Source organism: Paraglaciecola arctica BSs20135, assembly GCF_000314995.1.
In the GTDB taxonomy this organism is placed as follows: Bacteria; Pseudomonadota; Gammaproteobacteria; order Enterobacterales; family Alteromonadaceae; genus Paraglaciecola; species Paraglaciecola arctica.
This window is the reverse complement of the sequence record NZ_BAEO01000044.1, coordinates 1-57,671: the sequence shown is the minus strand read 5'-3', so window position 1 is coordinate 57,671 and position 57,671 is coordinate 1. Positions and strand designations below refer to the sequence as shown.

52 protein-coding genes (1 of these 52 running past the window's edge) are annotated in these 57,671 nt (G+C 39.3%); 27 read left to right on the top strand and 25 right to left on the bottom strand.

The window, feature by feature from the left end:
- On the bottom strand, positions 1-1,357 hold the 5' end (the start) of the coding sequence (locus tag GARC_RS14865; RefSeq protein ID WP_007621586.1) for a M16 family metallopeptidase. The gene continues 1,538 nt to the left of window position 1, outside the view; the window shows 1,357 of its 2,895 coding nt (coding positions 1-1,357); the start codon lies at positions 1,355-1,357; its stop codon lies beyond the left edge, outside the window.
- A 203-nt stretch (positions 1,358-1,560) separates the two neighbouring features.
- Between GARC_RS14865 and GARC_RS14860 the strand changes: the two genes are divergently transcribed.
- The 3 genes from GARC_RS14860 to GARC_RS14850 are packed head-to-tail and all read left to right on the top strand — an operon-like array spanning position 1,561 to position 4,609.
- Positions 1,561-2,478 carry an acyltransferase gene (locus GARC_RS14860; protein ID WP_081587565.1) on the top strand — a complete coding sequence of 306 codons (918 nt, stop codon included), beginning with the start codon at positions 1,561-1,563 and terminating at the stop codon, positions 2,476-2,478.
- Positions 2,471-3,367: an acyltransferase gene (locus GARC_RS14855; RefSeq protein WP_081587564.1), complete on the top strand. Its 897-nt coding sequence runs from the start codon at positions 2,471-2,473 to the stop codon at positions 3,365-3,367. The genes GARC_RS14860 and GARC_RS14855 overlap by 8 nt, the downstream gene beginning before the upstream one ends.
- Positions 3,368-4,609 (top strand): mechanosensitive ion channel family protein, encoded by a 1,242-nt coding sequence (locus GARC_RS14850; RefSeq protein ID WP_007621582.1) that lies wholly within the window; start codon positions 3,368-3,370, stop codon positions 4,607-4,609. It abuts the gene before it with no gap.
- A 20-nt stretch (positions 4,610-4,629) separates the two neighbouring features.
- On the opposite strand, the gene GARC_RS14845 is transcribed toward GARC_RS14850, so the two are convergent.
- Positions 4,630-4,827: a hypothetical protein gene (locus GARC_RS14845; protein WP_007621581.1), complete on the bottom strand. Its 198-nt coding sequence runs from the start codon at positions 4,825-4,827 to the stop codon at positions 4,630-4,632.
- Positions 4,828-5,085: 258 nt separating this feature from the next.
- On the opposite strand from GARC_RS14845, the gene GARC_RS14840 reads away from it, so the two are divergent.
- Together GARC_RS14840 and GARC_RS14835 are read left to right on the top strand one after the other, a co-directional pair.
- Positions 5,086-5,865: a YggN family protein gene (locus GARC_RS14840; RefSeq protein ID WP_007621579.1), complete on the top strand. Its 780-nt coding sequence runs from the start codon at positions 5,086-5,088 to the stop codon at positions 5,863-5,865.
- 35 nt (positions 5,866-5,900) lie between these two features.
- Positions 5,901-6,716 (top strand): SDR family oxidoreductase, encoded by an 816-nt coding sequence (locus tag GARC_RS14835; RefSeq protein WP_007621577.1) that lies wholly within the window; start codon positions 5,901-5,903, stop codon positions 6,714-6,716.
- A gap of 41 nt (positions 6,717-6,757) precedes the next feature.
- Here the strand turns inward: GARC_RS14835 and GARC_RS14830 are convergent, their stop codons facing one another.
- From GARC_RS14830 to GARC_RS14810, 5 genes are all read right to left on the bottom strand, one after another.
- The gene (locus GARC_RS14830) at positions 6,758-8,179 is read right to left on the bottom strand and encodes a sodium-dependent transporter (protein WP_007621575.1); all 1,422 of its coding nucleotides are present in this window, start codon (positions 8,177-8,179) and stop codon (positions 6,758-6,760) included.
- A gap of 127 nt (positions 8,180-8,306) precedes the next feature.
- Positions 8,307-9,047 (bottom strand): SDR family NAD(P)-dependent oxidoreductase, encoded by a 741-nt coding sequence (locus tag GARC_RS14825; RefSeq protein ID WP_007621574.1) that lies wholly within the window; start codon positions 9,045-9,047, stop codon positions 8,307-8,309.
- Positions 9,048-9,209: 162 nt separating this feature from the next.
- Positions 9,210-10,466 (bottom strand): RNA polymerase sigma factor, encoded by a 1,257-nt coding sequence (locus GARC_RS14820; protein ID WP_052151512.1) that lies wholly within the window; start codon positions 10,464-10,466, stop codon positions 9,210-9,212.
- Positions 10,456-10,797: a YciI family protein gene (locus GARC_RS14815; RefSeq protein WP_007621568.1), complete on the bottom strand. Its 342-nt coding sequence runs from the start codon at positions 10,795-10,797 to the stop codon at positions 10,456-10,458. The genes GARC_RS14820 and GARC_RS14815 overlap by 11 nt, the downstream gene beginning before the upstream one ends.
- A gap of 307 nt (positions 10,798-11,104) precedes the next feature.
- Positions 11,105-12,232 carry a hypothetical protein gene (locus GARC_RS14810; protein WP_007621566.1) on the bottom strand — a complete coding sequence of 376 codons (1,128 nt, stop codon included), beginning with the start codon at positions 12,230-12,232 and terminating at the stop codon, positions 11,105-11,107.
- Positions 12,233-12,490: 258 nt separating this feature from the next.
- Here GARC_RS14810 and GARC_RS14805 point away from each other — a divergent pair, with 258 nt between their 5' ends.
- From GARC_RS14805 to GARC_RS14795, 3 genes are read left to right on the top strand one after another with little or no spacing between them, the layout of a single operon-like run.
- Positions 12,491-12,898: a nuclear transport factor 2 family protein gene (locus GARC_RS14805; RefSeq protein WP_007621563.1), complete on the top strand. Its 408-nt coding sequence runs from the start codon at positions 12,491-12,493 to the stop codon at positions 12,896-12,898.
- Positions 12,899-12,942: 44 nt separating this feature from the next.
- Positions 12,943-13,485: a flavodoxin FldB gene (gene fldB, locus GARC_RS14800; protein WP_007621562.1), complete on the top strand. Its 543-nt coding sequence runs from the start codon at positions 12,943-12,945 to the stop codon at positions 13,483-13,485.
- A gap of 8 nt (positions 13,486-13,493) precedes the next feature.
- Complete coding sequence (locus GARC_RS14795; protein ID WP_007621560.1) at positions 13,494-14,276, top strand: CLCA_X family protein; 783 nt, start codon at positions 13,494-13,496, stop codon at positions 14,274-14,276.
- Positions 14,277-14,356: 80 nt separating this feature from the next.
- Here GARC_RS14795 and GARC_RS14790 read toward each other — a convergent pair whose 3' ends face one another.
- The 6 genes from GARC_RS14790 to GARC_RS14765 form a co-directional block, all read right to left on the bottom strand.
- Positions 14,357-16,057, bottom strand: a complete 1,701-nt coding sequence (locus tag GARC_RS14790; protein ID WP_007621553.1) for a two-component system response regulator — start codon at positions 16,055-16,057, stop codon at positions 14,357-14,359.
- Entirely contained in the window at positions 16,054-16,767 is a 714-nt protein-coding gene (locus tag GARC_RS14785; protein WP_007621551.1) for a sensor histidine kinase, read from the bottom strand. Before GARC_RS14785 ends, GARC_RS14790 begins: the two co-directional genes overlap by 4 nt.
- 215 nt (positions 16,768-16,982) lie before the next feature.
- On the bottom strand, positions 16,983-17,396 hold the full coding sequence (locus GARC_RS14780) for a response regulator (RefSeq protein ID WP_007621548.1): 414 nt from the start codon (positions 17,394-17,396) through the stop codon (positions 16,983-16,985).
- Positions 17,393-18,844 (bottom strand): sensor histidine kinase, encoded by a 1,452-nt coding sequence (locus GARC_RS14775; RefSeq protein WP_007621546.1) that lies wholly within the window; start codon positions 18,842-18,844, stop codon positions 17,393-17,395. Before GARC_RS14775 ends, GARC_RS14780 begins: the two co-directional genes overlap by 4 nt.
- A gap of 83 nt (positions 18,845-18,927) precedes the next feature.
- A complete protein-coding gene (locus tag GARC_RS14770; RefSeq protein ID WP_007621544.1) occupies positions 18,928-20,166 on the bottom strand; it encodes a response regulator in 1,239 nt (412 codons plus the stop codon).
- A complete protein-coding gene (locus GARC_RS14765) occupies positions 20,156-22,744 on the bottom strand; it encodes a hybrid sensor histidine kinase/response regulator (RefSeq protein WP_007621542.1) in 2,589 nt (862 codons plus the stop codon). Before GARC_RS14765 ends, GARC_RS14770 begins: the two co-directional genes overlap by 11 nt.
- A gap of 368 nt (positions 22,745-23,112) precedes the next feature.
- Between GARC_RS14765 and GARC_RS14760 the strand changes: the two genes are divergently transcribed.
- On the top strand, positions 23,113-23,520 hold the full coding sequence (locus tag GARC_RS14760) for an ExbD/TolR family protein (RefSeq protein WP_007621540.1): 408 nt from the start codon (positions 23,113-23,115) through the stop codon (positions 23,518-23,520).
- Positions 23,521-23,658: 138 nt separating this feature from the next.
- Here the strand turns inward: GARC_RS14760 and rraA are convergent, their stop codons facing one another.
- A complete protein-coding gene (gene rraA, locus GARC_RS14755) occupies positions 23,659-24,144 on the bottom strand; it encodes a ribonuclease E activity regulator RraA (RefSeq protein ID WP_007621538.1) in 486 nt (161 codons plus the stop codon).
- Between the two features lie 320 nt (positions 24,145-24,464).
- Here rraA and lptM point away from each other — a divergent pair, with 320 nt between their 5' ends.
- From lptM to GARC_RS14730, 6 genes are all read left to right on the top strand, one after another.
- Positions 24,465-24,635 (top strand): LPS translocon maturation chaperone LptM, encoded by a 171-nt coding sequence (gene lptM, locus GARC_RS26770; RefSeq protein ID WP_007621535.1) that lies wholly within the window; start codon positions 24,465-24,467, stop codon positions 24,633-24,635.
- Between the two features lies 1 nt (position 24,636).
- Complete coding sequence (gene lysA, locus GARC_RS14750) at positions 24,637-25,887, top strand: diaminopimelate decarboxylase (protein WP_007621533.1); 1,251 nt, start codon at positions 24,637-24,639, stop codon at positions 25,885-25,887.
- A 167-nt stretch (positions 25,888-26,054) separates the two neighbouring features.
- On the top strand, positions 26,055-26,885 hold the full coding sequence (dapF, locus tag GARC_RS14745) for a diaminopimelate epimerase (protein WP_007621531.1): 831 nt from the start codon (positions 26,055-26,057) through the stop codon (positions 26,883-26,885).
- A gap of 21 nt (positions 26,886-26,906) precedes the next feature.
- On the top strand, positions 26,907-27,572 hold the full coding sequence (locus tag GARC_RS14740; protein WP_007621529.1) for a DUF484 family protein: 666 nt from the start codon (positions 26,907-26,909) through the stop codon (positions 27,570-27,572).
- 8 nt (positions 27,573-27,580) lie between these two features.
- On the top strand, positions 27,581-28,468 hold the full coding sequence (xerC, locus tag GARC_RS14735; protein ID WP_007621526.1) for a tyrosine recombinase XerC: 888 nt from the start codon (positions 27,581-27,583) through the stop codon (positions 28,466-28,468).
- 32 nt (positions 28,469-28,500) lie between these two features.
- The gene (locus tag GARC_RS14730; RefSeq protein ID WP_007621524.1) at positions 28,501-29,217 is read left to right on the top strand and encodes an HAD-IA family hydrolase; all 717 of its coding nucleotides are present in this window, start codon (positions 28,501-28,503) and stop codon (positions 29,215-29,217) included.
- Between the two features lie 15 nt (positions 29,218-29,232).
- Here the strand turns inward: GARC_RS14730 and cysE are convergent, their stop codons facing one another.
- Entirely contained in the window at positions 29,233-30,012 is a 780-nt protein-coding gene (gene cysE / locus GARC_RS14725; protein WP_007621521.1) for a serine O-acetyltransferase, read from the bottom strand.
- A gap of 117 nt (positions 30,013-30,129) precedes the next feature.
- On the opposite strand from cysE, the gene uvrD reads away from it, so the two are divergent.
- Positions 30,130-32,298, top strand: coding sequence for a DNA helicase II (uvrD, locus tag GARC_RS14720; RefSeq protein WP_007621520.1), 2,169 nt, complete (start codon positions 30,130-30,132; stop codon positions 32,296-32,298).
- A gap of 64 nt (positions 32,299-32,362) precedes the next feature.
- Positions 32,363-33,601, top strand: coding sequence for a GGDEF domain-containing response regulator (locus tag GARC_RS14715; RefSeq protein WP_007621518.1), 1,239 nt, complete (start codon positions 32,363-32,365; stop codon positions 33,599-33,601).
- 17 nt (positions 33,602-33,618) lie between these two features.
- Here the strand turns inward: GARC_RS14715 and rarD are convergent, their stop codons facing one another.
- Positions 33,619-34,518, bottom strand: a complete 900-nt coding sequence (gene rarD / locus GARC_RS14710) for an EamA family transporter RarD (RefSeq protein ID WP_007621516.1) — start codon at positions 34,516-34,518, stop codon at positions 33,619-33,621.
- A 63-nt stretch (positions 34,519-34,581) separates the two neighbouring features.
- On the opposite strand from rarD, the gene chrA reads away from it, so the two are divergent.
- Positions 34,582-35,760 carry a chromate efflux transporter gene (chrA, locus tag GARC_RS14705; RefSeq protein ID WP_052151511.1) on the top strand — a complete coding sequence of 393 codons (1,179 nt, stop codon included), beginning with the start codon at positions 34,582-34,584 and terminating at the stop codon, positions 35,758-35,760.
- A 16-nt stretch (positions 35,761-35,776) separates the two neighbouring features.
- On the opposite strand, the gene GARC_RS14700 is transcribed toward chrA, so the two are convergent.
- The gene (locus tag GARC_RS14700; protein WP_007621512.1) at positions 35,777-36,700 is read right to left on the bottom strand and encodes a GGDEF domain-containing response regulator; all 924 of its coding nucleotides are present in this window, start codon (positions 36,698-36,700) and stop codon (positions 35,777-35,779) included.
- Between the two features lie 521 nt (positions 36,701-37,221).
- Here GARC_RS14700 and recQ point away from each other — a divergent pair.
- Together recQ and dnaB are read left to right on the top strand one after the other, a co-directional pair.
- Entirely contained in the window at positions 37,222-39,006 is a 1,785-nt protein-coding gene (gene recQ / locus GARC_RS14690; protein WP_007621509.1) for a DNA helicase RecQ, read from the top strand.
- A gap of 85 nt (positions 39,007-39,091) precedes the next feature.
- Entirely contained in the window at positions 39,092-40,489 is a 1,398-nt protein-coding gene (gene dnaB, locus GARC_RS14685) for a replicative DNA helicase (protein WP_007621508.1), read from the top strand.
- An 82-nt stretch (positions 40,490-40,571) separates the two neighbouring features.
- Here the strand turns inward: dnaB and GARC_RS14680 are convergent, their stop codons facing one another.
- The 4 genes from GARC_RS14680 to GARC_RS14665 form a co-directional block, all read right to left on the bottom strand.
- Positions 40,572-41,891 (bottom strand): OmpA family protein, encoded by a 1,320-nt coding sequence (locus GARC_RS14680; RefSeq protein ID WP_007621507.1) that lies wholly within the window; start codon positions 41,889-41,891, stop codon positions 40,572-40,574.
- Between the two features lie 106 nt (positions 41,892-41,997).
- Positions 41,998-42,417, bottom strand: a complete 420-nt coding sequence (locus tag GARC_RS14675) for a secondary thiamine-phosphate synthase enzyme YjbQ (RefSeq protein ID WP_007621506.1) — start codon at positions 42,415-42,417, stop codon at positions 41,998-42,000.
- Positions 42,418-42,431: 14 nt separating this feature from the next.
- Entirely contained in the window at positions 42,432-42,896 is a 465-nt protein-coding gene (locus GARC_RS14670; RefSeq protein WP_007621505.1) for a chemotaxis protein CheX, read from the bottom strand.
- A 30-nt stretch (positions 42,897-42,926) separates the two neighbouring features.
- Positions 42,927-43,376 (bottom strand): transcriptional repressor, encoded by a 450-nt coding sequence (locus tag GARC_RS14665; protein ID WP_007621504.1) that lies wholly within the window; start codon positions 43,374-43,376, stop codon positions 42,927-42,929.
- A gap of 166 nt (positions 43,377-43,542) precedes the next feature.
- Between GARC_RS14665 and nudC the strand changes: the two genes are divergently transcribed.
- Both nudC and hemE read left to right on the top strand, forming a co-directional pair.
- Entirely contained in the window at positions 43,543-44,385 is an 843-nt protein-coding gene (gene nudC, locus GARC_RS14660; RefSeq protein ID WP_007621503.1) for an NAD(+) diphosphatase, read from the top strand.
- A 295-nt stretch (positions 44,386-44,680) separates the two neighbouring features.
- Positions 44,681-45,745: a uroporphyrinogen decarboxylase gene (gene hemE, locus GARC_RS14655; protein WP_007621502.1), complete on the top strand. Its 1,065-nt coding sequence runs from the start codon at positions 44,681-44,683 to the stop codon at positions 45,743-45,745.
- 20 nt (positions 45,746-45,765) lie between these two features.
- Here the strand turns inward: hemE and GARC_RS14650 are convergent, their stop codons facing one another.
- The 3 genes from GARC_RS14650 to mpl form a co-directional block, all read right to left on the bottom strand.
- The gene (locus tag GARC_RS14650) at positions 45,766-47,673 is read right to left on the bottom strand and encodes a metallophosphoesterase family protein (RefSeq protein ID WP_007621501.1); all 1,908 of its coding nucleotides are present in this window, start codon (positions 47,671-47,673) and stop codon (positions 45,766-45,768) included.
- 14 nt (positions 47,674-47,687) lie between these two features.
- Entirely contained in the window at positions 47,688-48,464 is a 777-nt protein-coding gene (locus GARC_RS14645; RefSeq protein WP_007621500.1) for a S1/P1 nuclease, read from the bottom strand.
- A gap of 67 nt (positions 48,465-48,531) precedes the next feature.
- On the bottom strand, positions 48,532-49,896 hold the full coding sequence (gene mpl / locus GARC_RS14640; RefSeq protein WP_007621499.1) for a UDP-N-acetylmuramate:L-alanyl-gamma-D-glutamyl-meso-diaminopimelate ligase: 1,365 nt from the start codon (positions 49,894-49,896) through the stop codon (positions 48,532-48,534).
- Between the two features lie 273 nt (positions 49,897-50,169).
- On the opposite strand from mpl, the gene GARC_RS14635 reads away from it, so the two are divergent.
- The gene (locus tag GARC_RS14635; RefSeq protein WP_007621498.1) at positions 50,170-51,138 is read left to right on the top strand and encodes a class 1 fructose-bisphosphatase; all 969 of its coding nucleotides are present in this window, start codon (positions 50,170-50,172) and stop codon (positions 51,136-51,138) included.
- Between the two features lie 76 nt (positions 51,139-51,214).
- Here the strand turns inward: GARC_RS14635 and GARC_RS14630 are convergent, their stop codons facing one another.
- Entirely contained in the window at positions 51,215-53,209 is a 1,995-nt protein-coding gene (locus tag GARC_RS14630; protein WP_007621496.1) for a sodium-translocating pyrophosphatase, read from the bottom strand.
- 316 nt (positions 53,210-53,525) lie between these two features.
- Here GARC_RS14630 and ppa point away from each other — a divergent pair, with 316 nt between their 5' ends.
- The 4 genes from ppa to GARC_RS14610 all read left to right on the top strand — a co-directional run bounded on the left by ppa (position 53,526) and on the right by GARC_RS14610 (position 57,648).
- The gene (ppa, locus tag GARC_RS14625; protein ID WP_007621493.1) at positions 53,526-54,074 is read left to right on the top strand and encodes an inorganic diphosphatase; all 549 of its coding nucleotides are present in this window, start codon (positions 53,526-53,528) and stop codon (positions 54,072-54,074) included.
- A 182-nt stretch (positions 54,075-54,256) separates the two neighbouring features.
- Positions 54,257-55,420 (top strand): MFS transporter, encoded by a 1,164-nt coding sequence (locus GARC_RS14620; protein ID WP_153810941.1) that lies wholly within the window; start codon positions 54,257-54,259, stop codon positions 55,418-55,420.
- Positions 55,417-55,890, top strand: coding sequence for a DUF3299 domain-containing protein (locus GARC_RS14615; RefSeq protein WP_039989766.1), 474 nt, complete (start codon positions 55,417-55,419; stop codon positions 55,888-55,890). Before GARC_RS14620 ends, GARC_RS14615 begins: the two co-directional genes overlap by 4 nt.
- A 138-nt stretch (positions 55,891-56,028) precedes the next feature.
- Positions 56,029-57,648 (top strand): methyl-accepting chemotaxis protein, encoded by a 1,620-nt coding sequence (locus tag GARC_RS14610; RefSeq protein WP_007621486.1) that lies wholly within the window; start codon positions 56,029-56,031, stop codon positions 57,646-57,648.
- Positions 57,649-57,671: the final 23 nt, after the last annotated feature.

The window sequence follows — 57,671 nt, the reverse complement described above, 5'->3', positions numbered from 1 at the left end:
CGTCTTGACTGACGTTTTCATAACGAGCGACATCTTCACCGATAGCATTAGGATTGTTTCGATAGGTTTGATAGGCAGCAAGTTGGCTCACTTTTCCAGATACACTTTCAAGTCCGTAAACCATACCCGATACAATACCAGCCTTAACACGCTCTATATCATCGTCGGTCGCGCCACCTTTGCTTTCGAATTCATCTAACGACGCACGAATAATAGTCTCTAACTCAGATAAGCTGTTACCAGGGGTAGGTAAAGCCAGCAGAGTAAACTGACAACTTAGCTCACCGCACCCATGGTTTGCACTAGCTTGAACAGACTTGCCATTTTTCACCAGATTTTTATATAACAATGACGTCTTACCACTACCTAGAATAGACATAAGCACATCAAGTGGAGCTTCATCAGGGTGATTAGCATGTACTGTTGGGAACGACATATACACTAAAGGCAAAGAAACGTTATCTTCCATAGAAATGTAACGGTCCTGTTTCAGTGTGACCGCTGTATACTCAGGCTGTATAACTTCAGGGCCTCGAGGTATGCCACCAAAATATTTTTTAACCCAAGCCAATGTTTGGGTTTCGTCCATGTCGCCACCTATGGTTAATGTAGCATTGTTTGGGCCATACCAACGTAAGAAGAATTTTTTCAAATCGTTCAAGTCTGCACGATTAAGATCTTCTATATAACCAATAGTCGACCAAGAATACGGGTGACCTTCAGGAAACAAAGCTTCACCGACTCTTTCTCTTAGTAGACCATAAGGACGGTTATCATAATTTTGACCACGTTCATTTTTAACAGTCTCACGCTGATTTTCGAATTTTTCTTTGGTAACGGCATCGAGGAAAAAGCCCATACGATCAGATTCTAACCACAACATCCGTTCTAATTGATTAGAAGGAACTGTTTCATAATAATTAGTACGGTCAGTGTTAGTAGAGCCATTCAGCGTGCCACCAGATTCGGTAATCAGACCAAAATGTTGCTCGTCGGCGACATTCTCTGAGCCTTGGAACATCATGTGTTCAAAAAAGTGGGCAAAACCTGATTTTCCAGGCTCCTCTCGCCCTGAACCAACATGGTAAGTCACATCAACATGTACAAGTGGATCGGAGTTATCAGGGTGTAAAATAACGGTTAGCCCATTGTCGAGCTGATATTTGGTAAATGGAATGACAATCTCATCACCTTTTTTGGCAACAGTGATAATTTTTTTAAAACCTTCTGGCACAACGTTAGACTTGATCTGGTCACTTTTTATTTGGCTGGATTTTTGTTGAGGATCTTTTATGTCACAGGCTGTTAAGCATAAAATAGCTGCAATTCCTGCAATCATTAGAGATTGTTTTTTCATAAAATTATTAACCTAAAAAGAAACAAATAAATAGTTAAGAGGTTGCCGATAATACACATTTCGGGATCAAAAATCTCCGCCAGACAAGTAAAAGGATATGTATCTACAGTCTCTGTGAACTACAAAGCAATAACTACTACATCTCGTACACGGTTTTAGTTTAAACTTGTGCCAGTTTTGGAGTAGTAGTGATGTTTTATAGTATGTTTTCGACGATTTTTACCCCCTTGTTTGGTGCTATATCCGTAATAGGTTATTTTATTAATACTCTGTTTTGGTTAGTACCTATTTTAATTTTTTCGTTCTTCAAGTTAATTCCCATCAAAATATGGCAAACCTTTATGTCTTATTTGCTGGATGGTTGCGCCACGTTTTGGATATCAGTCAACAGCGCCAATCAGAATCTATTTAGCCGCACTAAATTTGAAGTGACGGGACTAGAAGGCTTAAGCCGCAAAGATTGGTACTTGGTCATATCAAACCATCAATCTTGGGTTGATATTTTAGTGTTACAGCGAATTTTTAATCACAAAATTCCTTTTTTAAAATTTTTCCTCAAAAAAGAACTGATCTGGGTACCCTTTCTGGGTTTAGCTTGGTGGGCGTTAGACTTTCCCTTTATGCATAGGTATAGCAAAGCGTTATTAGCCAAACATCCCCATTTAAAAGGCAAAGATTTAGAAAATACTCGTAAAGCTTGCGAAAAATTTACTTTCAAACCCGTCAGTATTATGAATTTTGTAGAGGGTACGCGATTAACCGAAGAAAAACGGACGCGCCAAGGAGCAAAATTTCAGCATTTACTTAAGCCCAAGGCAGGCGGCATGGCTTTTGTTTTAGGTGCCATGGGAGAGCAACTGCATAAGTTACTAGATGTGACTATTCATTATCCAGAAGGAACACCTAGCTACTGGGAGTTTGTCTGCGGCAAAGTCAAAAAAGTACAAGTACAGATTAAAGTGTTATCTATTCAAGAATTGTTAGAAAGTGATGTATATGGAACTGACTACTTTGATGACCACACACAAAGAGTCAAATTTCAACGTTGGCTAACTGAGTTATGGAAACAAAAAGACCAAGATTTACAAAACGCCCTGGCAAAGAAATCACAAGATGTTTAGTGTGTTACCAAGTTTTATTGTGTTCCCGGTGCATTTGCTTTTACAAATGTTAAGCCTAGCTTTTTGGACTATATGCATTACTTTGCTCGGTTTTATCAAGTTTATACTGCCTTTCTCATTTTTCACTAAACCAATTAATAGCATACTGAACTTCATGATGTATGCATTTGGATTTTGCAGTGTCGCCTTAATCAAATGTATGAACAAAGTGGAATTTGATTATGTGGTTGATGGCGAATTGAGCAAAAAACAATGGTATCTGATTATATCGAATCACCTAAGTTGGTTAGATATTATTTTATTAACGGATTTTGCTGTTGGTAAAATTCCTGCGCCAAAGTTTTTTCTTAAAAAAGAATTGATTTGGCTACCTTTTGTCGGCCTTGCCGCATGGGCATTAGACATGCCGTTTATGCAAAGGTATAACAAAGCCTTCCTGCAAAAAAATCCTCACCTAGAAGGTAAAGACATAGCCACCACTAAAAAATCTTGTGAAAAATTTCGTCAGTTACCCACTACAGTTATCAACTTCGTCGAAGGCAATCGCTTTACCCCTGAAAAACAAAAACTCAAACAAAGTCCATTTAAAAATCTTTTGCCACCTAAAGCAGGCGGTATTGCCTTTACCCTCGCCACTATGGGAGAGTTATTCACTAGCGTGCTGGACATTACGATAATCTATCCAGATACACAGGGTAGCCCGATGATGACAATGCTAAGCGGTCGCCTTAAAAAGGTCACTATTCGGGTTAATGTGCATCCGCTTACCGATGAAATTATTGGTGATTATTATAATGACGAAAAATTTAAACAAGGTTTTCAAAGTTGGCTAAATTTAATTTGGCAAAATAAAGACAAACTCATATCTACATTAAAAGAGAAAAACTAAGTGCTAAATAATCAATTCCTTACAGATAGTCTGATAACTCTTTTAGAACAGATAGGTATTCAAGCCAAGCCTGATGATTGGATTTTTCAGACGTTTGCTTTGACTGGTATCATTATTATTGCAGGGCTCAGTAGCTGGCTAACTAAAAGTGTACTCAATAGTAGTCTAAGGAAATTAGTCAGTAAGAGTAAAAACGGTTTCGACGATGAGCTACACAAACATGGCTTTTTTAGACGTATCGGCCACATTATTCCTGCATTAGTTATTTACTTACTTAGCCAAATATTGATTGAAAATCCGTCTTTACTCGCCTTCTTACAAAAATCAGCCATTATTTACCTGCTTATTTCTACAGTGATGGCAGTCAGTGCCCTATTAAATACGGTAGAAGATACCTATAACGCTTCTCGTTTAGCCAAAAGAGCACCTATCACAGGGTTTATCCAAGTGGGTAAATTATTTGTGATAATCATTGCTGGTTTGTTAATTATCTCTAACCTCATGGATAAGTCACCCTTATTACTAATGTCTGGACTAGGCGCAATGGCCGCCATCCTCTTACTACTGTTCAGAGATACAATCTTAGGTTTTGTCGCAGGCATACAGATAGCCGCCAATCGTATGGTCAACACCGGTGACTGGATCGAAATGCCCAAATACGGCGCCGACGGTGAGGTATTACAAGTAGGACTGACAACAGTAAAAGTACAAAACTGGGACAAAACCATCTCAACAATTCCCACTTATACCCTAATATCGGACTCTGTGAAAAATTGGCGAGGTATGAGCGAAAGTGGTGGACGTAGAATAAAACGCTCGCTAAATATCGATATTCAAAGCATCCGATTTTGCGATCAGGATATGTTGGATGAATTTGCTAAAATTCGTTATATAAAGAGTTATATCCAAGCCAAGCTCGAAAAGTTACAGCGATTTCACAGTGAACAACACATAGACACCACAGATTTAATCAATAGCCGCAGGCTTACCAACATAGGTACCTTACGCGCTTACATGCAGGCGTACTTAGAAAACCATCCCGATATTAACAAAGACATGACTTTAATGGTGCGTCAAAGACCCCCAACTGAACTTGGAGTGCCATTAGAAATTTACTGTTTTTGTGCGAATAAAAACTGGGTGAGTTATGAAGGGATCCAAAGTGATATTTTTGATCACTTATTGGCAATATTGCCAGCATTCAAACTAAGAGCCTACCAAAGAGTCAGTGATAGGCCCTAAAATTTAGTTCTTAGTTGGTACTATACAGTCGCCAAGGCATATACAAACACAGCAAATAATGCCAAACCTGATGCACCAAAAAAGCCGTATTCGATCTTGGACTGCATAACGTTTGTACCTTCTGGTGCAGGTAAAAAGCTCATAATTATGCTGCTAATACCTAAAACAAAGGTGATTAATGTAAAGCCAAATAAGATGGGTTCGTGCCAATTACTCATGATTCAATTCCTAGGTATTTCAAACTCCGCATATTATGCACCAAAAAACCATAATTCCAAAAGACCTAAAAGGAAAATGTCTATTGCATATTGGTCTAAAAGCTCACTTATTAGTCCTGTTCACTAATTGCGCCTCCGACATTTACGCAGCTCAACATTAATAATTCATATCCTATTGTTTTTAATGACTTTTTATTTTTGGCCTAAGCTTTGCTCTGCTCAACTAGTCAATCACAATTAATCAGTCAGGAGAATTTTATGCGTACCATGATATTTGCTGGTGCTTTAGCTTGTTGTTCACTTCCGGTCCTTGCTAATCAATGCAACGTTGAGCTCAATGGCAACATGCAGTTGGAAAACAAAGTATTAGCCGTCACTTTAGACAACGATACTCGTCTTACCATTGATCAAGATAAAATATTATATATTGATGGCATTGCTTTAACTCTAGATACACAGCAACAAGGCTGGGTAGATAACTATTATGATGGGATCAATTCAGCTGCGCCTCAAGCTGCCTCAATAGCAACAGATGCCGTTGCACTAGCAAGCACCGCGCTAAACGAGGTATTTAGCGAATTGTTAGGCTCGGATAATACAGCACTAACAGATTTATCTGACAAATTGCACAATCTTGACCAGCAGATCCAATACAACTTTTACGCAGACAATGGTGATATTAGGATACATTCTGAGTCGTTTGAAAATGGAGAATTTTATGGTGAGCAATGGGAGGCTCAGTTTGAAGAAGCAATTGAAGACTTAGTAACAGATTCAATGGGTCACTTGATGGTAGCCATAGGCACTCAACTGCTCTTTAGTGGTGGAGACATGGATGAGTTTGAACAAAAAATGGAACGTTTTGGTGAACAAATAGAACAAAAAGTTGAATATCAAGCCACTGCCTTAGAAGAAAAAGCAGACGTTTTATGCTCGACTCTAGCTCAAGTAGATTATGCTGAAACCCAATTACAGCAAATTAAACAACTCGCAAGTTTAGATGTTATCCAATTTCACGACCAAGCTAATCGTATGTGATAACGTGCAATCTAAAAGAGCCTAATAGGTATTAAATGCAAATTGCAGTAGTGGGGTGCGGGTGGTTAGGACTGCCTCTTTCATTGAGCTTACAAAAAAGTGGCCATAAAATTATGGCCACTTGTCGTTCTAAACAAAAAACCAGTGAATTAACTGAATTAGGCTTTAATGCTGAAACCTTTGAGTTAGGCAATGAGCTAATGCATGACCGCTTAGCAGCATTATTCGCCTCTAGGGTATTAGTCTTAAACATTCCTGTAGGCCGCAAAAATCCCAAGACCAAGCACTATTTGCAGCATATGCAAGCGCTGCTAAAACATGCTGCAAATAGCCAAATACAAAATATTATTTTTATCAGCACAACTTCTGTTTACGGTGATGACAGCGGCATAATCACCGAACAAAGCGCTACAAATCCGCAGACACAATCAGGGCAAATCAATTTATCGCTTGAAGCTATGGTAAGGGAATATTTTACTGATCACAGCACCATTATCCGGCCTGCTGGTTTAGTTGGTAACAACCGCCATCCAGCTCACTACCTAGCAGGTAAATCAGACTTGCCTACCCCTGATATTAGGGTGAACTTGGTGCACCAAGATGATGTTGTTTGCGCCATTCAAACTGTGATTGAAAAAGATATTTGGGGAAAGACCTTGCATTTAAGTGCGCTAGAACACCCAACTCGTGCAGAATATTACACTTGGGCTGCAAAAAGACTTGGCCTCAATCCGCCAAGCTTTATTAATGGTGAAGGAGTCGCCATGGGTAAACAAATTGACGCGACTAGAAGTTTACAAGTTTTAGGTATATCACTTAGATATCCCAGTCCATTTGAGATGTGCCAGTAACACAATAGTTACTGGCTATTTTAGAATAGAATAAAAGCAGTCTAGCCTATCAATGCGGTACCAAAGTATTTTAATGCAATAGTATTTATCAGCACTAATAACAAAATGACCGGGATAAAAGTACCTACCGAGAAATCGACATAACGCTCAAACCAGCTACGTGCATAATTGGGTGCACCTTGATCTAGTTCTTTATTGAAATTTTCCTTCTTCCATCGGTAAATAACAAAAATACAAATTAGCAAACCATTAAGAGGTAAAATGGTGTCGTAAAACACATCAATTATTACATCGAAGAATGACTTAGATTGCCCTGCATAACTGACGAAACCAGTAAAAAAGTCCAGCATTCCAAATGATGTTGCAGCCATTAACGAAAAAATCACTAATAGTATCCCCATCCAACCTAGTGCCTTACGGCGACTAAATTTTTTCTCTTCCATCAAAGCCGCTACTGGCACTTCAAAAATTGAAACAATGGAAGTAATAGCCGCAAAAAACACTAATAAAAAGAAAAAGCTAGCAATGGCACTGGCGCCTACATAACCAATAGTGGCTTGTAATGCCAAAAATATTTTAGGCAAAAATGTAAATATCATACCCACTGACGAGTCGCTTAAATCGTTAGTATTGATATCGGGGTTAAAAGAAAATACCGCGGGTAAGATCAGCAAACCGGCAATAAAAGCCACAGCTGTATCTAACAAGGCCACCATTTTTGCAGAGCCGGGAACATCAGTCTTTTTATCCAGGTAAGAGCCATAGGTGATCATGATCCCCATGCCCAAAGACAATGAAAAGAATGCCTGAGATAAGGCACCATTAACCACAGAAGCATTAATTTTGCTGAAGTCAGGAATTACATAATATTTCACACCTTCAAATGCATTATCCAAGGTCAGTACAAAAATCACTAAAGCAATCAACATTATAAACAAGGTAGGCATCATAAATTTAGCTGCTTTTTCAATTCCTTGTTTTACACCGCCTTGCAGGATCAAATAAATAATGGCCAATACTCCGACCATGTAATAAAACAAGTCGTAACCATTGATAAAGGAACCAAATGTATCTGGATCGGCAAGCATATCTAAGTTACCGGTTAAGGAATGAAACAAATAACCGAATATCCAAACAGTGATAACTAGGTAAAAAACCGCAATCATAAAGGGGGTAATAATCGAAAGCCAACCCGCTATTTTCCAGCCTTTATGACCGTTTGACATAGACGAATAGGCTCCTAAGGGGTCTTTACGACTATGCCTACCAACCGACATTTCGGCCAACATCACTGGTAAACATATAAAGGCCACAAAAATAGCATAAATTAACAAAAATGCGCCGCCACCATTTTTAGTCGCCGCAACTGGAAAACCTACCATATTACCTATGCCTACAGCCGAACCAGCTGCAGCTAAAATAAAACCTAAACGTGAACCAAACTGTTCGCGGGGTGCGCTCATAATCTATCCTTTATTATTTTTATAATTTTGCTAGATATTACCAGCAGATTTTCAGAAAGTCTTTGATGTTAAGAATGCATTGGTTAGAAAAAGTAGTAAAAAATCTTTACAGCTTAGTGCAAGGCGATCACCACGGGATAACACTGCCTTGCCAATCAACATAGTGAGGGCCGTTTTCAGCAGTTAAATTTGGAATAATTTTAAGTAACTGGGTAACAGTAAAGTCAGTAGTAAACAATTTTCTTTTGGGTACATTCGACTGAAACGGCTTGGATAATTCTGTATCAACTGTGCCTGGATGATAACTGATTAAACAAATATTTTTGGCCCGTCTTTGGCATTCAATTTGGGCACTTTTTATCAGCATATTGAGCGCTGCCTTACTGGATCGATACCCATACCAGCCCCCCAACTGATTGTCACTTATACTGCCGACTCTAGCACTAAAAAACACTAATTTAGCTGGTTCAGCACCTTTGAGTAGTGCTTCTACATGTTTTAACCAAAGAGCAGGTAATATAACGTTTGTGGTAAAATAAAAGCTCAGTTGATCCTGATTGATATCTTCTAAACGTTTTTCAGGCATGATTTTTTGATTGTCGGCACCGCTAGCGTGTAATGCACCAATACAGCACACCACCAGACTAAATTGACCACCGTTTTGTTTAAGCTCTTGGCAATATTGTGCAATCGAGTTTTCGTTTTCAGAATCGACGGTGTGATACTCCACCCCGTCCATTTTCGAATCAGGTAACGTTCGAGACACTGCATACACCTGCGCATATTTGCCTGACTCATGTAGCTGTTTAATTAGCGTTTTACCAATGCCGCCTGAGGCACCTATCACCAATACATTGCCTTTAAACATCAACTTTTTCACCTTTTGTTTCGCTGGGTATACAAGGTTTTTTACCTGTTAAAAGATAAGAAATGGTTAAGGAAGAAATTTGCATCATTTAATTAGCACGATTATTTAGATTCACCGTTTTCTTACGCTGAAAGATTGATAGTGGATTAGATTCACTCAAACTTATTTTAGTAGAAGCACTCGTTTTTTAATTAAGAAATCTCGCTCAATACCATTTCGACTAAGATTAATTGCCTTGCTGATTGAACAAATGGCCTGTTCTTGAAAATTCAAACGGCTTTCTAACTCACCACGAGCTGCATGATAAGGCTGATATTGGTTGAGATCTTCACTCAGGGCAACAATATCTTTATAAGCTTGTTTGAGTTGTCCGCCATTTGCCTTGGCGATGGCGAGGTTTAGTGCAACTACAGGGGAAGGATGCAACTGAAACAAACTCATGTATAACAGCTGAATTTGTCGCCAGTCGGTGGCCTCCCAACTTTTTGCTTGAGAATGCAAAGCGCTGATTGCCGCTTGGATCTGATAAGGGCCTCGCTGTTTATATTCCAAAGCTTGTTGAATAAAAGCATTAGCTTGCTCAATCTGGGCTTGCTTCCATAATGCCCTGTTTTGCTGCTCTAGAGGAATGTAAGGTTCAATATCTGAGCTACGGGACAATAGGCGTGCATCATGAAATAACATTAAAGCCGCTAAACCCAATACTTCTGGATTAGGTATCAGCTTTACCATCAACAAGCTTAACCTGATGGCTTCGCTTGCCAAATCGTGGCGTGTTAAAGATTGGCCTTCATAAGCAGAATATGATTCGTTATAAATAAGATAAATAACTTTCAATACAGCTGGCAATCTAATGTCGAGTTGCTCATAACTGGGAATTTCGTAGCTGATCCCGGCATCTCTTATCTTCTTTTTTGCTCTAGTGATACGCTGTCCGATGGCAACTTCTGAGGTAAGATAAGCGCGGGCAATTTCTCGCACATCTAAGCCACACAGAGTACGTAAAGTTAGCGCCACTTGTGCCGCTTCATTAAGTGCTGGGTGACAACAGGTGAAAATAAGCCGCAACCTTTCGTCAGGCACCTCGTAGTCTGTTTCGGCGACGGTATCGGTTAACATATACAGAGATTGTTCAATCAACTGCAACTTATGTTTATTTTGCTGTGATTGCTGCTGACGTAATTTGTCGATTAACTTGCGCTTGGCGACTAAATGTAACCAAGCGCCGGTATTTTCAGGGATCCCTTGTATTGGCCATTTATGACTAGCTTGTTCACAAGCATCTTGCAGCGCATCTTCGGCTAACTGCAAGTCTCGCGAAAAATACACAAGGGAAGCTAACACTTGTCCAGATTCAGCGCGAAAAATTCGCGCGAGTCTATCCATAATCAATATATTCTGATCAATATTATTGGTCAAAAACCATCACCGGCCTGACTTCAATCGTCCCATAACGCGCACTTGGAATTTTTGCCGCCCATTCAAGCGCCTCATCAAGATCTTTACACTCCAATAAATAGTATCCACCAAGCTGCTCCTTGGTTTCCGCAAAAGGCCCATCCGTCAATTCAGGTTTTCCGTTTCGCACTCTAACTGATGTAGCTGTACTAATGGCCTCCAAAGCATTGCCACCCAACAGAATATCTGCCGCGCCAAGCTGCCTGTCAAATTCCTGATATTGCGCCATCAAGGTTTCTATATCTACGTCATCTTGATCTTCACCAGCATAAATCAAAGCTAAAAATTGCATATGTTTTTCCTTATTAAATGAATAAAAGTAAGAAACAATAAGTAAATAATAAGAGTCTCTCACTATAACATCGAAGCAGCAGAGCATATTCAGACACTATTTTTAAAAAACTTGGTATTTTTATGTCTTGAATTATAGACGGCAGACAACAATACCAATTTCTTAGTGTGTCTAATTTGGAAAACGGCGATTTAAAGAGGCGGGGGGCTGGTGTATCTAAGCATGGTTAAAATAACAAAGCGTCTGCAGTTGGAGATATGAAATAAGAGCAGGTTTGCTCTGCTCTTATTACTAATATTGATCCAAACTAGTCGAACCAACTTGCCTGTATGGGCACACTAAACAACAGTGGAGCAAATATTTCGTAATGTTGGCGATTTTTCTCACACTTAACGTTATTTAAATACACGGCCTTCCAAGGGTCGTTAATTAACCATAAGGTGTTATCTACTACTGCCACGCCTTCTATAGAGGCATTGTTCATGGCTTCGTAGTCTTCACATTCTTCGCTACCAGCTTTGGTCTCAGCAAAAAACTTCATGGGTAAAATGACTGTTTCTTTTTTGCCAGATAAATCCACCACCCATAAGGTTTCATCGTTTCTAGCAGCCGCTAATAAGAACTCTCGACCATCAGGCGTTTGATAATAATCCATGCCGTTAATAGGATGATTACCACTATCAAAAATAGGTAACTTCAAATCAAATGCTGTCACAACTGCAAATTCATCTGATTGCCAAAATTCACTGTGCATTTGCAAAGAAAACACCCTAGCTTGTTTAGTACTATCTTTTTCAATACCTAGATACAAAGTACGGGCCTGTCCAAAAGCGAGACCTTCAACGCCATCATTTGGGAAATCGCCAATCTGCATTTCAGCAGTAAACTGGATAGGGCGAACATGGGTCATTAATGCGGTATTGTTTGCTTGCATCTCAAGTCTGATGAGCAATGTTGGGTAATTTGTTGAGCCTGAGTTATGGAGTTTTTGTTGGCAAACCTCTGGCATAGGCTCGGCATATGATCCATCTTCAGTCACCACATAAAACACTCTGTCGTCATCAGGATCAACAGCCAAAGCTTCTAGATCAGGGTTATCACTGATGTATGCGGCAAAGCAGCTTGATTGCAATTGTTCAGATAAAATCATTGGCAAATCAGGACCACTTAACAAGGTATTTTCTTTAGATATAGCTCTGAGGCGCAGACGTTGTGAAGAATGAGCACTACGATCGCTCACAGTCAGCAAGCCATCACGCCATTTAACTAAACCTGAAGTCTGTGGGTTAAGCATAACTTGCCCATCTTGTTCCATGATCCAATGACCATTGACTTGTATTTTTTGATCGGCTTGCATTTTTTGATCGACTTGTGCCGATTCAGGGTTTTTTCCACAGCTAACTAATAAACTGCCAATCCCTATGATAAAACCCACATACGCTCTCATATACGGTCAAATCTCACTGTTATAAATCATTGATTAAAAAAATTAGTCTACCCTACTCAAAATCACGAAGAAATAAAAACTTAACCATTTGGTCATTATTTGTTCTCACTACAATTCACTACTATAAGTCACTTAGAAACAACTGCTAATTAAATATACTGAACAAACAGACAAAGCCACGCTACAATATTTTATTGGTATAATGCCGTTATTTATATGCGCTTATTTATGGATTATAGGAACTTTATGAAAGTAACATGGTTGATAGTGTTATTAAGTTGGGCAGTTTGTGTCACTGCTACACCAACTAAACAAGTAGAACTATTTATTGATGCTTACAACCAACATGATATCGAAAAAATGCTCGAAAAAACAAGTGAACAAGTAAAATGGTTATATAACATTAATGACAAATTGTTGCTCGAAACAGAGGGTAAGGACGCACTGCGAGCCGCTATGGTTGAGCATTTCAAGCAGCAAACTCATGCACGTTCACTGATTAAACGTTCCTTAACTCTTGGTGACACTGTTGCCGTTATAGAAGAGGCATTCTCGAATGATGGGGAACGCTCTCAATGTGCATTGTCTATCTATCAAATGCAACAAGATCTAATACAATCAGTCACTTATTATGCAGCTACTAGTTGTGAATAGCCTCAATGACTTTTCTCTGTTACCAATATTGCAAATAGGAGTTCATGAATAATAACAAATTAAAAATTGGCCTGTTTTATGGTTCAACCACCTGTTACACCGAAATGGCCGCCGAAAAAATACAAGCTAGATTTCACCACTTAGTGGGCCATGCCTGTGTTGAATTATTTAATATTAAGGACAGTGCATTATCAAAAACTGAACAGTTCGATATCCTTATTTTTGGTATTTCCACTTGGGATTTTGGCGAATTACAGGAAGATTGGGAATCAACTTGGGAAGATATAGCAGGCCTAAACTTAGCCGACAAAACAGTCGCCATTTTTGGTTTAGGTGATCAGCTAGGTTATGCGGAGTGGTTTCAAGATGCAGTTGGCATGTTGCACGACGAGTTACTGCTCTTAAATTGCGATATTGTTGGTTACTGGCCTAACCAAGGATATGACTTCATCGCCTCAAAAGCCCTCACTGAAGACAAAAGTTTTTTTGTTGGTTTATGCCTAGATGATGAAAACCAATATGACTTAAGCGATGAACGGATCGACAATTGGTGTGATCAGTTAATTACTGAAATAAACTCCTTATAGCCGTCACTTTGCAAACACCTGACTCCCGTATTCATCAACCCTACTATCGAAACGGCCCCTCTCATCGAGATGGTGCCGATGTTAGTTTCCAAGATATAGTTAAAATTTTTGGTTTTCGTACAGTCACTATAGGTAAATGGGTCACGGTCGTTGAGCAGCAAATTGCGGCCAATTTATTTTTTGATGCATTGTGCGATTTAATGGATATTCTACAAGTGCCAGAGGCCGTTATTTCCCTTAACGGTAGTTTGTCTTTAGCTTTTGGCAGCGGTGGACGAAAGCATAGCAGTGCTCACTATGAGTCACATACCAAAAAGCTAGCGCTGGCCAAAAATGCTGGGGGAGGTGCACTTGCCCACGAATGGTTTCATGCTTTTGACCACTATGTTTGTGACAAGTTATTTGTGGCAACATCCCATGAACAATTTGCTTCCCAGTGTTGGCTACAAGACGAACCACAAATATCACATCAGCTAAATGAAAAACTGAGTCTGTGTTTCGAATCAATATTTTTAGCCACTGATAAAAGCCAACCTAATAAGTATGTCAATCGCAGCGCTCAAGCAGACAAATTGTTAAAAATATTTTATTACGCTCGACCGCAAGAGCTGGTAGCACGAGCCTTTGAGGCATGTATTCAAGACCACTTTATTAAGAATGCATTTTTGGTACAAGGTACAAAACAAAGCCCAGAAGCTAAGATGGGGATCTACCCTGAAGAGGAACTCAGAGCTACAATTTCTACAAATCTACTGGGTTATTTTTATCATTTGGGGCGGGCCATGAAATAAAAAACATAAACTTGAAGATGGATAAGTAATTGATATATCTGCAAATGTAAGCAACTAGAATCTAATCAAACTGAGCTCCTTCAACCACGATTAAGCCATCGTTGCTCAATATCGGCACCGGACATTGGCTTATCAAAAAAGTAACCTTGTAGCTCGTTAACTTTTAACTTGTTGCATAAATCCCTCTGAAATTCAGTTTCGACTCCCTCAGCAACAATATGCAGATCAATAATATTAACCATTGCTGCGATACCTTTCACTATTTTCATATGCCTAATATCTGTATCTGCTACAGGCAAAAGTGACTTATCTAATTTAACAATATTGATGGGGTAATTAACTAAATGGGATAACGAAGAGAACCCTGTTCCAAAGTCATCCAAAGCCAATTTACAACCTAATTCACAGAGTAGAGTAATATGCTTATTATTGTTTTCATCTTGATTTAGAAGGGCTGTTTCGGTGAGTTCTAACACTAAAAACTCGGCAGCAACGTGATATTTAGCCAAAAGAGACTCAATTACGCTCACGAGCGCAGCGCTACCCAACTGAACTGCTGATATGTTGACCGCCATAGTGAGTGTACAGCCAAAATTTTGATGCCATGCAGATAATTGGCTTATTGCAGAATCTAACACCCATTCACCAATTTCATTTATTTCGCCAGATTGTTCAGCGATTGGGATAAATTCATCAGGGAAACATTTTACTGAGCAATTAGGCCATCGGATCAGTGCTTCTACACCCACAATTTTACTACTGATGGCATCTAAAACAGGTTGATAATGCAACTGAAAGTCTTGCCGCGTCACTGCCCCTTTTAATTCTGTTTCTATCAAATAATTTCGTGAAAACTGTTCTTGCATCGCCGCTTCAAAAAAGCACAATTGATTACGACCTTTTTTCTTTGCACGATACATAGCGATATCAGCATACTTTGTTAATGCTTCAGCTGAATCGGCATTATGTGGGTGAAGCGAAATACCTATACTTACACCACATTGCAGGCTATATCCGTTGATTTCAATTGGCGTTTTAAGGCTTTCAATTATACGCCTGGCAACTGCGGTGGCGTCATTAGTTTTTTTTAACCCTGTGATTAGAATGGAAAATTCATCTCCACCAAGGCGAGCGAACAACTCGTTTCCACGTAAACATTGAGTAATTCGACTGGCTACATTTTGCAGCAGCTTATCGCCAGTTTCGTGTCCATAGGTATCGTTGATTTTTTTAAAATGATCGAGATCTAATAATAACAACGCAATAATATTTTGAGAGCGTAAATTGTTAGTTATTGATACCTTAAGTGCCTCTTCAAAGTGATATCGATTTGCCAATCCAGTCAATGAATCCGTTTCAGCAAGTTCGCGTACTTGGCAAAAACTCTCATGTAGCTTTTTTTCAAGTTCAAAGCGTTTTTGCGCTTGTATAAACGCTCGCATTAACTTGTCAGCAGTAATATCACTTTTTGTAATGAAATCTTGGGCACCAACTTGTAAACACTCAAGGGCTAAACTTTCATCATCTGAATTACTGACCATAACGATAGCGGTGTTACCAAGGTTAGGTTTACTGCGAAGTTCAATGACTAACTCTATGCCATTTTTATCCGGTAAATAATAATCAATCACTAATACGTCATAATGATTTTTATTCACCGCTTCTAATCCTTCTTCAAAGGACTTCGACTCAGTTAATTGTCTAACATTAGCATTGCCACGAAGCGCCCGTTTCAACGCCTCTCTATCTACTGCATCATCATCTACAATTAATATTTTCACTCAACCGTCTCTAGCTCGGGGCCAAACGGCCACTCAATAATAAAAGTTGAGCCAGATTGCCCATCTGATTCTAAGCTTACCTTTGCTCCATAAATACTGAGTGTCTTTTCCACTAACGCTAACCCCATTCCGCTACCTTCAACTTCATCTCTGGATTTTAACGTTTGGAATTTTTTAAATACTTTTTCATGATCCCTAGGGTTAATACCTGGACCATCGTCAGTCACTTCGATTTGATAGGCGTGTAATAATTTTTTGCAAGTGACGCTAATTTTTCCACTATCGGTGATGTGGTGTTTGACTGCGTTAGATATCAATTGATTAAGCACTGATATTAAACTTTGTTTTGGTAGTCTTAGATCACAACCGTCAATATCCAGTTGGAATTTATTCGCGTTTGCTTGAGCGGCGCAGATCATTACAGTTTGATTAAAATCTATAAGCTCATATTCTTCAGTTTCATTACCTATTTGTGAATAAAGCAATAAATCACTGACGAGTAACTTAACCCGTTTAGCGCGGCTTTTGAGCATAGTCAAATGCATCAGACTTTCTTCACTAACTTGTGAACCTAAATCTTCAGCTAGCCAGTTGGCTAAATTATCAATGGCGTTAAGAGGGGCTTTGATATCGTGTGAAGCTAGATAAATAAACTCATTTAAGTCTTCTTTGGCCTTGCGAAGCTCTGCACGAAGACACTCTACTTCCAAGACTGAAGATGGCTTGTTTTCGTGGGGAGTAGATTGACTAATGATACATCTCCTTATGATTGTATGTGTTTGAAGCCAAACTTTAATGAGAAAACATATGCAAATTATAAAAACAAAAAACTCAAACTTAGTTAAGCATTACAGGCAAGTATTTACTACTAAATATAGCCTTACTTAGACTAAAGTACTAAGTGGGTAAAGGTTGAATTTAGAGCCTATAATGCCTCAATTTTTGCCCTTAGCTCTTGAGTATTAATTTCACCTTTTGTCATATAGTCTTTAACAAAATCAAAACTAGAAGCTTTTTCTCTGTCTTCTGCACGCTCTGAAGATGAATACATCATGATGACACATGACTTTAAAGCCAGTCTGTTACGCAATTCGGCAAACTTATCTAAAAACTCAAAACCACCAATTATTGGCATATTAATATCAAGAAATATCACTACTGGTGGAAATTTTTTATTGTATATCTTGCAATTTTCTTCATAGTTTTCAAGAAATTCTAACGCAGAAGAGCCATCGTCGCTTTCAAAGATATCCACCACACCAACCTCGTTAAGCTGACGTTTAAGAACGTAACGATCAATTTCACTATCGTCTATAATAAGTACGCTGATTTGCTTCATGCTGACTTTCCCTTTGGGAATGAGATGGTAAAAATAGTACCTTTATTCGATGTCGTCATATCAATAGTACCTTGCATATAATCTACGTGTTTTTTAACAATCGCCATGCCTAATCCTGAACCAAAACTCACTTTTGGGTGAAAGCGTTTAAACATCTGAAAGACTTCACTACGCCTATTTTCGGGGATACCTAAACCATTGTCTTCGACTTGAACTACATAAGAATTATGTTTTTCCAATACTGTTGTTTTAACAAATGCTCGTTCTTTGTTTGGGTCATGATATTTAATAGCATTAGTCACTAAGTTTTCAATAATCTGCAGCAACCTGATTTTTTCGGCTTTCATAGGTTGGGTTAGTGTGATTTTTTGTTCAAATATACAGTCATTTTCCGCTAACAAGTCACTAGTACTGGCGCAAACTTCTGTCAATATTTCCTGAAAATCAATATCCTTTACCCCTTGGTCAATAGAATCGGCTTCGGTTAAAGCCAAAATTCCAATTACAAGTTGTTCAAGTTTTATCATTTGTTTCACAATTTTTTCAGCATCATCAAGCGCATTTTGTAGCTGCCCTTCATTAATATCCTGGATGATAAATTGAGCTAGCATTTTAGTGGATGTTAAAGGTGCTTTGAGGTCGTGGGATGCTCGGTAGGCAAATTGCGCCAACTCATCATTTGCTCGTGTTAAGCTGAACGTTCGTTGTTCCACTAGGGCTTCTAACTTTTGATTAACCTCAGTCACCATTAATTCATTGGTTATACGCTGTTTGGCGACCTCTAATAATGTCTTTAATTCCCCAGAGACATTTTTATTAATATCTGTTTCTAAGTCCTCTTTACTGTTTGTTTTACTAAGCAGTTGTATCACCCCATCTATAGAGCTAGTAATATTTTGCGACATAAAAGTAATAAATAGAATGTTAAATAAAGAAATAAAAATAACTAACGGGATCATTGTACGCATAACAAAAGTTACAGTTTTAATAGTTGGCTCTTCAAACAAAATGGAAGTTGCATTAAATGTCTGGGAACACATTTTAAGTTCAGATATGAGATTAGCGTAGTGCAATTGTCCACTTGTATATTGATTCAACAAATCAAGTGCTCTATCAGCGTCTCTAATGTCTTTTTCACATAGTTCTATAATCTGAAAGGTACCTATTTGCCGCATAATCATTTTATTCAATGCGCTAACTTGTAGTAGGCATTCAACTGGCTGCTGCCTAATATTATTAATATTATTCTTCAGTAAAGGGATATCCAAAAGTTCACCATTCTCAAGCCTAAGTATTTCATCAGAAAATGTAGCATTGTATTTTAAGTGAAGAAAATTAAGCTGATGAAACGTGGCACCTTTTGCAATCTCAAAAACCGACCATAAAGTGAGGCTGATTTCAAAAGCGGTAAGTAGCACAATGATCATTAATTTATTGGATATTTTCATTTATACCTTTATAACTTTACTGAACACAGCGCTGATATTAAAAGCCAGATCATGAGTAAACGTTTTGACTCTGAAACTAACACTTAGGCTCCTTTAATTTTTAACGGTAACTTATATTTTGTAAATAACTTAACCACAGATGCTTTATAGAGTGGTTTAAGAATGTAACCTTTAGCTCCTCTTTTTAGCGCAGTCTCTACCGTTGCCTTGTCTTTATTACCTGATAACATAATGACTGGTGTTCCTTTGTTTAACCCTTCTTGATTACAAGTTTGATCAACAATATATATACCATTAGTATCGGGTAAGTTTATATCCATCAGTACTAGACTATATTGCTGCCCTGTTAATGCTGCCAATGCTTTACGTCCAGTATTAGCTGTATCAACCTTTAGGTTATATGCGTTAAGTAATTTTAGGGTTAGCTGTAAACTAATAATGTCGTCTTCCACCACCAATACAGAAGGCACTTTGCTACGCTCGTTCAAGACGCTATCGGGATCAATATCTTGTTGGTATAAGCGATTAAACTGGTAAGAATCCGGTTTCTCCGGAGCCACTCCGGTTTCTAAAGAGTTGTCAACATCTGGCGATTCAGAACTACTTAGCCCTATAGTTTGTTGTAAAAGATCTAACGCTTTGCTCTGGAGTTGAATAAGCTCTGGTCTAATTTCGTCAGAACGAATATATGACAAGGTTTGTTTTAATTTTTCGAGATCAAGCTTAACAGACTGGTTATTCTGAATATCCTCTGCGGCGCGATCTAAAGCTTTGTCTATATCAACGATGCTGCGCTCAAATGCTAAGCGCATATCAGCCTTACGGTCAGCACCATTTTTTAATGATTCTTGCATATCTTGGGGATATTGTTCTAAGTGTTTAACAAAGTTTTTCCCTTGTTTATGAGGATTAACTACCACACCTAATTCAATCAATAAATGTTCACAGATAAGGATAATTCGGTGTAATTCATATACAGGTCTTGCAACCATATAGTCATCAATCACACCATTTTTATAGGCATCGTAAGCCTCTGATTCTGCCTGCCTTGGGATAAGGCTTACAACTCTGTGTTCACAAATGTCAAATTCAGCAACGGCATCTAAGGAACGATAGTAGTTGGCTAAACTATTAGGCAGAGTTTCACCAGTCATCAAAAATATTTTAGCAGCCTTATTTACCAATTGCCGGCATACATCCTTAAGATTATCGACCACAACAATATTAGAAAAATGCTGAGTCAATGTTTGAATAAGCAAACTATCAATTTCTGTATCTATGCTAAAAAATACGATTTGGCTTACACTGTGATCACTCTTCACTGGCTAATTCCCTGTCAATATTCATCATAACCTGATCGATGCTGTCACTGATTTGTAGCCAAATTGTGTTTTGGTTGGATAAATCATCTTTACAAGATTGTTCTAAATTTTCACATAACGAACTTAATTCTTGTGCGCCAACGATGTTTGCGCTGCTTTTTAAACTATGGGCTTTATTCCCTAAAACATGCCAATTTTGCGAATTGACAGCATCCTCCATGGAAAGCTTTACTGTGCTCAGGTTCTTCTTATATTCTTGCAGGAAATCTTCTATTTCTTCCGCACTTTCAATCCCAACCAATTTATACAAGGTCTCGATAGAGAAGTTAGACTGAATTCCGGGCTGCTGTTCGATAACCAAATTATCAATATAAAATTCATCATCTTGCGGTGTAAACTCTTCAAACCGCTGCTTTCGCTGTGGAGTGTTATCATTTATAGAAACACTGCCTACTAGATCACACAAAGTATTTAAAGTGAGTGGTTTCATCAACACTTTGTCTGCTCCGGCTGCAAAACAACTATCACTACAGGATTTTGAGTTATCAGCTGTCACAATAAATATAGTGGATTTTGCACGACCTTGTTGCTTTTCTAATTGCCTAATATGGCCAACCAATTCATCACCCATACCATCGGGTAGCTGAAAATCACTGAACACCATATCAAATTGATGCTGTTCAAAATAAATCACTGCGTCATCAACTGTGGTCGCAAAAATAGCTTTTATATCTAGTGATTTAAATTGCTTTCGTAACACATACATAAGTTCTTGGTTGTCTTCGACTACTAATGCCAGCGCCTGATTAGCCAACCTACTGTTATCAGAGGAAACCTTAACAGCCTCAACAACCAATCTGTTTTCAATAAATGCAACAATGTCATCTAACTTGATTGGTGTGTGTTGTATAAGCAGTGGCACTGTCTTATGGCGACTACTCTGCTGATCTACCAAGATTGCAATTTGGTTTTGGTTGCATGAGTTAATTTTTTTCAATTTAGAAAGATGCTTAAATGTAACCAGCAGATATTCATTGAATGACAGACTATTAGGCATATTGTCGATCAGGACAACCTTAAAACCTAAGTTCTCTGCATATTTACATAATATGCGGTATACCGCTTTATCATCGGTAAAAATGGACTTATTGGCTAAAGCCGGCATATCAAAAGTGTTTGTTACAATACTTTTTTCGGAAAAGGTAACCGGGATATCAAATGTGAAAGTCGCCCCGTTTGAAGGTTGGCTTTTCACGCTTAGCCGTCCATTCATTAACGAGACAATTTTCTGACAAATACCCAAACCTAATCCAGAGCCCCCAAACTGGCGATGTACCTTAGCATCAGCTTGCTCAAATCCAGAGAATATAGCCTCTTGACGATCAAGAGGAATGCCTATGCCGTTATCTGTTACAGAAAAAATAATGTGGTCGTTTTGTTCGGCTTGGCTGACATGTAAATCCAACAAAGGAAATGCACTAGTATTAAACTTAATTGCATTGCTAACTAAGTTCGCTAGCACCTGAGTTAACCTTAAATCGTCCACATAAAGTTGCCGGGGAATATTCGAATCAACATATAAGGAGAATGAGGTATTCTTAACATGAGCCTGACCGGCAAAATCTTCCAATACTTGTTCGCAAAGCACCCGAATGTCGGTATTAACAGGAGACAACTGCACTTGCTCAGCATCAAATTTAGTAAAGTCTAAAACATCGTTAAGTAAACGCATTAAATGCGCCGCTGCGCGCTTTGAGCGAATTATGTTTTCATTCTGAACTAGCTCTTCATCCATAATGCATAAGTCGAGCATACCAACAATAGCATTCAGTGGAGTTTTAACTTCATGGCTCATGGCTGCCATAAAATTGCTTTTAGCTTCACTTAAATTAAGTGCTTCATCACATGCCTTTTGCAGCTGTGTATTAAGCTCAATAATAACTGTTTCATCAATTAGCAGGCCAATACGTTCACCACTGTCTGTCACTCGATCTCTATAATCGAAATGGTGACCATCAGCATGTTGAAAATTAAAATGGCAACTTTTTTGCAGTGTTAATTGTTGACGAATATATCGAATAATAACCTTGAACTTAGTGTGCTTTTCCAGTTTTATATATTGGAGAACAAGGCTAATAAATTCTATTAGTGGTAATCCCTCAATAACATTTGAGGTCACACTTTGAGCTAACAACTTGAAGTTTTTATTGACAAAATCGATTCGAGATTTTGCATCACAAATAATCACTGCATCGGACATTTGATCTATGGCAGACAAAGTATTTTGATAACGAACTGCGAGTTCAGAGGACTGCGCAACAGAAAACTTAATTACCCACTTTTGATTTGACATAGGCAAAGACGTAGCAACGAATTGTGAATCTACGCAAGTAAAACTTATACGGTCCTGACGGCCCTGCACCAGAGGTCTGATACATTTAAGCACATGCTCAGTGGCTTGTTCTAATAATTTATTTTGCTTAAAAATGGTGTTACTTGCTAGCAACTGTAATGCACCATCCACAATAATAACTGGATGAATAAAACCCTCAATATGTGAGCTATTTATATCAACCAAAATTTAATTTCCCTATCAACAAAGTATCTCCATTTTGAATTGGTAAAACCGAACTCCGACCAATAATTGATGGTTCGAAACGATCTAAAATCTGAGGGTAGTTACTATATAGCCGCCTAAAAAATAGACAATTCGACATTAGTCGTAAGACTTATGGTTAAGTGAAGGATTAGCCCTTAGCTAAATTCAGAGAAACAATTTCTAAAAACCTACTGGATTATTTTTATCATTTGGGGCAGGCTATGGATAAGTTGAAAAACCTTAAATAAGAGTATTTTGTTAATTTTAAGCTAATTAATAGATGCTCTGAAGCTCAACTGCCTTTATACTAGGCAGTCTCGTTTTAACCCAATTGGCGATTTATACCGATGAAAAGAAAAAAGCACGGCAGTTCTGATGATGACGCTGCAATTGATATGACTCCCATGTTGGACATAGTGTTCATCATGCTTATCTTCTTTATAGTGACCACTTCTTTCGTAAAAGAGAAAGGTCTAGAAGTTAATCGTCCTAAAGATTCTAATACACCTCCACCACCGACTAATGTTCAGTCGCTGTCTATTCGTGTAAATGAAGACGGTACTATTGTAGTTAACGGTCGTCAGGTAGATATTCGTCGCGTTGAAGCAAATATTCAAAGCTTTTTGGCCGAAAATAACCAGGATAGCGCAGCTGTTCAGGCTCATCCAAAAGCCAAACACGGTGATGTAACTGAAGTTATTAACGAAGTAAAAAGAGCCGGTATTGCTAACGTCTCAGTATTGGTTGGTAGCTAAAACCAAACGAATAAGTAAAATTAAATTAAAAGGCCGCTGTTCATTGAATAGCGGCCTTTTTATTTTTAGATGATAAATTAATTTATGCCAATCCGTATAAAGTACGGAATTAGCAACGTCTATCAGCACAAAAAAATATTACTCAAGATCGAGTGGCTCTGGGGAGAGTATGATGCCAGTAGTGTCGGCATACAAATGGTCATCTGGTAAAAATGTCACACCGCCGAAGTTAACTGCTACATCCATTTCACCCAACTCTTGATCGTCGGCGCTTACGGGTATTGACGCGATGGCATGAATTCCAATGTTTATTTCTTCTAGCTCATATACTTCACGTACACTGCCATAACATACGATCCCTTCCCAGCCATTATCGAATGCCAACTGAGCAGCACTAGAATCAATCAACGCCCTGCGCATAGAGCCACCGCCATCAATCAACAATACTTTGCCTAACCCAGGTTGCTCTAATGTTTTTAGAATTAGGCCCTTGTCTTCAAAACATTTGATGGTAGTAATTTCACCGCCGTAAGAAGTCCGCCCCCCAAAACTCACAAACATGGGTTCGACCACGTCAACACTGTCGGCAAAAACATCACAAAGAGTAGAAGTATTGTATTCCATGTTTGTTCCAAATATAGCTGAGTCAAGTTTTAGTATACTGCTAGTGCACAGCAAATCCAGCGTAAACAGCTTTTAGATGGGTTTAACACTGCCATCAAGCTCGTGCAAAATATCACTACCCTTAATAGTCCCAGCATTCAATCTTTGATATCAATCACTATGTAGGCCTTATTAATGAATATCTGCAGCAAAACATAAGCAGATGTAATTCCATTAGTTATTTCATATTGCATAAAATAACTAATTCTAGGCTTAGACTTCTTTGTTTTTATCCTTGGTAATGACATGATTACGGCCTAAAAATTAATAAGGTTGTTGTAATGGCAAACAGAATAAAAGTAAAAGCGATTGGCTTATCTTTAGTGGCGATATTTATACTTACTGCCTGTGGCCAAAAACGTGCTTTATATTTACCTGAAGAGCCAGCCATAAACAACACCTCACAGGACTCACAAGATGCAAGTGAGTCTGCCGAAGAAGGAAAAGATTGATATGGACTACTTTGCCTATAAAGATCAACAACTGTTTGCTGAAGACGTGTCCCTTGAAGCCGTGGCGAGAAAATACGGTACACCATGTTATGTCTATTCAAAGGCCACAATTGAAAGGCATTGGCATGCCTTTGATAGAGCTGCGGGGAGTCAGCCTCATTTAATTTGTTATGCAGTCAAAGCCAACTCAAATTTGGCAGTATTAAATGTAATGGCCAAACTAGGCTCAGGTTTTGATATCGTGTCTGGTGGAGAATTAACCCGCGTGCTCAAGGCTGGCGGAGATCCCAGCAAAGTTGTGTTTTCTGGAGTAGGTAAAACCCAAGATGAAATTGCTTTAGCCCTAAAGCATAATATTAAGTGTTTTAATGTTGAGTCTCGCAGTGAATTGGCTCGTATAAACGAAGTCGCCGAACAAGCAGGTAAAAAAGCGCCTATCTCTATTCGAGTTAACCCTGATGTCGATGCTAAGACGCATCCGTACATATCCACTGGTCTTAAAGACAACAAGTTTGGAGTTGAACGCCAACAAGCCGTTGAAATTTACCAATATGCTAACAGCTTACCCTTTTTAAATGTAGTCGGCATTGATTGCCATATTGGGTCACAACTCACTGATTTAACACCTTTTGTCGATGCTTTAGATATATTACTTGCCTTAATTGACGAGTTAGCGCAGCAAAATATCCATATAAAACACCTTGATGTTGGTGGTGGCTTAGGTGTGACATACAATGATGAAAAACCTCCTCATCCAGACCAATATACGCAAGCTATTGCAGAGCGATTAGAAGGTCGCGAAGATTTATTGCTAATCTTCGAACCTGGTAGAGCAATTATGGCCAATGCTGGAGTGTTATTAACCAAGGTAGAATTTCTAAAACAAGGTGCAGAGAAAAATTTTGCTATTGTTGATGCTGCAATGAATGACCTTATTCGTCCTGCGCTTTACTCTGCATGGCAAAATATCATTCCTCTTAACGCAGCTCTTGAAAGACCAAAAGCCGTTTATGACATAGTAGGCCCTATTTGCGAAACTGGTGATTTTCTCGGAAAAGGTCGTGAGTTGACTATCGCACCTGACGATTACCTTGCTGTTCGTAGTGCTGGTGCATATGGTTTTGCCATGGCGTCTAACTACAATAGTCGCTGTAGAGCCGCAGAAGTGTTAATTGACGGTAACAATATACATTTGGTCAGAGAGCGTGAGAAAATAGAGCAATTATTTGAGAGTGAGCACATACCAACATAAGTATTATTTTGTATGATTAACTTTAATTTAATTATTATTGCGATTATTTAGCCAGTATCTAGTTAAAGACATAGTCAGTCTTTCGCTGAAATGATATAACTATTTTCATAATATCAATCACGTATGTTGTAGTGCGTGTTGACAAAAATTTTAGCTAAGTAGTCGCAATGCAAATCCAGTTTTCAAAGATGCATGGTCTGGGAAATGATTTTGTTGTTATTGATAACGTAACACAAAACGTTTTTTTTTCTAAAGAGAAGATCCAACAGCTCTCAGACAGAAATTTTGGTATAGGATTCGATCAACTTTTGATGGTTGAGCCTCCTTACGATCCAGACCAAGATTTCCATTACAGAATATTTAATGCCGATGGCACTGAGGTTTCTCAGTGTGGAAACGGAGCACGCTGTTTTGCTCGTTTTGTAAAAATGAAAGGCCTAACCAACCGCAATAAAATTGTGGTCAGCACTAAAGCTGGTCGTATGGTTCTCTACTTAGAGAAAGATGGGCAAGTTACAGTAAATATGGGTGTGCCCGAATTTGAGCCAAGCTTGATTCCAATCAAAGCGAATAAGCGTGAAAAAATTTACATATTAAGAGCGCAGGAACAAACATTTTTTTGTGGTGCAGTTTCTATGGGTAATCCTCATTGTGTATTGTTGGTTGACGATGTGCAAACAGCAGATGTTGCAACTATGGGTCCCTTGCTTGAAAAACACGAACGTTTTAGCGAAGGCGCAAACGTCGGTTTTATGCAGATTATTAATCATAGCCATATAAAACTACGTGTTTATGAAAGAGGCGCCGGTGAAACCTTAGCCTGTGGCAGCGGCGCATGTGCTGCAGTGGCAGTAGGTCAATTGCAAAACAGATTAAGTAAAGACGTAAGAGTTGATTTACCCGGTGGCAGTTTAAAAATACGTTGGCAAGGCAATGGCAATGAATTAAAGATGACAGGCGCCGCAGAGCATATTTTTGATGGATACATAAATCTATGAGTAAAGGGTCGCAAGAATAAAATGGATATAACGACTGCATATGAATCTGAAGAACTACTTGACGCAGAACAAGTAGTTGCGTATTTGCTTGAAAACCCTGATTTTTTCGCCCAATATCCTCAGATTATTGAGAAAATTAGTATCCCCCATCCCAATAAAGGCAGTGTATCTTTGGTGGAGCTACAAAGTGAACAACTGCGTAAAAAAGTCAGAAGCCTGAGTCATAAGTTAAATCAATTAATTTCTATTGCCAAACAAAACGAAGCCATTTATCGGGTCTATGCAGATCTAAATTTGCGCATTTTAAAGTGTACTAATTTGGATGATCTGAAATTTATTTTGGAAGAAGTCATTCAAGAAAACCTCCAGTTGGCATCTGTAACTTTGAAACCTTTCAAAGGTGCTCATGCTTTACCTGAGATCCAACAACGTTTATTTATCGAAAAACGCTTTAAACGAGATAAGTTTTTCTTTGGCCGTTTAAGTGAGCATGAACGCAAATTATTGTTTGCTGATCAGGAAGCTAATTCAGTTGCTTTGTTGCTCATTGGTGATTTAGGTGAACTCGGAATATTGGCAATTGGTAGCAAAAATCCTGGGCATTTCAATCCCGATATGGACACCTTACTGATCACCCAACTGCAGCAATTTTTAGGTATTTTATTGCCTAAATTGCTGACCTATTAATCAGTGAAATGTTAAAGCTAGACCCATGGTTAGAAAAATATCTCGCGTACCTGAAGTACGAAAAAAATCTGGCTAATAATTCCATAGAAAATTACAACCGACAGCTGACTGTCGCTTTTAATAAACTTGATATTGAATCTTGGTCAACATTCGCTATCACAGATGTACGCAAGATCCTAAACGAGGCGCGCAAAAGTAATCTAAGTGCTCGTTCAATTGCTTTACGCTTATCAGCAATCCGTGGGTTTTGCGCCTTTCTTGTTCAACAAGATCAACTATCACAAAACCCAGCATCATCTATTCAAGCACCTAAACAAGCCAAACCATTGCCAAAACAATTGAATGTCGATGAGATGCATCAATTATTGGATATAAAAGAAGATGACATTCTGGCCATACGAGACAAGGCTATGATGGAGCTTATGTATAGTTGTGGGCTACGTTTATCAGAATTGGCTAATCTTAATATCAAAAGTATTCAAGCTGACAATCAACTTAGAGTGATAGGTAAAGGTAATAAAGAACGTTTGTTACCAATTGGTAGAATTGCCTTAGAAGCGTTAGGTGTGTGGTTAAAAATAAGGCCCGAACTCGCAACAAGTGAAGAACCTGCATTATTTGTGAGCATGCGCAAAAATAGGCTCGGCACCCGCCAAATAGCTAAACGAATGAAATTGTGGGCTACTCGACAAAATCTGGAACAAGCTGTTAACCCACACAAACTACGACACAGTTTTGCCACTCATGTTTTAGAATCAAGCTCAGACTTAAGAGGTGTACAAGAGTTATTGGGGCATGCTAATTTATCTACTACTCAAGTATATACTCACCTGAACTTTCAGCACTTAGCCCACGTATATGATAGTGCACACCCAAGAGCAAAAAAATCTAAATAACCAATACACTTAAAAAGAACATATAGTCCTAAATGATTTATTATAAAAAACTTAATAAAATTCAAGCGATTACATTCGACTTAGACGACACCTTATATGAAAATACTAGTGTGATTGTTGAAGCCGAACGTTCCTTAATTGAATTTATGCAGCAGCAATATCCTGCAACTAGGCATGTTGAGAAGGGATTTTGGCGCAAGCAACAAAAAGCACATATTTTAGCTAATCCATCACTTAAAAATGACATGGGAGAACTAAGAAGGTTAACGCTAAATACTGGTTTTAAGAAATTGGGGTTGTCGGGAGACGAACTAAATACCGCAACCACACAGTGTTTCGAACATTTTTATTATCAAAGAAGTAATTTCACTTTAAATAGAAACGTACATTCTTTATTAAAAACCCTAGCGGATAAGCTACCTTTAGTCGCCATCACCAATGGAAACGTTAACCTACAACAAATTGGACTTGAAGAGTATTTTTGTGGCAGCTTTAAGGCTAGCGTAGAATTACCCATGAAACCGCATAAAGCTATGTTTGATGCTGCACAAACTCACCTGAATATCCCTCATGGAAATATTTTGCATGTAGGGGATAACTTGCCAAAAGACATATATGGCGCTCTTAAAGCAGGTTACCAAACTGCTTGGTATGCTGAAGATAGATGTATGAATATGCGTCATGAAGATGCACAAGTTTTACCCCATGTTCAACTGAGTCAGTTAACCCAATTGTTAGAACTGATTTAAAGCTTAAACCGGCACTTAGTCTTCTAATATATTTTGTTGCATGGTTTCACAAGGTTTTTGGCAAGTAGGTTTACCAACAACTTTAGCCGGAATACCGGCCACAGTGACATGCGCCGGCACGTCACTGAGTACCACGCTCCCAGCGCCTACTTTGGCACCTTCACCTATAATAATGTTACCTAAAATTTTAGCACCGGCACCTATCATGACCCCTTCGCGAACTTTTGGATGACGATCACCTGCTTCATTACCAGTACCGCCAAGCGTTACTGATTGCATGATAGATACATTATTCTCTATCACAGCCGTTTCACCTACCACTATGCCAGTAGCATGATCGAACATGACTCCTTGCCCAATTTTTGCCGCAGGATGAATATCTACCGAGAAAACTTCAGAGTTTCGGCTTTGTATAAACAAGGCTAAATCTTTTCTACCTGCGTTCCAAAGTTGATGAGCTAATCTGTGTACTTGAATGGCTTGAAAACCCTTGAAATTAAGTAATACAGTAAGAAATGAATGCACTGCAGGGTCGCGCTTAAATGCAGCTTCAATATCACAAATTGCGGCCTCTACTACTTCCGGATGCATTAAGTAAATTTGTTCGAACATTTCTCTGACCGACAGCGCGCGCATAACGTCATCTGCCAATTTATTAGACAAAATAAAACTTAAGGCCGTTTCAAAGTTATGGTGGGCTAAAATACATGTGTGCACATAACTCGCTAGTAAAGGTTCATTATCAACAAGTTGCCCTGCTTCATCTTTGAGTTGTTGCCAGAATTCAATACTCATAGTTTCTCTGCAATGTAATTTAAGCAATTACAATCTATATTGGGATGAGTTTAGTGTATTTAAATACAGTGTTACTGATATACTGGAAAAATATTTTTCTAGTATATTTTGTGTGTAATGGATGTATCTCGACTTCTTGACCAATTAAACGACAAACAACGTGATGCAGTGGCGGCGCCTGCATCTGACATGCTTATTTTAGCGGGAGCAGGCAGCGGTAAAACCCGGGTTTTAGTGCATCGTATAGCATGGTTAATGGAAGTTGAGGGCATTGCTCCATATGGTATTTTGGCCGTGACTTTTACCAATAAGGCCGCTAAAGAAATGCGTGGTCGTATCGAACAATTGCAGGGCAGCGCACTGAATAGTATGTGGATTGGTACCTTCCATGGTATCGCTCATCGCTTATTACGCACCCACCATGCTGATGTTGGCCTGCCTGAAAATTTCACTATTTTAGACTCAGATGATCAATACCGATTGGTAAGACGCGTGCTTAAAAGTCTTAATCTTGACGAGAAACATTGGGCCCCAAAACATGTGCAATGGTATATCAATGGTAATAAAGACGAGGGGTTACGCCCACAACATATTGAAACATATGGTGATGCAACTCAACAAAAAATGCGTGAAATTTATCAGACTTATCAACAGACTTGTGATCGTGCTGGATTAGTTGATTTTGCTGAATTGTTACTTAGAGCCCATGAACTATGGCTAAACAATCCAGCGGTGCTACAGCATTATCAAAAACGCTTCAGAGCGATTTTGGTAGACGAATTTCAAGACACCAATAATATTCAATATGCTTGGTTACGCATACTAGCTGCTCCTAGCAATAATATGATTATTGTTGGCGATGACGATCAATCAATCTATGGTTGGCGTGGCGCAAATGTTGAAAACATCCAACATTTCTTACGAGATTTTAAGGGCGCAAAGACCATAAGACTTGAGCAAAATTACCGTTCTACTGGCAATATATTAAAAGCCGCCAATGCGGTGATTGATAATAACCAAGGTAGATTAGGTAAAAAGCTGTGGACAGAAGATAGCCAAGGCGAGCCTATTTCTTTGTATGCTGGATTTAATGAGTTAGACGAAGCCCGTTTTAATATTTCACGAATAAAAGAGTGGCGAGACAACGGCAATGCCTTGTCTGACTGTGCGATTTTATATCGCAATAACGCGCAATCACGGGTGTTAGAAGAAGCATTATTACAAGAGTCTATTGCCTACCGTATATATGGTGGCTTACGATTTTTTGAGCGCCAGGAAATTCGCGATGCCTTAGGTTATTTACGTATTATTAATCAGACCATAGATGACGCTGCTTTTGAGCGAATTGTGAATACACCTACTCGAGGCCTAGGTGATAAAACCTTATCGCAAATTCGTGAATTAGCTAGGGATGCAGAATTATCAATGTGGGATGCCAGCACGCGAATTCTTGCTGAGAATCGCCTGACAGGCCGTGCTTCGAATGCCCTCAGCGCCTTTACAAAGTTAATCACGCAACTCACACAAGACATAGCAGATCTGTCTTTAGAACAACAAGCTGACCATGTGATCAAACACTCTGGCTTATTTACCATGTATAAAGCAGAAAAAGGCGAAAAAGCTCAAGCCAGAATTGAAAACTTGGAGGAATTAGTCACCGCCTGCAAACAATTTGTAGTGCCAGAAGAAGCAGACAATATGACACCTATGTCTGCTTTTTTAGCCCATGCATCCCTTGAAGCAGGCGATAACCAAGCCGATAGCCACCAAGACGCAGTGCAAATGATGACGATCCACACCGCAAAAGGCCTAGAGTTTCCTCTGGTATTTATGGCTGGGGTAGAAGAAGGCATGTTCCCAAGCCAGATGAGTAACGAAGAACCCGGAAAAATAGAAGAAGAACGCCGCCTTTGTTATGTAGGTATGACAAGGGCCATGCAAAAGTTATATATCACTTACGCTGAAAACAGAAGAGTCTATGGACAGGATAAATATCATACCCCTTCTCGCTTTATCAAAGAGATCCCAAGCGATTGTATCGAAGAAGTACGTTTACGGACCACTATTTCTCGACCAGTCCAAAATCGATTTACTCCGGTCACTGGGCATACTGCGTTCGAGTCAACAGGTTTCCAATTAGGAGAAAGAGTGTCACATCCTAAATTTGCTGAAGGTACTGTGTTGAATTATGAGGGCAGTGGCGAACATGCAAGAGTGCAAATTAACTTTGATGAATTTGGCAGTAAATGGTTAGTTATGTCATTTGCGAAATTAACAAAAGTCTGATTTTTACAGAGCTAGAGACAAAGTAATCTGCTAAATTAAATTTTTACCAATAGTAACTTAACCCATGCAACGCAAAGTATTAATAGTCGAAGACAGCAAAACTAGTATGCAGCTGATGCGTAGTCTAATCACTCAGGCTAAGTTGCGCCCTATTTGCACCACTAGCTTAGTGGAAGCCAAACATGTTTTTTCTAGTTCAGCTCCAGAAGAATATCTTTGTGCTGTGGTCGATTTCAATTTACCAGACGCCCCAAATGGCGAAGCTATCGACTTTGCAATTGAATCATTTTTACCCACTATAGTTGTTACTGATAAACTCGATGAAGATACCAGAACGACAATCCTTAATAAGAATGTGGTGGATTATATTCCCAAAGAAAATGCCCAGGTCTATGAATATCTGACTCGTTTATTAAATCGATTAGATAAAAATAAAAAAGTCGGGGTGTTAGTGATTGATGGATCTAGAGCCAGTAGACACGCAATGACAGCGTTACTTCGACGACAAAATTTTATTACCTTGGAAGCAGTTAATGCTGAACAGGGAATGGAGTCTTTACACAGTAATTCCAATATTAAGTTAGCAATAATAGATGAGAAAATGTCAGGAATGTCCGGCCTTAAGCTGATTTCAGAGCTTCGTAAGACCTATTCTCAAGAAGATCTTGGCATTATTGGCATATCTTCAGATACCACAAGTGGTTTATCTGCACTATTTATTAAAAGTGGCGCAACTGATTACTTGCATAAGCCTTATTGCCACGAAGAATTTTTCTGTCGCATTATGCAAAATGTTGAACGCTTAGAAAATATTGAAACTATCAGGCGTGTGGCCAATTCAGATTATCTAACCGGTTTACCCAATAGACGATATTTTTTCACTAGAGTAGCAGCGAGTCTAAAAGTCACCCCCAAATTACAAAGCTTGGCCATTATTGATATTGATCATTTTAAGAAAGTGAATGATACCTACGGTCATGATTGTGGTGATTACACCTTGAAAGAACTGGCTAAGTTAGTCGCAGAGTACTTTGAGGATTTCACAGCAGCGAGATTTGGAGGTGAAGAGTTTTGTGTGTACTTTTCGAATACTGCGCCTAAAAAAGTTCTGCAAATAATGCAGGGGTTCCGCGAAGCTATTGCCAGTAAAACCCTTACATTTGAAAAAAAAAGCTTTGCTTGTACCGTTAGTATTGGACTAACTCACAACAGCAAAGGAGGAATAAACGCCATGTTACGTTTAGCAGACGAACACTTATATAGCGCAAAAAATGGTGGCAGAAATCAAGTGGTAAGTGACTAGCCCAAGGCTAGAAAAGCTTATTCACAATTAACCAACTTAGATTTACGATAAATTCGCAGTGAATCATAAACATAAATCAGTAATCCAACCCAAACAAATACAAAAGTGACGACTCGTGCAACATCTAGTGGCTCTTGATAATACAACACTGCCAGTAGAAACATCAGACTTGGGCCTACATATTGAAAAAAGCCTAAAGTGGTAAAACGGATACGTCTAGCAGCAGCAGTAAAGCATAACAATGGAGCGGTAGTTACGACGCCCGCAAGTATTAGCTTAACATTTAGATCAAAATTATTTGCCAACATATTTCCACTTAATGGCTCCATGATAATCCAATACAACAATGCAAACGGCAGCATTATACTACTTTCAATGAATAACCCTGGCATCGATTCTATAGCTACTTTTTTACGCAATAATCCATATATGCTAAAGGTAATAGCTAACGCTAAAGCAACCCAAGGGATCTGACCGTGTGAGATAATTAAAAACATCACACCCGTAAGTGCCACTAAAACCGCTAAAAACTGCAAGCGTGTTAGAGTTTCCTGTAAGAAAAAACGAGCTAGAAAGACGTTAAAGAGAGGATTAATAAAATAACCCAAACTAGCCTCTAGCAAGTGATTATTGTTTACAGCCCAGATAAATATCAACCAGTTTACCGCTAACAATAATCCACTTATTGATAAGATAGTAATCACTTTTGGGTTGCGCATTGCCACTAGTACTTGGTTAAACTTTTTTCGTACAATCAGCAACAAACACAACACCAGTGCAGACCAAATTATTCTGTGCATTACAATTTCTAGAGCAGGAACACTAGTCAATAACTTAAAGTACATAGGGGCTATACCCCACATTATATAAGCGGCTAGCGCAAAGATAACCCCTGCTTTTACTGATTTATCGCTCAACTAATTGACCTATTCTGACTAACGTTCGATACTGCGCTGGAGTGTGGGGTAAGCTTAAGGCAAATGCAAAATTATCTTAGGGATAACAATTCAGTGATATTGTATTTAGAAGTTTTTTGGCGATTTTTTGTTTTAGGCTGCATTAGTTTTGGTGGCCCAGCAGCACATATTGCATATTTCCAGCACACTTTTGTACAGAAGCTGGAATGGCTTTCTAATGATGCCTACGCCAAACTGATTTCATTAAGTCAAATTTTGCCTGGTCCAGGCTCAAGCCAAATTGGATTTGCCATAGGATTGCAAAAAGCAGGATTAACGGGAGCAATAGCAGCTTTTATTGGCTTTACGTTACCCTCATTTGTATTGATGTATTGGTTGGCCGTTTATGTAAACTTAGATGCTCCAGAAAATTGGTTGGTTTCAGTCAGTAGCGGCCTAAAATTATTAGCCGTTGTTGTTGTGCTAGACGCGGTCATAACTATGTTTAATAGTTTTTGTAAAAGTCCCTTGTCCATCTTCATAATGCTCCTCAGTATTCTACTATTAGTCATATATAATTCCTTTTATACACAAATTTTAGTGTTACTCATTGCAATGCTAATTGGCATGATCACCAGCCAATGCTCAGCTCCCCATGTCAGCATAGGTCAGATATACAAAAAAATATCCTGGCCACCCATGATGCTATTTATCAGCTTATTTTTAATCAGCCTAGGGGTGAGTCAATATGATTCTTTTGTTGGTCTATTTGCTACCTTTTATAAAAACGGCAGTTTGGTATTTGGTGGCGGGCACGTAGTATTACCACTATTGCAAACTAGTATTGGCAATACCCTAACAGAACAACAGTTTCTTTTTGGCTATGCAGCGGCACAAGGTGTGCCCGGTCCAATGTTCACTATGGCAACATTTATGGGAGCACAATGGTTGCACTCCGCACCTCTAAGTGGTGCTATTCTAGCCACATTAGCGATTTTTATGCCTGGTTTTTTATTGATTTTAACCATTAATAATAGCTGGCAGTCCCTAGTTAAACACCCCAAATTTATTGGCGCATCTGCAGGTATCAACGCCGCTGTAGTTGGCTTTCTGGCTTTGGCACTCTATGATCCTGTATTTACTAGTGCAGTGCACAGCTATATTGACTTGGGACTAGTATCCCTTGGATTTCTGGTTCTAAAACTATTTAGGCCTCCCATTCTGCTGATGGTAGGTATTTTTATTTCGCTAGGATTTTATTAAAGATGTATTGATGACTCTAAGCAGAGGCTGCATATTGATTACGACCCGCTTGCTTGGCTTTAAATAAATTAATATCAGCCTTATCAATTAAATCGATAGGATCCGCCGTAGCACTTTTTTTATGGGTTGGACTAAAGGCCGAAATACCTATACTTATGGTGACCATCGGGTGGGAAGCTTGTTTAGCAGATTTAATATTGCGGTTTTGCACATTTTCGATTAACTCTTGTGCTACCTGTTTCGCTCCATTCAAATCAGTAAAGGGAAGTAATAGTACAAATTCTTCGCCACCGTATCTCGCGGCAAAATCGCGCTCTCTTCTTTTACTTGAAGCAATAATAGCAGCAATAATTTTCAAACAAGCATCACCTTCTAAGTGACCAAACTCGTCATTAAACAGCTTAAAGTGATCAATATCGATCATCAATGCTGCAACCGAATGCCCCCCCCGCACAGCTGCATACCATTCCTTATTCAACATAGTATCTAACTGCATTCTGTTGGCTAAACCGGTCAAGCCATCAGTACATGACACTTGGGCTAGCCTTTTGTGCTGAGCAACCATGAGCATCTGGTTCGAAACACGAGAGACCAAAATGCTTGGCCGTATCTTTTTGTCGATATAATCTACCGCCCCGAGAGCTAAACATTCATCCTCTTCGTCGAAACTTGGATTATCTGCCAAAAACATCACAGGAATGTGCGCGGTAAGCTGGCTATTTTTAACAAAGGTACACAATTCTTGCCCTGATATTATGGGTGTATTTACGACACTCAAAACTAAATCAATATCTTTTAGCATAATAGTTTGTAAGGCAACTTTACCGTCTTGGGCTATTTCAATATTAAATTTTTTAGCAAAAAGCGAGGTGAGTATGGATATGCTGACAACATCATCGTCAATAATCAGTATGGTATGGTGGTGATGGAAAGCTGTCATAACGTCCCTGAAAAATACTGCAATTAGCCGCTGACTAATTAAAGTTTAAGGTATATAACCCAAATAAAAAATGTCTAATGTATAATTCTTAACCACTAATAAAGCATTTTATTACTTATATTGCGAGTAAAATTGAAAATTAAATGAGTCGCTATATTATTAAATAATATAGGTTCCTGTTCCTGTCACAATGTGCATTTGGTTTTGATTATGTACTGGATTCCCCATTAACTTGTCGTCCCGAACAAGTTTAATTTCTACATGTTCAGAGTGTAAGTGACTTACAGTAAAGCCAAGCAACTGATTAAATGACATTTTGTTGTTAAAAAAATTAATTACAAAGACGCGTAATTCTTGTGATGTCATTTAGTGTCTCTGGGATATATTTCCCAAGACCTCCAATTTGAGCAATTTATTCCCTGTTAGCAAGTGAACCTCAAGATAAAAACACGTAAACTTGTGGTTTACTTATTCCTTTTGAGCTTCAGTTGTCAGATCATCCAACACAGACTTCACCTGCAATGACCCAGGCACAACACATATTAAAACAGACCTTTGGCTATGATCATTTTCGAGATGGACAAGCGCAAGTTATATCCCAAGTATTACAACAAAAAGATGTGTTAGTACTTATGCCTACTGGCGGCGGTAAGTCATTGTGTTATCAAATTCCAGCTATGCTGTTACCTGGTCTCACAATTGTTGTTTCACCTCTGATATCGTTAATGAAAGATCAGGTCGATGCTCTTTTGACTTATGGCGTCAATGCCGCTTACATAAATTCCAACTTGTCTCCTCAAGAAATGTTCAACGTGTATAAAAGCATGCAGGATGGAAAATATAAGCTAATTTACGTTGCGCCTGAACGTCTTATGCAATTAGAGTTTATCCACCGTCTACAAGGACTTACAGTTAGTCTTATTGCAGTAGACGAAGCCCACTGTGTTTCTCATTGGGGTCATGATTTTAGAAAGGACTACAGACTTCTTGGGCAATTAAAAGCAACATTCCCAAATATCCCTATTATGGGTTTGACAGCTACTGCCGATCTCGCTACCCGCGCAGATATCACCCAACAGCTTAATTTACAGCAACCTTTTATATTCAAAGGCAGTTTTGACCGCCCTAATATCCGTTATAACCAAGTCACTAAATACAAAGCCACTGATCAAGCGATAGCTTTTGTTAAACAACAAGAGGGTAGCGGAATTATATATTGTAATAGCCGCAGGAAAGTAGATGATCTCAGCATTGCCCTAGCCAAACATGGCGTCAATTGTGCGGGTTATCACGCCGGTCTTGAAGGTGAAATCCGCGACAAGATACAGCGTGATTTTATACAAGATAAGATTGACATAATAGTAGCTACAGTTGCATTTGGCATGGGCATAGACAAATCCAACGTGCGCTTTGTGGTGCATTTTGACCTGCCTCGCAGTATAGAATCCTATTATCAAGAAATAGGCCGAGCAGGCAGAGATGGTATGCCTGCCGAAGCCTTATTATTATTTGACGAAAAAGACGCAGCTCGTATACGTCAATGGATATCAACGGGTGAAAATCCACAAAGAAACAATGTAGAACTGCAAAAATTTGCAGCCATGGAGGCTTTTGGTGAAGCACAAACCTGTCGCCGCCAAATATTACTCAATTATTTTGCTGAATATTCTGCAGGGCATTGTGGTAATTGCGATATTTGCCTCGATCCACCTAAGGCATTTGATGGAACGATAGACGCGCAAAAAGTATTGTCTTGTGTGTTTAGACTAAAACAAACTGTTGCCAGTCAATATTTGATTGATGTGCTCAGGGGTAAACAACTAAAACGCATCCTAGAGTACAGTCATGATAAATTGAGTACTTACGCTATTGGTAAAGATAAGTCTGATGCTTATTGGCATAACATCATTAATCAATTGATCCACCGCGGATTTCTAAGGGTAGACATCACCCAAAATGCGGTATTAAAACTAACGGAAGAAGCCAGACCGCTATTACAGCAGGCGCAAAAACTGCAACTAGCGGTACCGAGACTGAGTCTTGATTTAGGTAAAAAGTCACAAATAACAGCGCAAGATTATGATCGCGCGCTGTTTGCTAAACTTAAACATTTACGCAAAAAAATTGCTGAACAAGATGATGTACCTCCTTTTGTGGTTTTCAGCGATGCAACCTTAGCCGATATGGCGGATAAATTTCCAGAATCAGGCTTCGATTTCTTAAATATCCATGGTGTAGGTCAAACTAAACTCGAACGTTACGGTGAACGTTTTATAGCTGTTATTTCGAAGCATATTAATACCTAAATATTATAAAACCAGATGCTACTAAGGTTTACTTCTTAGTGAGATTTAGCGCATACTGATCGACCGTAATTGAGCTGATAAAACGATGCCCGTAAAAGCTGTTCCACAAAAAAACGTAGACGCTAAAGTCGATAAACTTAAGATCCCGCCTCACTCCATAGAAGCGGAGCAATCTGTATTGGGCAGCATGCTAATTGCCCCTGATTCATGGGATAAAGTAGCAGAACTTGTTGTAGAAGCAGACTTTTATAACCGCTCACATCAAATCATTTTCCGCGCTATTATCCGCCTCCTAACTAAAAGTCACCCTATTGATTTAATTACCGTTTCTGAAGACCTCGAAGGCATGGATGAGTTAGAAGCCGCCGGTGGTTTTGCATATTTAGGTGAATTGGCTAAAAACACCCCTAGCTCAGCCAATGTATCTGCATATGCACAGATAATTAAAGAGCGTGCTGTGGTCCGTGAACTGATTGGCGTCGCCCATGAAATTGCTGATACAGGGTATAATCCTGAAGGTCGTAATAGCGGCGAAATTCTCGATATGGCCGAGAGTAGAGTGTTCGAAATTGCCGAAAAACGCACAGGCAAAGATGAAGGCCCAAAAAATGTCGAGGCAGTGTTAACCAAAACTATTGATCGTCTTGAAGTATTAGTTAAAAGTAATAAAGAAGTCACAGGTGTCTCTACTGGTTATACCGACCTAGATAAAAAAACCAGTGGCTTGCAACCTTCAGACTTGATTATTGTTGCTGCTAGGCCATCAATGGGTAAAACCACCTTCGCTATGAACTTATGCGAAAATGCCATGTTATTGGAAGAGAAGCCAGTCTTGGTATTCAGCTTAGAAATGCCCTCAGAACAAATTATGATGAGGATGTTGGCATCTCTTAGCCGAGTCGATCAAACTAAAATTCGTACTGCTCAGTTAGACGATGAAGATTGGGCAAGAATGTCTAATACTATGGCCATGCTAAAAGACAAAGATAATTTGTTTATTGATGATTCTTCTGGTTTGACCCCGATGGATGTGCGTACCCGTGCAAGAAAATTAGCCCGTGAAAAAGGTGGTATTAGCCTAATCATGATTGATTATTTGCAATTAATGCAGGTACCAGGATTAAGTGATAATCGAACCTTAGAAATTGCCGAAATTTCACGTTCGCTTAAATCATTGGCAAAAGAATTAGAAGTTCCGGTTGTAGCTTTATCGCAGTTAAACCGTAGTCTTGAGCAACGTAGTGATAAAAGGCCAATCAACTCAGATTTGCGTGAATCAGGGTCAATTGAGCAAGATGCCGATTTAATTATGTTTATTTATCGAGATGAAGTTTATAACGAGCAAAGCACTGACCAAGGTGTTGCCGAAATTATCATAGGTAAACAGCGTAACGGCCCCATTGGTACATCGCGGTTAACCTTCCAAGGCCAGTTTTCTCGCTTCGATAACTATTCTGGGCCAGCTGTAGAAGATCAATACTAATAACAATCCTTATAATAACAACTAATTTATATACAAAAAAAGAGATGCAATAGCATCTCTTTTTTTTTAAACCAACGAGTCGTTATCTTTTAACGTTAACTCTAGTACTTGCAGATACTTTTACCACAATTCGACGGTTAGCTTGATTTGCTTCAGCCGTGTTTGCAGTATCTAACAACTGAGTTTCACCATAACCTATAGCGATTAAACGTTCAGCCTTAATACCATACTTCTGGATTAACAGAGTTCTAACAGCATTCGCACGCTTTTGAGATAACATAAGATTGTAATCATCAGAACCTGGCGCAGAAGCATGTCCTTCAATCACTGCATCTGTAGCTGGATATCTGTCCATGAAATCTGCAACTTCTTGGAACTGAGAAGCGTTTGAGTTTCCAATAACCGAGCTATTATTAGCAAACAATACTTTTACATTTATTGAAACTTCTTCTTCAGTAAATATGCTACAGCCTTTTGCATCGACTTTATCTGTCAAAGGAGTATCAGAACAATTATCTACATCATCTAATATGCCGTCTTGATCTGTATCTAGTATTAAACTACAGCCTTTAGCACCTACTTGTGTTCCTGGAGCAGTATTTGGACACATATCTATGTTATTAGGAATGCCATCGCCATCAAGATCATTCTTACAGCCATAACTGTCGACCTCAGTTCCTGCAGGTGTATCCGGACAGTTGTCTAAACGGTTAATGACTCCGTCACCATCCAAATCCAAAGTACAACCTATACTATCCACTGCTGTGCCTATTGGGGTATTAGCGCATTGATCTTGGCTATCTAGTACACCATCATTATCACTATCTTTAGGCATTGAAGGTGCAGTAGATCCGCCAAAAGCGTATGCTATTCCGACCTTAAATCCCAGATGAGTACCATCCTCATGACTATCTAAATTTTGGTAAGCTGCCAACTCAGTAACAATTTTTACGTTATTACCGTAAGCCTGATACTTTCCTAAATCCAAATGCTTCCCTAAATCCCAATGTTTACCTAAACCAACAGAGGCCATCATATCGGCATCAGTAATTTTGGTATTTTTTAAACCACCAAAAACATAAAGTAGATCTTCTGGCATAAAATATAATAGGTCGGCACCTAAACGCTTTCCGCTCTCATCTAAGAACGCTCCTTCCACGTCTATTTCTAAGAAAGATAATTCTACTCTCGCGCCCCATTCTTCAGAAAATTTCATCCCAAACTCAGCACCGAATCCATAACCATCGTTTAGAAAATTAGGGCTATCTTTTGCGGAATTATCAGCTGAATAATACTCAACAAATCCAGCAACCCATTTGTCATTTTCTTTAGGCTGTTCTTGTGCTTGTACATTTGCGCTTAATGCGGCAGTAATTGCACTTAAAATTAATAATTTTTTCATCTTAACTCGTCCCTTATTGTTCATTTCAAATTTATTTGGCACTCTATATATAGGATCATATATAGATGTATACCTGTATAGCAACTACTTTATTGTTATTAGACACTCATTCCCCACATATAGTCACCATTAAGTGACGACTTGTTGCTCGCACTCGATGTTCTCCTAGTATTATTCCTTGCCATTGCCCCAAACCGAGAGCACCGCCAACAATGGGAATAGTCAAATTATTACCTAATAAACTAGCTTTAATATGAGCTGGCATATCATCTGCTCCTTCATAGTCGTGCAAATAATACGCCATATTTTCTGGTACCATTTTATTAATATGGGTTTCTAAATCTTGCCGCACAGTAGGATCGGCGTTTTCATTAATACTTAAACTGGCGCTAGTATGTTGAATAAACAAGTGCAGTAAGCCAACTTTGACTTGTCTCAAACCTTCAAGCTGATCGATCACTTCGTTAGTAATTAGATGATATCCCCTGCTCTTAGGGGATAAAACGATAGATTCTTGTATCCACATGTTATTAAGGCTTATTACTTGTTGAAACACATTTCTAAATAGAGATTACCCGACTCATGGGAAAACGGCATCACCATTTTTTTGCCATCCACTTGATGGTTAATAGTGTGATTTTTACCAGAAATAACTATAGGTGTGGCCATACCAAAATCATACCCTTTCTGGTCGAGTTCATTCTTAGCTCCACCACATATCATATTAGTGATTTCCCCCACCATATCCTGCACATCAGAATCTATGCTCTCAGGCTTTTCACCTAACATTTTGTTCATGATTTCAAGCACTAATCCCTCTTCAAAAGAAATAGACATAGAACCTTGAATATTGTCACCAACCATCCCAATTAAGCCAGAAATATCCCCCCTTGCGTGCTTATCACTTTTTTTCTTAGGTTTGCCCGGTATTAACTCCGTTTGAGCCATAGTTTTCAGAACATTTAGTAAAGCAGCTATAAAGGGGTTTATAAACTCTGCGTTCATTAGATTAATTATTCCTTATTAAAATAGGATTCATTGGCAAACAGCACAAGTGCCATGAGCTTCAATTGTTTGTTTTACTACACTAAAACCTAGAGACTTGGCTTGTTTATCTAAGGTTTCTTTTAATCCTTCTGATTGGATTTCTTTTACATCACCACAAATATCACAAATCAAAAACTGAACGGGATGATTGCAATCAAAATGATGACAAGCAACAAAAGAATTGGTGGATTCTATTTTATGTATTAATCCGAACTCTAAGAGAAAATCTAGGGTTCTATATACAGTGGCAGGTTTCGCGCTAGATTCAGTTAGTTTGAGAGTATCCAACAGTTCATAGGCACCTACCGCCCCTTGTTGCTCAAGCAATAACGCGTAAATTTTTTCCCTCAACAGAGTAAACCTAGCACCTTTGTCTTCACAAAATTGCCTAGCTTTATACACCTGCTCTGTAATAGGATGTTGGCAAGTACTAGTCACATTTATTCCCTCAAAACAAACCGTTAGATACTAACATTAATTTTTGTACGTTGCGTATTTAAACATTTATTGTTGAATAGGCGCGACTTCTTTTGCCCATATTAAAGATGTGATGCTGCTTTTTACTGTGTTAATTTATGAAAAATAAGTGATTTCTGGTAACTATATGATCGAACAAAATATATCGGTGACTCCTGAAACAAAAGCTATTTGGTTAATTTTTAGCGGAGAAAGAATTTTTCAATCTACTGAAAATTCAGGATTAATGATAGATACATGGGCAACACTCAGTTTTGCCCATGCCTACCAAGATCAAATCGTTAGAATAGGTAGTCATGACGACTTACCCTGCTTTTTGATCGATATGGGCAACGAACATATTGAACAGGAACAACTTTCCCTTATCAGTATGCGTGCCTTATTAATGCAAAATCAAAACAACTTTTTTGGTATTGCCTCTCGAGCATGGCAGATTGCACTTTTTATGCGTACTCATAGATTTTGTGGTCAATGTGGCAGCACTATGCAACAAATAGATTGGGAAATGGCTATGCAGTGTTCACGCTGTCAGCACCGCTGTTACCCAAGAATATCACCCTGTATTATTGTGTCTATTCGTCATAACGACAAAATTTTACTTGCACAAGGTAAGCCACAACGATCTCGGCAAATGTTTTCAACTCTAGCTGGCTTTGTTGAAAGTGGTGAAAAACTTGAACAGGCGGTGCACAGAGAAGTGTTTGAAGAGGTGGGAATACGAATTAAAAATTTACGCTACTTTTCAAGCCAACCATGGCCTTTTCCTCACTCATTAATGATGGGATTCTTGGCAGACTTCGATTCAGGCGAAATAGAAGTAGATGGCAAAGAAATACTCGAAGCATATTGGTTTGACCCAGACAAATTACCCAATATTCCACCCAAACAATCTATTGCTGGGCAACTTATTCAGCATACCCTCGAAGAAATAAAACAACAGAAAAACATTACTATTCCAGCACATTCCTAGAGTTAATAACGGGCATAAAAAACCCCACATAAGTGGGGTTTGAATATTTTAGCGTCTTGGACTCGTTAACGAGTTTCTTATTTTTTAGTGCTTTCGCATCAGTGTTATAGCAGAGAAAACTCTTAGGGTGCAAGTTTTTGCTGAATATAACGCAAGTTTTTGCTGAATAAAGCGCAAGTTTTTGGCAAATATAGATCAATTTATCCTTTTTTCAGAGGATAAAATCGCTACAATACGGTCCTTTAATGCCCTTCAGCCTAATTATGGGTGAATTTACTCCAGTTTGAGGAAATCAATGCAACCATTGCAAAACGATCGATATTTACGAGCATTGTTACGCCAACCAGTAGACACTACGCCAGTATGGATGATGCGCCAAGCAGGTCGATATTTACCTGAATACAAAGCCACTAGAGCAGAAGCAGGTGACTTTATGTCGCTGTGTAAAAATGCTGAATTAGCCTGCGAGGTTACACTACAGCCATTACGTAGATTCGATCTAGACGCAGCCATCTTGTTTTCTGATATTTTGACTATTCCAGATGCGATGGGATTAGGTTTATATTTTGAGGCCGGAGAGGGCCCAAGGTTTCAACGCCCCTTAACTTGTATGGCCGATATTCAAAAATTACCCATCTTAGATCCTGAAGTGGAATTGGGTTATGTAATGAATGCCGTGCGTACAATACGTAAAAATTTAAATGGTGCAGTGCCGCTAATTGGCTTTTCCGGTAGTCCTTGGACCTTAGCTACTTATATGATTGAAGGTGGCTCAAGTAAGGCTTTCACCAAAATTAAAAAAATGGCCTTTAGCGATCCACAAGCACTACACCTATTACTTGATAAGTTGGCTGATTCCGTTATTTTGTATCTTAACGCGCAAATTGCCGCTGGTGCGCAGTCGGTGATGGTTTTTGATACTTGGGGGGGCGTATTATCAGGCCGCGATTACCAAGAATTTTCTTTGCAATATATGCACAAAATTGTCGATGCCCTAACCCGTGAAAACGATGGACGAAAAGTGCCAGTCACTTTATTCACCAAAAATGCCGGTTTATGGTTGGAATCTATTGCCGCCACTGGCTGTGACGCTGTTGGCTTAGATTGGACAGTGGATATGGCTGATGCGAAAGCACGTATCGGCGACAAGGTTGCACTGCAAGGCAACATGGACCCGTCTATGTTATACGCACCAGCCGCGCGAATTGAACAAGAAGTGCAGCTGATTTTAGACGGTTTTGGCAAAGGTAATGGCCATGTATTTAACCTTGGCCATGGTATTCATCTTGATGTGCCGCCTGAAAATGCCAAAGTATTTATTGATGCTGTGCATAGATTGAGTAAGCCTTACCACCAATAATATACGATGGCGATAAACGCTTAATCCTGTTTAGTAAAGGTAACCACCTTACCTGAGGCACACAGTTGCTGTGCCTCAACTTTACTACATCTTTGATCCACCTTAAGTAAACCTATGCCCGCTCCGTTTGATAATGTAGTTAACTTGTGATCATTCGGCCTACGGTGCCTAACCAGCATGTTGCGCCTCTGGGTAAACCAGTTTAATGGCGAATATTTGCTGTACAAAATGCGGTTAAGGCTGTCGAACCACTTTAGCAACTTCTCAGGAAATTCGTTTTTGATGCCGCTGCTGGTTATCTGAGTAATATTAGGGCTGTTATGCCTAAATCTTAGGGTAATGTCATACACAAATGAATAGTGCACATCACCTGACAGGATCACAAAGTTGGGCGGGGTTTTACGATTTCTAAAAATATTTAGCATCACACTTGCAGTGCCTTTATGGGCCATCCAGTTTTCTGCATCGACTGTCAGCGCTTTCCCAAAAAAAGTAAATATGCGTTGTATAGTTTCAATTAGCTTCACACCAAAGATAGGTGCAGCTGAGACCATTATGACCGCTGGCTGGCCAATCAATTCTTGTTGCAAATCACTTAGCGCCTCCCAGTCCATTAAACCAGAGGGTTTGCTTAAACTAGACTCTGAGCGCCACCGCTGGGTACGTGTATCCAGTACCACCAGCTTAGGTGAAGTTTCTAAACAGTAGTACCAGTGTTCCCAGTCGAGTAAATGTTGCACAAGTAGGTCATGTTGATTAATTCCGTTTTCAGTGAAAAACTCACAACAAGTTTCAAACAAGGGTTGTAACTTAGCGGGATCATTAGCCCATCCCTGGCACAACCAATACCCCACCAAAGCGTTACCCACTATGCGTTTAGCAAACGAATTACCGTAAACCGCTTCTTCCCAACCTCGGGTTAAATTCCAATCATCGGTAATATCATGATCATCAAAAATCATGTACACCCGCACATGAGCTAAGGCTCGTCTGACTTTATCTAAACCAGCAACAAAATTTTCAATGATGTCTTTTTCTATAGCAAATGTTTGTTTGAAAGGTTCGGGGATTGTTGCATCACTAATATGCACGCGTTGCCACATTTCAGGTGACCAAGTGAGAATATACATAGCCATAACTTCAGCAAACGATATTAAGTGGTTACTTGCATTGACCGATGTAAAAATGGGTTTTCTTTTAGCCGCAAAAAATTGGCTGTAAGTATTTGCCGTACTTGGGTCATCTGGCAATAACTCAGGACGTTGATAAAAGCAGTGAGGATGCTCGAATAGCTCTTGGCTATTACTTATAGTAGCTCCATCAATATCTTCTTGGAAAAGACCTAAAAGCGCAACGGTTTGCCCAATAGCCAACAGTGTTGGACCAGCGACATCGTCAATATAAACCTGATCACCCGACATCATTAATAAGTCAGGCGATTCACTTTTCCCTGCCAATCCCATTTCAATTTGTTGATCAACTATAACTAAACCATCATCGCTAGGGTGGTGAGGTTTACGACAAGATCCATGTAACATTTGTCCAATTTGCTTGCGGATAACAAAGCTAGGATGAGATTGCCCCGAATAAAGCAGGGTAGGCAGCAACTCACATAGATGACTGATATTTCCATCGTTGTCGATTAAGGTGATATCGTAACTCACTCGACTCCCGCATGAAATTTCGGTACTGAGCTGAATAGTAATTAAATTGACAAAAGCGTGAGTCCCAACTTGAACTCGACTGAGTTGTTGCTCGTCTAATTGAGCATCAAACCAGGTTGATTGCTGTTGTTGACTAAATAACTTGACTGAAAAGTTGTAGGCTTGCTTGGTTATCAACCAAAAACAAACTTGCTTTGCATCAGCTCGCCGAACTATAGGTCCAGCGAGTATGTTGGGTAGTGATGATGTATTTTTAGACAACAACTGATGGCACTAAGCTATTTAAATAAGCTATTTAGATAAGCAGCAATTCTTACACCGCCCATTTGCAATCGCTGTTTCACTACAGGCAGACTTTGATATTGGTAATCCCAAGATAAATTATCACCTTCAGGATATAAATTGGCCCGTAATTTTGCACTCTCAGCAATCCATATTTTAGGATCTGTCTGCATCCATTGGGTGGCTTGTTGGCTGGAAATTTTGCGACTTAAGATTTGAGTCCATTCTGTATAAGACAATTGTTGCCTATCAATCAAACCTGAATCCCAAACTCGGTGTAAATTAGAATCTTCCCAAAAAAACTTAAGTTTTACATCGTTACCACCTCTATCAGTGCCATTTCCAGCGTGAAAGGGTTGGTGTAAATCACCAATAATATGCACGATAAACCTAAGGGCGAGCTGTTTCTCAGCAAGGCTTGATTGTTTGCTTTTTAGTTGTTTGGTGAACATTTCCAAAGCAGTCACCGCATTGCCTTCAGGTGGTGGCGCTACGTCTGTATAGGTTTTTCCGTCAAACACATTCACATAATGCCAAGGGTTGGCCGTTTTTTTCCAAAACTCACTGGGATGTGATTTCATCTCATCAGCATAAGTTGATGCTTCTGCTAAATCTTGATTGAGCAATAATGGACTAATGGCGAGTTGTGCTTCATGGGTTAGATATTGCTCTGCAATGGCCCCAGTCACGCGATGACCCGTTTGCCCCCAACTTAACGCTTGAAAGCTCATTGCAGCCGCCGCCACACCAATAATCAGTTTATTTAATTTCATTATGAATAACTCTTTATTTAGCTCTTATCTAATATCTAACTCTTAATTTAATTTAATTTAATTTAATTTAATTTTTAGATAATTCTATTTTTGTTAATTGCTCTATCAGCAATTCATGGATGCCACCAAAACTGCCATTACTCATGACCAAAATGTGGTCTCCAGGTTGCACATAGGAAATAATGGATTTCACCAGTATATTCAAATCTTTATATAACATGGCTGTTACGTCACTCTGCTCCAGTAAATCATCCATCGACCAAGCTAAATTTGACGGTTCAAAAATAAATACCTGATCGGCGCTAGACCAAGAAGCGGCTAGCGTATCTTTGTGCACCCCCATTTTCATGGTGTTGGAACGAGGCTCTAATACAGCCAAAATACGCCCAGCGCCAACTTTGGCTCTGAGTCCATTTATAGTGAAGGCAATAGCGGTAGGATGATGAGCAAAATCATCATATAAAGTAATGCCATTAACTATAGCTTTCACTTCCATACGGCGTTTTACATTTACAAACTGCCCTAGCGCCTCAACCGCCAAGTCACTTTTAACACCGCTATGTTTTGCCGCTGCTATCGCCATCAAGGCATTATTAACGTTATGTTCACCCATTAAGTCCCAATGCACTTTGCCCTGAACTTGCCCTTTAAACAAAACTTCAAACTCACTGCACTCGGGATTACTATTTTGTACCTGCCAATCGCCTCCAGTAAACTGCACCGGGGTCCAACAACCCATGTCTAACACTTTGCGCAGATTGTTGTCTGACTTGGGTAAGAGTACTAAACCGTTATTCGGTACCATACGTAATAAATGATTGAACTGTTTTTGGATATCGCTTATGTCAGAAAATATATCTGCATGGTCAAATTCAAGGTTGTTTATCACCAAAGTCCGAGGTCGGTAGTGCACAAATTTAGAACGTTTATCAAAAAAGGCGCTGTCGTATTCATCTGCCTCAATCACAAAAAATGGGCTTTCACCTAAACGAGCAGATACTGCAAAGTTTTGCGGAATACCACCAATCAAAAATCCAGGCTTTAAACCCGCATACTCCAATATCCACGCCAACATACTAGAGGTACTTGTTTTACCGTGAGTACCAGATACGGCTAATACCCAACGATCTTTAAGTACGTTTTCTAATAGCCATTGTGGACCACTGGTGTAAGGCAGGTTTCTGTCCAAGACATATTCCACCGCCTCATTACCTCGGGACAATGCATTGCCTATGACCACTATATCTGGCTCATTTTCAAATTGCTTAGTATCGTAACCTTCAAATAACTCAATACCTAAAGACTCTAATTGCGTGCTCATAGGTGGATATACATTACTATCAGAACCAGTGACTTTGTGCCCCAGCTCTTTTGCAATAGCGGCAATGCCCCCCATAAAAGTGCCACAGATACCTAAAATATGTAAATGCATAAAATGCCGTTAAAAATGTCTAAGACCCATAGATTACCAGAACAAAGATCGCTAACCCAATCAACAATGTAAAAAAATACGTCGTGGTGATGACTATGGCACAGGCATCAGTGAGAATTGGTTATAAAGAATACGTTTCGGTTACTGAGTTTCTTGTTCTTTGAAGGTATAATTATCTGAACCGCACTTATCTATTAATCAAAACTATAATAAAAATCGTGCTGCACACTCCTACAAACTCAAGGCACTACAACTACAAGGTATTTAAGCATAATGAAAAGACTTAACTCGCAACTTCAAGAAGATGGCGCACCTATGGAGCTAATCCTGCTATTGAGAACATTATTAGCAGGCTGTAAGGAAATCGCATTTAGGGTCAGTCAAGGATCGCTAGCCGGTGTTTTAGGTTCAACATTAAGTGACAATGTTCAAGGCGAAAGACAGAAGAAGTTAGACGTAATTTCTAACCAAATCCTAAAAGACATTCTGAGTGAATCAGGTTATGTAAAGGCGATTTCTTCTGAGGAAGAAGACCACGTTGTGCCTTGTAATCCAGAAGGAAAGTATTTAGTCAGTTTTGATCCACTAGACGGTTCATCTAACACAGATATCAATAGCTTAATTGGCACAATATTTTCAATTACTCACGCCCCGCAATGGATGGATGCAGATGACCCTTCAGCATTCTTGCAGCCCGGCACACAAAGTGTTGCTGCAGGTTATGTGTTGTATGGCCCATCAGCTATGCTAGCCCTAACAACTGGTCGTGGAACACATCTTTATACCTTAGATAAAACCCATGGCGGTTTTCTATTAACTACGCCCAATGTCAAAGTGCCAGAGCAAACTTCTGAGTTCTCAATCAATACTTCAAATCAACGCCATTGGGAAGCGCCTATTCAAACTTATGTTAGTGACTTATTAGCGGGTACAGAAGGACCAAGAGAAAAAGATTACAACATGCGTTGGGTAGCGGCTATGGTAGGAGATATCCACAGAGTATTATGCCGAGGCGGTATTTTTATGTACCCATACGATAAACGCGACCCAAGCAAAGCGGGTAAATTACGCTTATTATATGAAGCTAACCCTATGGCTTTCCTAGTTGAGCAGGCTGGTGGTTTAGCTGAAACAGGTACAGGACGGATTATGGAAGTTATGCCTTCCGAAATTCATCAACGTGTACCTGTGATAATTGGCTCAAAAGAAGAAGTAGAAGCATGTTTAAGCTACAACATTTAAGTTAGTGCTTAGTTGTAAATTTAGTTGTAAATAATGCACAAAAAAGCCTCACTTGAGGCTTTTTTGTATTATGACCTTACAATAAGGGCGCTATAACCAAACTCACTATAGCCATCACATTGATCAAGATATTCATAGATGGGCCCGATGTATCTTTGAACGGGTCACCAACAGTATCTCCTACTACGACTGCCGCATGTGTATCAGAACCTTTACCGCCTAAGTTACCTTTTTCAACATATTTTTTAGCATTGTCCCAAGCACCACCAGCGTTTGCCATCATCAGCGCAAGCAACACACAACCCAGAAGGGCACCACCCAACATGCCACCTAAAGCATAAGCACCTAGACCAAAACCTATTAAAGGCGGCACGCCTACTGCAATAACACCGGGTAAAATCATTTTTTTCAGTGCAGCTTTAGTAGCTATATCTATACAACGCTCATGATCAGGTTCCGCAGTGCCTTCCATTAGACCTTCAATTTCTCTGAACTGACGGCGAATTTCATGGATCATTTCAAATGCAGCATCTCCCACAGCTGTCATGGTGATAGATGCGATTAAAAATGGCAGTAATCCACCAATAAACAAACCAATCAAGACCATAGGATCACCTAGGTTCAAGGTGAAACCTGGGTATTTAGTCGTAAGGGTTTCAATAAATGCTGCGATAATAGCTAAAGCAGCTAAAGCTGCTGCTCCTATGGCAAAACCTTTACCAATAGCTGCAGTGGTATTACCTAGCTCATCTAAGGAATCAGTAATGTCTCGAGTTTCTTTTCCTAAACCGGCCATTTCGGCTATACCACCAGCATTGTCAGCCACTGGACCATAAGCATCAATTGCCATGGTAATGCCGACAGTTGCCAACATGCCAACAGCGGCAATGCCGACGCCGTATAAACCGGATAATTGCGTAGAAGCAAAAATAATCGCACAAATGGTTAGAACCGGAATTACAACTGATTGCATCCCTACCGCTAGACCTGTAATCATTACAGTAGCAGGGCCAGTTTCACCTGCTTCAGCTATTTTACGTACAGGAGTAGATGCGGTGTAATATTCAGTCACTAGCCCAATAATAATACCGCCCACAGCACCGGCAACCACTGCCCACCACACATGGTCATTGACACCCAGTTTGGCAACCACAAAATAAGCCGCTGCAATAAAAATGACTGCAGCTGACATAGTACCAGCACGCAATGCCACTTCTGGTTTACTGGCTGACAACAATTTAACTATCACTATGCCTGCAACCGAACATAACAAGCCGGTAGATGCCAATGCCAAAGGCAAGAACATTAACGATTCTCGACTGCCTAAAACCCCCAATGCCATAGTGGAGGCAATTGCGATCGTGGCAATCATTGAGCCGCAATAAGATTCAAAAATATCTGACCCCATTCCTGCGACATCACCCACATTGTCGCCTACGTTATCAGCAATAACACCGGGGTTACGTGGGTCATCCTCAGGAATACCTGCTTCAATTTTACCCACTAAGTCTGCACCTACATCGGCACTCTTAGTGAAGATACCGCCTCCCACACGTGAGAATAAAGCAACTATTGAAGCGCCCATACCAAACCCATGGATTACATGGGCTGTACTTGGATCACCACCGAAAAACCAATACAGTGAGCCTAATCCTAAAAGCCCCATGGATGCGACACATAGCCCCATGACTGATCCACCCATAAAGGCAATAGTCAGAGCTGCAGCTGGACCTTCGTCATGAGCGGCTTGAGTGGTGCGCACATTTGCCTTAGTAGCGGTAAACATGCCCATATAACCAGCAAAGGCAGAACACAACGCACCTGCGACAAAAGCGATAGTGGTGTTTTGGCCTAAAGAAAAATACAAGGCAATACCCACCACTAAAGCAAAGAGGAATAACATTTTATACTCACGGTGCATAAACACCATGGCACCGGAATGTATGGCATCTCCTATTTTAGCAATGGCGGGGTTGGAGACAGGTGATTTCTTGATAATAAGATAGATAACAAAAGCACAGATTAAGCCAGCAAATCCCAAGATCGGTGGCAGGTAGAATAGTTCAGTCATAAAGGTTCCCAGAGTTAATGTAACTTTGATGCAAAGCAAAATCACTCTTAGCAAACAGCAAAAATGATTCTACTTTGCAATACATTTACGCCAATCTCTCATTGCTTACATCATTCATGAGTACATGGCTATTTTATTGTTTTATTTACAATTTATTTACAACTTCATTACAACTATAACGAGATAATTGTCTTTAGTTCAAGTTTTAATCAATAATTGTGCTTAGTCTGCGTTTTAATCACTTTGGTGAGTTTCATCTTGTGTCTCTAAGCTTTATAATCTGGCACATTAATATTCAACAATTTTAGGTAATACTATGAGCCTCAATGCCGTACCCGCTGGTAAAAATTTGCCAGACGAAATTAATGTAATAATCGAAATTCCCGCCCACTCTGATCCTGTCAAATATGAAGTGGACAAAGAATCAGGTGCTATTTTTGTTGACCGCTTTATGGCAACTTGTATGCACTATCCCACTAACTACGGTTATGTTCCGCACACGTTGTCTGAAGATGGCGACCCAGCTGACGTATTAGTGATGACACCTTTTCCACTTTTAGCAGGCTCTGTTATTCGTTGTCGTCCAGTAGGCGTATTAAAAATGACGGATGAGTCAGGTATAGATGCAAAAATTCTTGCGGTACCTGCTGACAAGTTATCAACAATTTACCGTGGTATTACTGATATTGATCAAATTCCTGAGTTAACTAAACATCAAATTCAGCATTTCTTTGAGCATTACAAAGATTTAGAGCCAAACAAATGGGTTAAAATTGAAGGTTGGGAAGACGCAGCGGCGGCTAAAGCTGAACTAGTCAACAGTGTTAAGTTGTACGAAGCAACCGAAGAGAAACCAGCGTTCTAATTTTATCTGGTAAATAAACCATAATATTGAGCCGGTTTTTTACCGGCTTTTTTATTCATATAAATAAAGAATATTCTGGGATAATTAAAATTCAGCACTAACTAGGGCAATTTATTTTGCATTTCTTTCACTTACCAAAACTTTCCGAAATACGTCAAAACCCACAACTGCTATTGCTTGCCATGGCTTTCGTAATGCCGCTGGTTTTTTCTGTGTGGAATGCTTTGCTTAACAATTTTGTGGTAGAAAAAGCTCAATTTAGCGGTGCTGAGATAGGCATGTTACAAAGCTTGCGGGAAGTCCCTGGTTTTTTAGCCTTCACTGCAGTGTTTTTATTATTGGTATTAAAAGAACAAACCCTAGCCTTAATCGCTCTGGCGATTATGTGTATTGGTGTGGCGGCCACAGGCTGGCTGCCATTTGAGTTAGGTTTGTATTGCACCACTGTACTTATGTCCATTGGCTTTCATTATTTTGAAACCATCAATCAATCGTTAACCCTACAATGGTTAGACAAAGACAAAGCTGCGCACTTTATGGGCAAACAATTGGCTGTTAAGAGTTTTGCATCTTTATTGGCCTACGGTTCTATTTGGATTTTAATGGAATGGTATGAGGTCTCATATACTATTGTGTATATGTTAGCTGGTGGGGTTGGTCTGATAATCGTTTGTTTGTTGTGGGCAAGTTTCGATACCTTTAGCCATGGCACAACTCAACATAAACATATGTTCTTGCGTAAACGTTATTGGCTATATTATGCCTTGGTATTTTTCAGCGGCGCCAGAAGACAAATATTTATGGTGTTTGCCTCCTTTATGATGGTTGAAAAGTTCGGCTATTCTGTTGGGGATATTAGCCTGCTATTTATTATCAATTATGTATTCAACTTACTCTTTGCACCCAAAATTGGAAAATGGATCAGTCGAATTGGCGAACGCCGAGCATTAACTATAGAGTATCTCGGATTACTTATAGTATTTATTAGTTATGCCCTAGTAGACGATAGCCGTATTGCAGCAGGTTTATATATAGTGGATCACCTATTTTTTGCTATGGCTATCGCAGTGAAGACCTATTTTCAAAAAATAGCAGACCATAAGGATTTTGCCTCTACCGCTGGTGTCAGTTTTACCATCAATCACATTGCGGCTGTTGTGATACCTGCATTACTCGGTATTGTGTGGTTAGGTTCACCTAGTCTGGTATTTTATATCGGTGCAGGTTTTGCGTTTTGCTCATTATGTTTAGCGCTGAACATCCCAAACACTCCATGTTTAGGTAACGAAGTTGTAAAAAATCCCTTATTTTGGGCGAATCAAATACAGGTCAATAAAAACTTATGATAAAAATTATCAAAGCAACATGCTTATTTTTAATCTTGTTCAGCCAGATTACATTAGCTAATGAACCGTTAGAACTTTTTTGGGAAGACATGGTGCCGCCAGATTATGAAACTCCCGACACCCCCCTGGATCACGATGGCAGTATGATGCAAATGGGACTAGACGCACCTATAGTCGAGAGTTTAAATGGCAAGTTAGTAAAAATACCGGGATTTGTTGTTCCTTTAGAGGGTAACAATGAAACAACCACTGAGTTTTTGTTAGTCCCATATTTCGGCGCCTGTATTCATGTGCCACCACCACCAGCCAATCAAATAGTTTACGTGAAGTTTTCTGAAGCAGTGCCGATAGATAATCTATACGACGCAGTTTGGGTAACCGGTACCTTAACCACTAAAGGGTGGGAAGGTGATTTGGCGACTGTGGGATATTCCTTAGTGGGAATGAGCGTAACTCCCTACGATGGATAAAACATAAGGTAATTGGTAACTTAGAGATAAGAATCCATTTTCTTGAACGATCGTTGTCTATACTAACGGTTAATATCAGCATTAGCACATTTCTGATAAACTCACAGATATCGACATAATAATTTAGAGGATAAGTTAATGAATTTTTTGACAAAAATGTCTATTGCTCAAAAATTATTTATGATACCGATCATTGGCACAGTGGGCTTTTTGATATATTTAGGTATTACTACTGCCACAGCTCTTAAAAATGTCGATTTGTTAGAAAACGTTATAGAAGTGCAATACCCAGCACTAGACGTTACAAAAAGTGCTTTGGTCAAAATGGAAAAAGTCAAAGAGACATTGACTAGCGCAGTAACAACAGCTGATGAAGAAACCCTAGAAAATGCACAAAATTACGCTAAAGAAACACAAGCGTTGCTACAAAATATTAAGTCTATTGATCCAAATTTAAGTACTGAAATAAATGGCATCCTAGATTCCTTTAACGATTACTATAACTTAGCGTTTAGCGTATCTAAATCGATGATAGACGGTACGGCAGACTATGCAAAGTTAGGTGAGTTGTCGTCCACAATGAATAATAATTATGATGACGCTGTTAAAAATTTAACTAATTTTAAAGATGTGCGTACCAAAGCCTTCCAAACGGATATACGCGATGCTAGCGACAGTGGACAATCGACTGTCGTGATTGGTGGAGCCATGGCTTTATTAACTATCATATTATTATTCGCCACTGCTATCCCAATAGTTAGCGGCATCAAAGGTAGTATTGTGCAAGTGGTCAACTCACTGAAAGATATTGCACAAGAAGACGGTGACTTAACCGTTCGGATTAAATCTAAAAACCAAGACGAAATTGGTGATTTAGTACATTGGTTTAATCAGTTTATGGAAAAATTGCAAGGCGTGGTTACGGACATTGTTAATGCCTCATTACCTTTATCGCAATTAGCCCAAAATCTAAATCAGCTTACCGAAGACACCAATAAAACGATAGATGTACAACAACGTTCAGCAACTCACGCAAAAACTGCAGTAGATGAGATGAGCAGTAGCGTAAGAGCAGTTGCAGAGAGCGCGGCCGAAGCAGCAAGTGCCGCCGGTGATGCTTCTACTGCAGCTGAAGATGGTCAGTCTGTGGTTAACCACACAGTACTTAGTATCCAAGCATTAGCCACTAACGTTGAAGAAACCGCTAAAGTAATTGGACAACTGGAAGATGATTCCAATCAAGTTGCCGTAGTGCTTGATGTAATTAAGGGGATTGCAGATCAAACAAACTTATTGGCGCTTAACGCCGCAATCGAAGCCGCAAGGGCCGGTGAACAAGGTCGTGGTTTTGCAGTGGTAGCAGACGAAGTACGTACCTTAGCAAAAAGAACACAACAATCAACAGAACAAATCCAAACTACCATTGAACAACTACAAAACGCAGCCCATTCTGCAGTAAGTGTTATGGCTAAAGGTACTGAGCAAGCAACCTCTAGTGTTGAAACTGCCAATAAAGCCGGTGCTAGTTTAACCGTTATTACTGAAACAATTAATCGTATTACCAGCATGAACGATCAAATCGCTCATTCTACTGGCGAACAGCAAAATGTGGCTAAAACCATCAGTAATAATGTTGATGAGATCTATCATCGAACTGAAGAAACCGCAACCAGTTCCAAAAATATTGCATCAGTCAGTTCAGAATTGGCAAAATTAGCCCAACACTTAGAAGGCATAACTAAACAATTTAAAGTTTAATAGCAATTTCACCCCATAAAAAA

Bases quoted from the DNA above. Each gene is read 5' to 3' on its own strand.
- GARC_RS14860 (WP_081587565.1), top strand. From the start codon at position 1,561: ATGTTTTCGACGATTTTTACCCCCTTGTTTGGTGCTATATCCGTAATA.
- GARC_RS14855 (WP_081587564.1), top strand. From the start codon at position 2,471: ATGTTTAGTGTGTTACCAAGTTTTATTGTGTTCCCGGTGCATTTGCTT.
- GARC_RS14845 (WP_007621581.1), bottom strand. From the start codon at position 4,827: ATGAGTAATTGGCACGAACCCATCTTATTTGGCTTTACATTAATCACC.
- GARC_RS14840 (WP_007621579.1), top strand. From the start codon at position 5,086: ATGCGTACCATGATATTTGCTGGTGCTTTAGCTTGTTGTTCACTTCCG.
- GARC_RS14835 (WP_007621577.1), top strand. From the start codon at position 5,901: ATGCAAATTGCAGTAGTGGGGTGCGGGTGGTTAGGACTGCCTCTTTCA.
- GARC_RS14830 (WP_007621575.1), bottom strand. From the start codon at position 8,179: ATGAGCGCACCCCGCGAACAGTTTGGTTCACGTTTAGGTTTTATTTTA.
- GARC_RS14825 (WP_007621574.1), bottom strand. From the start codon at position 9,047: ATGTTTAAAGGCAATGTATTGGTGATAGGTGCCTCAGGCGGCATTGGT.
- GARC_RS14815 (WP_007621568.1), bottom strand. From the start codon at position 10,797: ATGCAATTTTTAGCTTTGATTTATGCTGGTGAAGATCAAGATGACGTA.
- GARC_RS14805 (WP_007621563.1), top strand. From the start codon at position 12,491: ATGAAAGTAACATGGTTGATAGTGTTATTAAGTTGGGCAGTTTGTGTC.
- fldB (WP_007621562.1), top strand. From the start codon at position 12,943: ATGAATAATAACAAATTAAAAATTGGCCTGTTTTATGGTTCAACCACC.
- GARC_RS14780 (WP_007621548.1), bottom strand. From the start codon at position 17,396: ATGAAGCAAATCAGCGTACTTATTATAGACGATAGTGAAATTGATCGT.
- GARC_RS14775 (WP_007621546.1), bottom strand. From the start codon at position 18,844: ATGAAAATATCCAATAAATTAATGATCATTGTGCTACTTACCGCTTTT.
- GARC_RS14760 (WP_007621540.1), top strand. From the start codon at position 23,113: ATGAAAAGAAAAAAGCACGGCAGTTCTGATGATGACGCTGCAATTGAT.
- rraA (WP_007621538.1), bottom strand. From the start codon at position 24,144: ATGGAATACAATACTTCTACTCTTTGTGATGTTTTTGCCGACAGTGTT.
- lptM (WP_007621535.1), top strand. From the start codon at position 24,465: ATGGCAAACAGAATAAAAGTAAAAGCGATTGGCTTATCTTTAGTGGCG.
- lysA (WP_007621533.1), top strand. From the start codon at position 24,637: ATGGACTACTTTGCCTATAAAGATCAACAACTGTTTGCTGAAGACGTG.
- dapF (WP_007621531.1), top strand. From the start codon at position 26,055: ATGCAAATCCAGTTTTCAAAGATGCATGGTCTGGGAAATGATTTTGTT.
- GARC_RS14740 (WP_007621529.1), top strand. From the start codon at position 26,907: ATGGATATAACGACTGCATATGAATCTGAAGAACTACTTGACGCAGAA.
- xerC (WP_007621526.1), top strand. From the start codon at position 27,581: ATGTTAAAGCTAGACCCATGGTTAGAAAAATATCTCGCGTACCTGAAG.
- GARC_RS14730 (WP_007621524.1), top strand. From the start codon at position 28,501: ATGATTTATTATAAAAAACTTAATAAAATTCAAGCGATTACATTCGAC.
- cysE (WP_007621521.1), bottom strand. From the start codon at position 30,012: ATGAGTATTGAATTCTGGCAACAACTCAAAGATGAAGCAGGGCAACTT.
- uvrD (WP_007621520.1), top strand. From the start codon at position 30,130: ATGGATGTATCTCGACTTCTTGACCAATTAAACGACAAACAACGTGAT.
- GARC_RS14715 (WP_007621518.1), top strand. From the start codon at position 32,363: ATGCAACGCAAAGTATTAATAGTCGAAGACAGCAAAACTAGTATGCAG.
- chrA (WP_052151511.1), top strand. From the start codon at position 34,582: ATGCAAAATTATCTTAGGGATAACAATTCAGTGATATTGTATTTAGAA.
- GARC_RS14700 (WP_007621512.1), bottom strand. From the start codon at position 36,700: ATGACAGCTTTCCATCACCACCATACCATACTGATTATTGACGATGAT.
- recQ (WP_007621509.1), top strand. From the start codon at position 37,222: ATGACCCAGGCACAACACATATTAAAACAGACCTTTGGCTATGATCAT.
- dnaB (WP_007621508.1), top strand. From the start codon at position 39,092: ATGCCCGTAAAAGCTGTTCCACAAAAAAACGTAGACGCTAAAGTCGAT.
- GARC_RS14680 (WP_007621507.1), bottom strand. From the start codon at position 41,891: ATGAAAAAATTATTAATTTTAAGTGCAATTACTGCCGCATTAAGCGCA.
- GARC_RS14675 (WP_007621506.1), bottom strand. From the start codon at position 42,417: ATGTGGATACAAGAATCTATCGTTTTATCCCCTAAGAGCAGGGGATAT.
- GARC_RS14670 (WP_007621505.1), bottom strand. From the start codon at position 42,896: ATGAACGCAGAGTTTATAAACCCCTTTATAGCTGCTTTACTAAATGTT.
- nudC (WP_007621503.1), top strand. From the start codon at position 43,543: ATGATCGAACAAAATATATCGGTGACTCCTGAAACAAAAGCTATTTGG.
- hemE (WP_007621502.1), top strand. From the start codon at position 44,681: ATGCAACCATTGCAAAACGATCGATATTTACGAGCATTGTTACGCCAA.
- GARC_RS14645 (WP_007621500.1), bottom strand. From the start codon at position 48,464: ATGAAATTAAATAAACTGATTATTGGTGTGGCGGCGGCTGCAATGAGC.
- mpl (WP_007621499.1), bottom strand. From the start codon at position 49,896: ATGCATTTACATATTTTAGGTATCTGTGGCACTTTTATGGGGGGCATT.
- GARC_RS14635 (WP_007621498.1), top strand. From the start codon at position 50,170: ATGAAAAGACTTAACTCGCAACTTCAAGAAGATGGCGCACCTATGGAG.
- GARC_RS14630 (WP_007621496.1), bottom strand. From the start codon at position 53,209: ATGACTGAACTATTCTACCTGCCACCGATCTTGGGATTTGCTGGCTTA.
- ppa (WP_007621493.1), top strand. From the start codon at position 53,526: ATGAGCCTCAATGCCGTACCCGCTGGTAAAAATTTGCCAGACGAAATT.
- GARC_RS14620 (WP_153810941.1), top strand. From the start codon at position 54,257: ATGGCTTTCGTAATGCCGCTGGTTTTTTCTGTGTGGAATGCTTTGCTT.
- GARC_RS14615 (WP_039989766.1), top strand. From the start codon at position 55,417: ATGATAAAAATTATCAAAGCAACATGCTTATTTTTAATCTTGTTCAGC.
- GARC_RS14610 (WP_007621486.1), top strand. From the start codon at position 56,029: ATGAATTTTTTGACAAAAATGTCTATTGCTCAAAAATTATTTATGATA.